This is a genomic window from Chryseobacterium sp. DZ-32 (genome assembly GCF_059587025.1).
The window spans coordinates 57,672-115,342 of sequence record NZ_JCAIOM010000003.1; the positions used below are offsets into that span (position 1 = coordinate 57,672).

At 36.2% G+C, this 57,671-nt stretch carries 56 protein-coding genes (2 of these 56 cut by a window edge); 16 read left to right on the plus strand and 40 right to left on the minus strand.

All coding sequences use genetic code 11. The annotated features are described in order from the left end of the window. The 12 genes from AC59HC_RS04030 to AC59HC_RS04085 all read right to left on the minus strand — a co-directional run. Positions 1-458: the 5' portion of an FIDD domain-containing protein gene (locus AC59HC_RS04030; RefSeq protein WP_395972270.1), read on the minus strand. The gene continues 1,801 nt to the left of window position 1, outside the view; the window shows 458 of its 2,259 coding nt (coding positions 1-458); the start codon lies at positions 456-458; its stop codon lies beyond the left edge, outside the window. A gap of 158 nt (positions 459-616) precedes the next feature. After that, positions 617-2,875, minus strand: coding sequence for an FIDD domain-containing protein (locus AC59HC_RS04035; RefSeq protein ID WP_496558046.1), 2,259 nt, complete (start codon positions 2,873-2,875; stop codon positions 617-619). Positions 2,876-3,040: 165 nt separating this feature from the next. Then, positions 3,041-3,517, minus strand: coding sequence for a ribonuclease HI (gene rnhA / locus AC59HC_RS04040; RefSeq protein WP_202841718.1), 477 nt, complete (start codon positions 3,515-3,517; stop codon positions 3,041-3,043). A gap of 61 nt (positions 3,518-3,578) precedes the next feature. After that, complete coding sequence (gene dnaB / locus AC59HC_RS04045) at positions 3,579-5,165, minus strand: replicative DNA helicase (protein WP_110008416.1); 1,587 nt, start codon at positions 5,163-5,165, stop codon at positions 3,579-3,581. Between the two features lie 155 nt (positions 5,166-5,320). Next, positions 5,321-7,468, minus strand: coding sequence for an FIDD domain-containing protein (locus AC59HC_RS04050; protein WP_411414206.1), 2,148 nt, complete (start codon positions 7,466-7,468; stop codon positions 5,321-5,323). Between the two features lie 103 nt (positions 7,469-7,571). Continuing rightward, positions 7,572-9,644: an FIDD domain-containing protein gene (locus tag AC59HC_RS04055; RefSeq protein ID WP_202841714.1), complete on the minus strand. Its 2,073-nt coding sequence runs from the start codon at positions 9,642-9,644 to the stop codon at positions 7,572-7,574. Positions 9,645-9,783: 139 nt separating this feature from the next. After that, the gene (locus tag AC59HC_RS04060) at positions 9,784-10,389 is read right to left on the minus strand and encodes a tetratricopeptide repeat protein (protein ID WP_343639719.1); all 606 of its coding nucleotides are present in this window, start codon (positions 10,387-10,389) and stop codon (positions 9,784-9,786) included. A 303-nt stretch (positions 10,390-10,692) separates the two neighbouring features. After that, positions 10,693-11,928 carry an MFS transporter gene (locus tag AC59HC_RS04065; RefSeq protein ID WP_411414254.1) on the minus strand — a complete coding sequence of 412 codons (1,236 nt, stop codon included), beginning with the start codon at positions 11,926-11,928 and terminating at the stop codon, positions 10,693-10,695. A 92-nt stretch (positions 11,929-12,020) separates the two neighbouring features. Then, positions 12,021-12,383 carry a hypothetical protein gene (locus tag AC59HC_RS04070; protein WP_110008421.1) on the minus strand — a complete coding sequence of 121 codons (363 nt, stop codon included), beginning with the start codon at positions 12,381-12,383 and terminating at the stop codon, positions 12,021-12,023. A 69-nt stretch (positions 12,384-12,452) separates the two neighbouring features. Continuing rightward, positions 12,453-13,952 (minus strand): GH3 auxin-responsive promoter family protein, encoded by a 1,500-nt coding sequence (locus AC59HC_RS04075; protein ID WP_496558047.1) that lies wholly within the window; start codon positions 13,950-13,952, stop codon positions 12,453-12,455. Positions 13,953-14,086: 134 nt separating this feature from the next. Further along, positions 14,087-14,377, minus strand: coding sequence for a hypothetical protein (locus AC59HC_RS04080; protein ID WP_496558048.1), 291 nt, complete (start codon positions 14,375-14,377; stop codon positions 14,087-14,089). 181 nt (positions 14,378-14,558) lie between these two features. After that, positions 14,559-14,954 (minus strand): hypothetical protein, encoded by a 396-nt coding sequence (locus AC59HC_RS04085; protein ID WP_496558049.1) that lies wholly within the window; start codon positions 14,952-14,954, stop codon positions 14,559-14,561. Positions 14,955-15,206: 252 nt separating this feature from the next. Here AC59HC_RS04085 and mfd point away from each other — a divergent pair, with 252 nt between their 5' ends. The 7 genes from mfd (at position 15,207) to pth (ending at position 24,052) form a co-directional block, all read left to right on the plus strand. Then, positions 15,207-18,575: a transcription-repair coupling factor gene (gene mfd, locus AC59HC_RS04090; RefSeq protein WP_496558050.1), complete on the plus strand. Its 3,369-nt coding sequence runs from the start codon at positions 15,207-15,209 to the stop codon at positions 18,573-18,575. Positions 18,576-18,947: 372 nt separating this feature from the next. Then, on the plus strand, positions 18,948-19,769 hold the full coding sequence (locus AC59HC_RS04095) for a hypothetical protein (protein ID WP_227941099.1): 822 nt from the start codon (positions 18,948-18,950) through the stop codon (positions 19,767-19,769). Next, entirely contained in the window at positions 19,769-20,551 is a 783-nt protein-coding gene (locus tag AC59HC_RS04100; RefSeq protein WP_496558051.1) for a hypothetical protein, read from the plus strand. The genes AC59HC_RS04095 and AC59HC_RS04100 overlap by 1 nt, the downstream gene beginning before the upstream one ends. 52 nt (positions 20,552-20,603) lie before the next feature. Next, entirely contained in the window at positions 20,604-21,341 is a 738-nt protein-coding gene (locus AC59HC_RS04105; RefSeq protein WP_202841701.1) for a hypothetical protein, read from the plus strand. A gap of 152 nt (positions 21,342-21,493) precedes the next feature. Then, positions 21,494-22,369: a hypothetical protein gene (locus AC59HC_RS04110; RefSeq protein ID WP_496558052.1), complete on the plus strand. Its 876-nt coding sequence runs from the start codon at positions 21,494-21,496 to the stop codon at positions 22,367-22,369. A 99-nt stretch (positions 22,370-22,468) separates the two neighbouring features. Further along, positions 22,469-23,401 carry a hypothetical protein gene (locus tag AC59HC_RS04115; RefSeq protein ID WP_227941096.1) on the plus strand — a complete coding sequence of 311 codons (933 nt, stop codon included), beginning with the start codon at positions 22,469-22,471 and terminating at the stop codon, positions 23,399-23,401. Between the two features lie 87 nt (positions 23,402-23,488). Then, complete coding sequence (gene pth / locus AC59HC_RS04120; RefSeq protein ID WP_496558053.1) at positions 23,489-24,052, plus strand: aminoacyl-tRNA hydrolase; 564 nt, start codon at positions 23,489-23,491, stop codon at positions 24,050-24,052. 87 nt (positions 24,053-24,139) lie between these two features. Here the strand turns inward: pth and AC59HC_RS04125 are convergent, their stop codons facing one another. From AC59HC_RS04125 to AC59HC_RS04145, 5 genes are all read right to left on the minus strand, one after another. Beyond that, the gene (locus tag AC59HC_RS04125; RefSeq protein WP_496558054.1) at positions 24,140-25,066 is read right to left on the minus strand and encodes a hypothetical protein; all 927 of its coding nucleotides are present in this window, start codon (positions 25,064-25,066) and stop codon (positions 24,140-24,142) included. Positions 25,067-25,314: 248 nt separating this feature from the next. Beyond that, on the minus strand, positions 25,315-25,950 hold the full coding sequence (locus tag AC59HC_RS04130; RefSeq protein WP_110008437.1) for a carbonic anhydrase: 636 nt from the start codon (positions 25,948-25,950) through the stop codon (positions 25,315-25,317). A gap of 52 nt (positions 25,951-26,002) precedes the next feature. Continuing rightward, positions 26,003-27,595 (minus strand): SulP family inorganic anion transporter, encoded by a 1,593-nt coding sequence (locus AC59HC_RS04135; RefSeq protein WP_110008438.1) that lies wholly within the window; start codon positions 27,593-27,595, stop codon positions 26,003-26,005. Between the two features lie 145 nt (positions 27,596-27,740). Further along, on the minus strand, positions 27,741-28,040 hold the full coding sequence (locus AC59HC_RS04140) for a hypothetical protein (protein ID WP_076595975.1): 300 nt from the start codon (positions 28,038-28,040) through the stop codon (positions 27,741-27,743). Positions 28,041-28,061: 21 nt separating this feature from the next. Further along, entirely contained in the window at positions 28,062-28,730 is a 669-nt protein-coding gene (locus tag AC59HC_RS04145; protein WP_202841696.1) for a carbonic anhydrase, read from the minus strand. 367 nt (positions 28,731-29,097) lie between these two features. Here AC59HC_RS04145 and AC59HC_RS04150 point away from each other — a divergent pair, with 367 nt between their 5' ends. Both AC59HC_RS04150 and AC59HC_RS04155 read left to right on the plus strand, forming a co-directional pair. Continuing rightward, positions 29,098-30,228 carry a helix-turn-helix domain-containing protein gene (locus tag AC59HC_RS04150; protein ID WP_429817070.1) on the plus strand — a complete coding sequence of 377 codons (1,131 nt, stop codon included), beginning with the start codon at positions 29,098-29,100 and terminating at the stop codon, positions 30,226-30,228. Positions 30,229-30,353: 125 nt separating this feature from the next. Further along, positions 30,354-30,959, plus strand: a complete 606-nt coding sequence (locus AC59HC_RS04155) for a DUF2306 domain-containing protein (RefSeq protein ID WP_202841692.1) — start codon at positions 30,354-30,356, stop codon at positions 30,957-30,959. A gap of 192 nt (positions 30,960-31,151) precedes the next feature. Here the strand turns inward: AC59HC_RS04155 and AC59HC_RS04160 are convergent, their stop codons facing one another. The 3 genes from AC59HC_RS04160 to AC59HC_RS04170 are packed head-to-tail and all read right to left on the minus strand — an operon-like array spanning position 31,152 to position 33,380. Further along, entirely contained in the window at positions 31,152-31,706 is a 555-nt protein-coding gene (locus AC59HC_RS04160; protein ID WP_110008441.1) for a serine O-acetyltransferase, read from the minus strand. Positions 31,707-31,717: 11 nt separating this feature from the next. Then, positions 31,718-32,866 carry a glycosyltransferase gene (locus AC59HC_RS04165; RefSeq protein WP_482399053.1) on the minus strand — a complete coding sequence of 383 codons (1,149 nt, stop codon included), beginning with the start codon at positions 32,864-32,866 and terminating at the stop codon, positions 31,718-31,720. Positions 32,867-32,903: 37 nt separating this feature from the next. Further along, positions 32,904-33,380 (minus strand): acyltransferase, encoded by a 477-nt coding sequence (locus tag AC59HC_RS04170; RefSeq protein WP_227941083.1) that lies wholly within the window; start codon positions 33,378-33,380, stop codon positions 32,904-32,906. A gap of 146 nt (positions 33,381-33,526) precedes the next feature. Between AC59HC_RS04170 and AC59HC_RS04175 the strand changes: the two genes are divergently transcribed. Genes AC59HC_RS04175 through AC59HC_RS04185 form a run of 3 tightly spaced genes read left to right on the plus strand, consistent with a single transcriptional unit; the run spans position 33,527 to position 35,517 of the window. Then, positions 33,527-34,498: a 3-oxoacyl-ACP synthase III family protein gene (locus AC59HC_RS04175; protein WP_137904394.1), complete on the plus strand. Its 972-nt coding sequence runs from the start codon at positions 33,527-33,529 to the stop codon at positions 34,496-34,498. A 27-nt stretch (positions 34,499-34,525) separates the two neighbouring features. Then, complete coding sequence (locus tag AC59HC_RS04180; RefSeq protein ID WP_047380387.1) at positions 34,526-34,759, plus strand: phosphopantetheine-binding protein; 234 nt, start codon at positions 34,526-34,528, stop codon at positions 34,757-34,759. Next, on the plus strand, positions 34,759-35,517 hold the full coding sequence (locus tag AC59HC_RS04185) for an SDR family NAD(P)-dependent oxidoreductase (protein ID WP_496558055.1): 759 nt from the start codon (positions 34,759-34,761) through the stop codon (positions 35,515-35,517). Before AC59HC_RS04180 ends, AC59HC_RS04185 begins: the two co-directional genes overlap by 1 nt. A 1-nt stretch (position 35,518) precedes the next feature. On the opposite strand, the gene AC59HC_RS04190 is transcribed toward AC59HC_RS04185, so the two are convergent. From AC59HC_RS04190 to AC59HC_RS04205, 4 genes are all read right to left on the minus strand, one after another. Continuing rightward, positions 35,519-36,676: a glycosyltransferase gene (locus tag AC59HC_RS04190; protein WP_202841684.1), complete on the minus strand. Its 1,158-nt coding sequence runs from the start codon at positions 36,674-36,676 to the stop codon at positions 35,519-35,521. A 33-nt stretch (positions 36,677-36,709) separates the two neighbouring features. Continuing rightward, positions 36,710-36,901: a hypothetical protein gene (locus AC59HC_RS04195; RefSeq protein ID WP_202841683.1), complete on the minus strand. Its 192-nt coding sequence runs from the start codon at positions 36,899-36,901 to the stop codon at positions 36,710-36,712. A 5-nt stretch (positions 36,902-36,906) separates the two neighbouring features. Continuing rightward, on the minus strand, positions 36,907-37,449 hold the full coding sequence (locus AC59HC_RS04200) for an acyltransferase (protein ID WP_110008448.1): 543 nt from the start codon (positions 37,447-37,449) through the stop codon (positions 36,907-36,909). A 125-nt stretch (positions 37,450-37,574) separates the two neighbouring features. Further along, positions 37,575-38,411: a glycosyltransferase family 2 protein gene (locus tag AC59HC_RS04205; protein WP_202841682.1), complete on the minus strand. Its 837-nt coding sequence runs from the start codon at positions 38,409-38,411 to the stop codon at positions 37,575-37,577. 309 nt (positions 38,412-38,720) lie between these two features. Here AC59HC_RS04205 and AC59HC_RS04210 point away from each other — a divergent pair, with 309 nt between their 5' ends. From AC59HC_RS04210 to AC59HC_RS04225, 4 genes are all read left to right on the plus strand, one after another. Further along, complete coding sequence (locus tag AC59HC_RS04210) at positions 38,721-39,491, plus strand: class I SAM-dependent methyltransferase (RefSeq protein ID WP_202841681.1); 771 nt, start codon at positions 38,721-38,723, stop codon at positions 39,489-39,491. Between the two features lie 88 nt (positions 39,492-39,579). Beyond that, a complete protein-coding gene (locus tag AC59HC_RS04215) occupies positions 39,580-40,608 on the plus strand; it encodes an acyltransferase family protein (protein WP_202841680.1) in 1,029 nt (342 codons plus the stop codon). A gap of 201 nt (positions 40,609-40,809) precedes the next feature. Beyond that, positions 40,810-42,243, plus strand: a complete 1,434-nt coding sequence (locus tag AC59HC_RS04220) for an MBOAT family O-acyltransferase (RefSeq protein ID WP_202841678.1) — start codon at positions 40,810-40,812, stop codon at positions 42,241-42,243. Position 42,244: 1 nt separating this feature from the next. After that, entirely contained in the window at positions 42,245-43,162 is a 918-nt protein-coding gene (locus AC59HC_RS04225; protein WP_238349658.1) for an SGNH/GDSL hydrolase family protein, read from the plus strand. A gap of 45 nt (positions 43,163-43,207) precedes the next feature. On the opposite strand, the gene AC59HC_RS04230 is transcribed toward AC59HC_RS04225, so the two are convergent. The 16 genes from AC59HC_RS04230 to AC59HC_RS04305 all read right to left on the minus strand — a co-directional run. After that, a complete protein-coding gene (locus AC59HC_RS04230; protein ID WP_202841674.1) occupies positions 43,208-44,149 on the minus strand; it encodes a glycosyltransferase family 2 protein in 942 nt (313 codons plus the stop codon). Between the two features lie 207 nt (positions 44,150-44,356). After that, positions 44,357-45,295, minus strand: a complete 939-nt coding sequence (locus AC59HC_RS04235) for a glycosyltransferase family 2 protein (RefSeq protein ID WP_395972288.1) — start codon at positions 45,293-45,295, stop codon at positions 44,357-44,359. After that, positions 45,295-47,091, minus strand: a complete 1,797-nt coding sequence (gene asnB / locus AC59HC_RS04240; protein WP_202841670.1) for an asparagine synthase (glutamine-hydrolyzing) — start codon at positions 47,089-47,091, stop codon at positions 45,295-45,297. The genes AC59HC_RS04235 and asnB overlap by 1 nt, the downstream gene beginning before the upstream one ends. Before the next feature lie 202 nt (positions 47,092-47,293). After that, on the minus strand, positions 47,294-48,217 hold the full coding sequence (locus AC59HC_RS04245; RefSeq protein ID WP_411414224.1) for a glycosyltransferase family 2 protein: 924 nt from the start codon (positions 48,215-48,217) through the stop codon (positions 47,294-47,296). A 2-nt stretch (positions 48,218-48,219) separates the two neighbouring features. Then, the gene (locus AC59HC_RS04250) at positions 48,220-48,945 is read right to left on the minus strand and encodes a class I SAM-dependent methyltransferase (RefSeq protein WP_110008457.1); all 726 of its coding nucleotides are present in this window, start codon (positions 48,943-48,945) and stop codon (positions 48,220-48,222) included. A 30-nt stretch (positions 48,946-48,975) separates the two neighbouring features. Next, complete coding sequence (locus AC59HC_RS04255) at positions 48,976-49,905, minus strand: glycosyltransferase family 2 protein (RefSeq protein WP_343639665.1); 930 nt, start codon at positions 49,903-49,905, stop codon at positions 48,976-48,978. A gap of 1 nt (position 49,906) precedes the next feature. Beyond that, a complete protein-coding gene (locus tag AC59HC_RS04260) occupies positions 49,907-50,575 on the minus strand; it encodes an NAD-dependent epimerase/dehydratase family protein (RefSeq protein ID WP_202841667.1) in 669 nt (222 codons plus the stop codon). A gap of 27 nt (positions 50,576-50,602) precedes the next feature. Beyond that, complete coding sequence (locus AC59HC_RS04265; protein WP_343639662.1) at positions 50,603-51,472, minus strand: glycosyltransferase; 870 nt, start codon at positions 51,470-51,472, stop codon at positions 50,603-50,605. A gap of 1 nt (position 51,473) precedes the next feature. Next, positions 51,474-52,652 carry a glycosyltransferase family 4 protein gene (locus AC59HC_RS04270; RefSeq protein WP_202841665.1) on the minus strand — a complete coding sequence of 393 codons (1,179 nt, stop codon included), beginning with the start codon at positions 52,650-52,652 and terminating at the stop codon, positions 51,474-51,476. A 1-nt stretch (position 52,653) separates the two neighbouring features. Beyond that, positions 52,654-53,244: an acyltransferase gene (locus AC59HC_RS04275; protein ID WP_202841663.1), complete on the minus strand. Its 591-nt coding sequence runs from the start codon at positions 53,242-53,244 to the stop codon at positions 52,654-52,656. A 1-nt stretch (position 53,245) separates the two neighbouring features. After that, the gene (locus tag AC59HC_RS04280) at positions 53,246-54,142 is read right to left on the minus strand and encodes a glycosyltransferase family 2 protein (RefSeq protein WP_202841661.1); all 897 of its coding nucleotides are present in this window, start codon (positions 54,140-54,142) and stop codon (positions 53,246-53,248) included. Further along, positions 54,142-55,242 carry a DegT/DnrJ/EryC1/StrS family aminotransferase gene (locus AC59HC_RS04285; protein ID WP_411414228.1) on the minus strand — a complete coding sequence of 367 codons (1,101 nt, stop codon included), beginning with the start codon at positions 55,240-55,242 and terminating at the stop codon, positions 54,142-54,144. The genes AC59HC_RS04280 and AC59HC_RS04285 overlap by 1 nt, the downstream gene beginning before the upstream one ends. An 87-nt stretch (positions 55,243-55,329) precedes the next feature. Further along, entirely contained in the window at positions 55,330-55,863 is a 534-nt protein-coding gene (locus AC59HC_RS04290) for an N-acetyltransferase (RefSeq protein WP_202841657.1), read from the minus strand. Beyond that, positions 55,853-56,275 (minus strand): sugar 3,4-ketoisomerase, encoded by a 423-nt coding sequence (locus tag AC59HC_RS04295; RefSeq protein ID WP_110008467.1) that lies wholly within the window; start codon positions 56,273-56,275, stop codon positions 55,853-55,855. Before AC59HC_RS04295 ends, AC59HC_RS04290 begins: the two co-directional genes overlap by 11 nt. Continuing rightward, positions 56,265-56,666, minus strand: coding sequence for a sugar 3,4-ketoisomerase (locus tag AC59HC_RS04300; protein ID WP_110008468.1), 402 nt, complete (start codon positions 56,664-56,666; stop codon positions 56,265-56,267). The genes AC59HC_RS04295 and AC59HC_RS04300 overlap by 11 nt, the downstream gene beginning before the upstream one ends. Continuing rightward, positions 56,663-57,671, minus strand: partial view of an ABC transporter ATP-binding protein gene (locus tag AC59HC_RS04305; RefSeq protein WP_202841654.1) — the 3' portion only. Its footprint extends 251 nt past the window's final position; the window shows 1,009 of its 1,260 coding nt (coding positions 252-1,260); its start codon lies beyond the right edge, outside the window; its stop codon occupies positions 56,663-56,665. Before AC59HC_RS04305 ends, AC59HC_RS04300 begins: the two co-directional genes overlap by 4 nt.

The window sequence follows — 57,671 nt, forward strand, 5'->3', positions numbered from 1 at the left end:
GTATTATTGGTACCATAAAGAATGTGAACTTTACTCATCTGGCCTTCAGTGGTATTGTTGAAGATATCAAAACCAACCATGAGCCCGGAAGCGTTGGCCGGAATTCCCAGACCTCCTCCTGATACAAAACCTGTTGGTGGATTAGCAAGATACCAGAAGGTAAAACCGTCTCCTTTTCCAAACTGAGTGGTTCCGTTTCCGTCAATTCTGAAATCGAATTCCACTTTCCACTTATCACAATAGCTCAGAGTGATAGGAGTGGATAACTTTACAGCCCCGTATCTGCTGGTCTGATCAGTTGTCAGTCTTACAAAGTCTCCGCTTACTACAGCATCAGAGACAAGATCCCAGCCCGTTGTATTTACAGGGTTTCCGGTAAGTTGATAGGTTTGCGAAAGAAACCTTCCCGGCAGGCATAATAAGATAGTCAGTAAAAAAATGAGTATATCTTTTTTCATAGTGGATGGATTATGATGTTATTGTTTTTTTGATATAAAATTGTTTTTAAATTTAAATTACCGTTGAGAAATCAATATCTGATCCCAATCTCTGTTTGGGCAAATTCTGTTTTTTAACACCGAAACTACCCCAAATGAGGTAGTTTCTGATAGTAATTTTATTCTCTGTTTTTAACCAATACCCAGCCTGAGTATTTTGTTTCAGTATTGTCTTTATTGTTTTCGTTCCATGAAATGGTGTACCAGTAAGTTCCTGTAAGAACCTTTTTACTGGAAGCTGTGCCGTCCCAGGTGAAATTTCTCATTTTTCCGGCTTCATACAATTTATTGCCATATCGGTCGTAAACGATGAATACAAGATTCTTTTTGTAAGCCAGCGCTGAATAGTCAATAACATCATTTACGTTGTCCCCGTTTGGAGTGATGGCGTTAATCAGGTTAGGAACGGTAATCTGAACTTCAACAGGGGTGCAGTTGTAAAAATCTTTTACATACACTCTTACTTCGCCTCTTGCTAAACCTGTGAATATATTGCCAGGCTGCCAGTTCACTCCATCCAGAGAAAACTGATATGGAGGTGTTCCTCCTGCTACATTGACAGTGATCGTATTGTTGTCAATATCGATGCTGGAGATTACAGGATTTGCAGATGCTTTTACATTAACAGTCTGCGTAGTGATGCAGTTGCCGGTTTTCAATTTTACCCAATAAGGACCTACTCCTACATCTTTAATCGATGAAGTTGTTGCTCCCGTGCTCCATTCATAGCCGTCAAATCCAGGTCCTGCATCCAGATCTGTTTTTTCTCCGATACAGATGGTTTTGTCTTTGAGGACAGAAGACGTTACAGGAGGTAATACAATAAGGTTTATTTTAGCAATATTAAAACAGCCGTTGGCATCCGTTACTTTAGCATACACGGCAGTAGTTGTAGATAAATACTGAAGAGGATTCATGATTTCATTGACTCCGTCCAGAGCATTCGCTATAGAGGTGTAATATTTTTTGGCAGCACCAGTACCTAAGGTTGTAACATCTGCGGCAGTCAGATTAAAAATAGCACTTGTAATATTATTTTCAATAAAACATGATCTTAAAGTAGCTTCTTTCACAGGGGTATCCGGATAGAATGCCAGTATAATTTTAGCTGTACCTGTACATCCCTGAGGGGTTGTTACTTTTACATATACTTCTCCGGGAGCAGAGAAGTAGTTGCCGGGATTTTGAATTTCATTCGTATCTGCATTAAGATCTGCCAACGTTTTGTAGTATTTTTTAACAGCACCGGGAACACCTGTAACATTTGCTGTATTCAGGTTGAAAGTGGCTGTTCCTGCTTTGTTATTGTTACATACCGTAATCGTTTTGTCTTCCGCTTTGAAAGGAGCTAGAACCAATAAAATTTTACCATCCGGGTTATCACAAAGTAGTCCTGCATTATCTTTAATAACCACTGTAACCGTTGTGTTGGCATTGAACTGGTAATTGGCAGGATTAGCAATAGGTGTAGAACTTCCAAACGGATAATAGGTAAATGTATAATTGGAAGGGTTGCTGACAAATTGTGAGTTGAAAGTAGTCAGGTTTACAGATCCATATCCGGTTGTAGGGTTGGGGCAGAATGACTGTGTTGCTGAATCCTGTAAAATAGGAACTTTATCCGTATAAATTTTTACATTTTTAATGGAATGTCTTGATCTTGCTCCTCCTGTAGATGCTGAAAAACCAAAATATCCTACTGTCATTGCAGCAGCAGTGCCTGAAGGCGCAAAAGACTGATTACAAATTACATTACCGTCTATTGTTATTTTTATGATCCAGCTGGTAGGAGCTGCGGGATCTACCTGTGCTGTCACTTCCACATGTTTAAAAGTGGTTCCCTGAAACGGTTGTGTAGTATTCAGATCCGGTGAATGGAAAGAACTTCCGGGAACGTTAAAGAACTCAACGTTATTGGTGTCTGTTGTATTTTGAACCTGCCCGTAAGCCACGTGAACCTTGCTCATGGTAGCAGTTGTGGTATTGTTGTAAGTGTCAAGCCCTACCACAAGACCCACTGCATTTTGAGATACCCCAAGTCCGGATCCTAATACGCTGGCAACAGGAGGGTTAGCGAGATACCAGAAGGCAATTCCATCACCGTTGGAGGTTTGGTTGGAGTCCATTCTGAAATCAAATTCTACTCTCCATTTGTCGCAATATTTTAAATTGATGGGGTCATTCAGCCTGATAGAACCGGACTGGTTGTTGGTATCCGGTGTAAGCTGAATAAAATCTGTGTTTACCTGGGTGGGAGAAACCATGGTCCATCCGGTTGTTGTTACCGGGTTTCCGATAAGCTGATAAGTCTGGGCAAAGGACTTCCCGGCTATACAGAGTAAAAAAACAGATAAATACAATAATAGATTTTTATTCATTTATAATGGGACTTAGATTAATATGTAAAGATATTAAATCCCAGTTAAATAATGTGTATTTAATGTTAATTTCGCTTAAATTTTAATAATATTTTAAAAAAATACTGCTAATTATGAGATAATGGTGAATATTGTAGTGTCTATTGAATATTTACATTAATTAAATTAAAATAACGAATTGTTGTCCAAACCTTCAAAATAAGTATCGATTTCAAGATCGGGAGAACTCGCTGCTGCAACGGCTAATTTGTCGCAAAGCTCGTTTTCAAAATGCCCGGCATGACCTTTTACCCAATGCATTTTTGGGGAGTGTTTGTTATACAGCTCTACAAATTTTTTCCATAGATCTGGATTTTTTACGTTTTTCCAGCCTCTTTTGATCCATCCGGCAATCCAGTTCTGGTTGATCGCATCAGATACATATTTGCTGTCTGTGTAAACGTGGATATCGTTTTCTGTAGATTTCAGTTTTTCCAATGCTGTAATGACCGCCAGAAGTTCCATTCTGTTGTTGGTCGTTTTCCGAAAACCTTTGGAAAATGTTTTCTGGTAATTTTTTTCAGGAACACGCATGAGAATTCCATATCCGCCTTTTCCCGGATTTCCGCTGCAAGCCCCGTCGGTATAAATTTCGATTCTCAAACCTGTTTTTTAAAAATGGATGTATTGACTACAATTAAACTGATCTAAACTTTAGTCTTTCTTAAAACGGGAAATCATCATCGTCATCAAAATCATTCATTGAAGAACCGGAAAGTTTTGAGTTGTCCGGAAGATCAAATGCTGCTCCTGGCTGAATCGTTGTTTTAATCTTGTCAAAGCCGCTTGGTTCTCCAAAGTTGGAAGGATATCCTCCTCCGGCACCACCATCAAATGCAGCTTCAATGTCACCGAATTTGGCAAAATGTTTTAAGAAAGATAATCTGACATCTGCTGTAGCACCATTTCTATGTTTTGCAATGATAAGTTCGGCCTGGTTTTCAGTAGAAGTTTCCTGTCCTTCTTCATCATTATCCCAAACGGTAATTTTATAATACTCCGGTCTGAAGATGAAAGATACGATATCCGCATCCTGCTCAATTGCTCCGGATTCCCTCAGATCTGAAAGCTGAGGTCTTTTTCCGGGACGGGCTTCCACACTTCTTGAAAGCTGGGAAAGAGCAATTACCGGTACGTTAAGTTCTTTTGCAATCGCTTTTAATGAACGTGAAATCATGGAGATCTCCTGTTCACGGTTTCCAACTCCTTTTCCACCGCCACCGGCTGTCATCAGCTGAAGGTAGTCAACCATGATAAGTCTTACTCCATGCTGCATCACCAATCTTCGGCATTTTGCACGGAAGTCGAATATGGAAAGGGAAGGTGTTTCATCAATATATAAAGGAGCGTTTTCCAGTTCAGATACATTGGAAAATAGTCTCTGCCATTCTTCATCATCCAGGGTTCCTTTTCTTAGTTTCTCTGAGGAAATTCTTGTTTCAGAAGCAATCATTCTGGTGATAAGCTGTACTGAGGCCATCTCGAGAGAGAACAGAGCCATAGGAATTTTGTGGCCTACTGCAATATTTCTTGCCATGGAAAGAAGAAAGGCTGTTTTACCCATCGCCGGACGGGCGGCAATAATGATGAGGTCAGAATTCTGCCATCCTCCGGTTTCCTTATCCACATCTCTGAATCCTGAAGGAACTCCGGAAAGTCCCTGCTTATCTTTTAACGATTTAATCGTGTCAATAGCTTGTTTTACCAATGAGTTGGCAGTATCGAATCCTTTCTTGATAGTTCCGTTGGTAATCTCAAAGAAAGACTGTTCTGCCTTGTCCAGAAGTTCAAAAACATCTGTAGATTCTTTGTAGGAAGAATCAATTACGTTAGCAGAAACATTGATAAGGCTTCTTAAAATATACTTTTCAAGAATAACACGTACGTGATATTCGATATGGGCGGATGAGCTTACTCCCATGGTGAGGTCAATAATGTAATGATCACCACCTGCCTGGCTCAGCTTGTCTTCTTTTTTTAAATCCTGAATGATTGTCATTAAGTCTACCGGGTGGTTGCCTTCATACAATTTTAGAATAGTAGAAAAAATGACCTGATGTCTGGGGTCATAAAATACCTCCGGGGTAAGAAGGTCAATGGAATGGTCAAGACCTTTTTTGTCAATCAAAAAAGTTCCGATAACCAGTCTTTCAAAGTCCACTGCATTGGGAGGCATTTTTCCATCCGCAATAGACAATTCTTTTGCAAAGTTTCCGTGTGTCAGGGATGATAATGTTTCTTTCTGCGCCATGGTGCAAAGATAGTTTATTTAAAAAATAATAAAAAAATAGTATTCAACAAATTATTAGCAGTCTTTCGTAAAATGCTGTAAACAGGAGGTTGGTCTTGTTGATAAAAAAAATCACCCCGGTCTGAGGTGATTTTTCAAAAAAGATGAAGTAGAACTTATTCTTTATTCTTTACCAATACCCATCCTGAATATTTAGTTTCGGTATTGTTTTTATTGTTTTCATTCCATGAGATCGTATACCAGTACGTTCCGGTTGGGATTTTCTTACCAAAGGCAGTTCCGTCCCATGTAAAGTTATTGAATTTCTTAGCTTCATGAAGTTTATTCCCATATCTGTCATATACAATGAAGATAAGGTTTTTCTTGTAAGCTAACGCTGAATAGTCGATAACATCATTTACGTTATCTCCGTTCGGAGTGATGGCGTTAATAAGATTAGGAACTGTTATCGTTACCTGGATAGGTGTACAGTTATAAGTATCTTTTACATATACCGTATTTTCTCCTCTTGGAAGTCCAGTGAATGTATTGGAATCCTGCCAGTTAACACCGTCTACAGAATATTGGTAAGGAGGAACTCCTCCTGTAGCTGTTACAGTAATATTGTTGTTGGTAATTTCGATTCCTGATACCACCGGCTGAAGGCTTGCATGTACACGTACTTCCTGAAGTGTGAAGCATTTTCCGGTCTGAAGCTTTACCCAATAAGCACCAACACCTACATTGCTGATAGATTGTGTAGTTTCACCAGTGCTCCATTCGTAGCTTACAAATCCAGGACCTGCATCCAGGGTAGTTTTGGCTTCAGCACAGATTGTTTTATCTTTTAATACCGCTGATTTTACAGGAGGTAATACTACCAGGTCTATTTTAGCAATTGAATAACACTGTTTGTCATTATCCACTCTTGCATATACTGTTTTGCTTTCTGAAAGATAGTTTAATGCCGCTATAATAGGGTTTGTCTGTGCTTTCGCATCAGCTACTGTTGTGTAATACTTAATAATAGTTCCGGTAGGGGTTGGAACAGGTACACCAATATCTGCTTTGGAAAGATCAAATGTCGAACGCGTCACATCATTATCGATGTAACAGTTTTGGAGTACAGCATCTTTCAGTACAACTGATGGGTAGAATAATAATCTGATGGTAGTAGTTGCGATACATCCGAAAGAAGAAATTACTTTTACATAGATGGTAGATTCAGCAGAAACATAGTTGGCAGGATCTGTAATTTCATTAATATCTGCATTCATATCTGCCGCCGTTTCATAATACTTGATCGTTGCTCCGGTTCCTCCAAATACATTGGCTGTTGTTAAGTCATATTTTGCAGTACCCGCTCCGTTGTTGTTACAGGAGTATAAAGTAGCTGAATTGGCAGAGATACCTACATTGACAAACTTGAATTTTCCGGTTATGAAACATCCGTTGATAGGATTGGTCGGATTGGTGGGATCCTGATACACAATTCTGTAATAATATGTTGTAACTCCGTCTACAGTAGTTACTGTAAGAGGATTCTGTCCTGTAAGGGCGTCGTTGGTTGTTTTGTGATAAGTAACCTTGAAGTTCGTGCTGTTACCATTAATAATAGCTGCAGATAATGTTGTAAAATCAAACTGGGTAGGCAGCGCACAAACCATTACCTGATTAGGATCATTAGGAGCCGCTCCCGGAATACCCGGCGCGATAAATGGGTTAGGCGAAAGAACAGGATCGTTAAATGCTGAACTTAAGCTTGCAGTCCCTGTCCATTCTAAAGAAAAACCATTAACAGATCTACTGAAGTTGTCAATAACCAGATAATAAGTCTGGCCAACCAATACATCCATATAAGGACTCCATTTACCATTGTTCATACTCGATGTAACACCCGGAGGATTGGTAGGGAATACGGCTGGTGGAGCAAGAGTCAGATCGAGACCTGTATCTCCTGAAGTACCGCTATAGTTACATCTTATGGGCTGTATGAAAACGTGATCCGCATTCTGTAACGAAGCACAGCCGTTAGCTGTTGGTCCGTAAACTGCAAAATCATAATCATCATCCTGATCGTTAGGTTTTATTGTAAATGCCAGTGTTCCTGGTGTGGATACTGTGAAAGTGTACCAAACTGTATATCTTTCATTGGTACTGAGGCATCCACCGTTTTGGTTAAGAATTTCTATTATATTCCCCGGGCCCGAAGGGGTGTATGAAATGTCAGAATTACCACAGATGGGAATTGCTGTGACACAATCTGACTGTGAAAAGGCCATTTGCGTTATCAATAAAATAAAAAGGAGTAATATTTTTTTCATTGTTAAAACTTTTTTTTGTTAAACAAACTTGAAATCAATAAATTTTTATCACTATTTGTAAAAGAAAAAGCCGCCAAAGCGGCTTTTTGTATTCTAAGGTGTTTTATTCTCTGTTTTTTACAACAATCCAACCTGAAAACTTGAAAGGAGTGTTCTTCTTGTCATTCTCGTTCCATGTTACAGAATACCAGTAGGTACCTGTTGGGATATTCTTGCCTCCAATTCGGCCATCCCATTTGTAACCATTGGATTTGTCTCCCTGGTGGATTTTTGTTCCGTATCTGTCAAAGATACTCAAAATAAGATTCTGTTTGTCTGCCATCGCAGAATAATCTACAACATCATTGATACCATCTCCGTTTGGAGTAATCATATTGATAAGATTAGGAACAACTACTGTAACTTCAATAGGCTCGCAGTCATAAGCATCCTTTACATACACTTTGTAAGTTCCTCTTGCTACATTAGAGAATGTATTGGAAGCCTGCCATAAAATTTTATCCATAGAGTACTGGTAATCCGGAGTTCCTCCAATAACATTGATCGTTAATGTAGTGTTGGAAATATCAACATTTGTTACTACCGGCTGTTCAGAAGGATATACCGTTACTTTTTGAGTGGCAACACATTCCCCTGTTTTTAATTTTACCCAGTAAACTCCTACGCCTACATCTTTGATAGACTGTGTTGTAGCTCCGGTACTCCATTCGTAGCTTTTGAATCCAGGTCCCGCATCCAAAGTGGTAGTATCTTCCATACAGATGATTTTGTCTTTCAATACACTGGATGTTACCGGGGCAATTACAGTTAAACCAATCTTTACCACTACATAACATCCTCTGGTGTCAGACACTCTTACATATACTAAACCGCTTGGTGCAATATAATTAGCATTTAAAATCTCATTGGTTCCGTCAATTGCATCTGTTAGTGAAGGAAAGTATTTTTTAGTGATACCTGCCTGTGGCGTGATAACAGCAGCATTATCAAGGTTGAATAAGGCTGTGGAAGGATTCGCTTCAATAAAGCATGATCTTAATTCTGCATCTTTTGCAATAATTTGCGGATAGAATTTAAGGGTAATTTCTGCAATATCACTACATCCGAATACAGAAGTTACTTTTACATATATTTTACCCTCTGCGGAAACAAACTGATAGATGTTGGTAATCTCATTAATTGAGTTATTCAGATCGTATAAAGTATAATAATATTTCTTGGTTGCGGTAGGGTCAGGGAAAACATCTGCAGTCGTAAGGTCATAAGTTGCCGTACCTGCATTATTATTGTTACAGCTTGTTAACGTTACGTCTGTTGCCTTGATGGTACCATCTTTAAATTTAAATTTACCGGTCTGTCTGCATTTATTAATAGGGCTGTTAGGGTTTGTCGGGTCAGTATAATTGATACTGTAGAAATAAACACCAACAGGAGTAACCGTTTGAGGACCAACAAGAGGGTTGTTGCCGGTTAAGGCATCATTTTGACTTGTATGATAGCTGATGCTGAAATTTGGATTGCCGTTAAGAATTCCTGCTGATAACGATGCAAAATCAAAAGTCGCCGGATTAGAACATATGATTACTTCTCTTGGGTCATTAGGGTTAGCCCCTGGAATTCCCGGAGGTACAAATGGGTGAGGCTGTATATTCGGATCGGTGAACGGAGACGATAAAGTAGCCGTTCCGCCCCATGATAATTTGAATCCGTTAGCTGTTTCTCTGTGGTTATTCACAATGATATAGTAAGTCTGGCCAGGCAATACATCCATGTATTTTACCCATTTGTCTCCTGTAGCGGTTTCACTAAGATCTGTAGAGGTCATGTTAAGACCTGTATTCCCACTTAGTCCGGAATAGGAACAACGTATTGGGGTACCAAGGTTTGAGCAGGATTTGTCAGGCCCATAAACACCAAAGTCATAATCATCACTCTGGTCGTTAGGGATGATTTCAAAGGTAAGGGTTCCGCCTGTAGCTATCGTAAAAGAATACCATACCGAGTACTTTTCGTCAGAAGTTAAACATCCGCCCAGATCTTCCGCAATGTCTCCGTGTCCGCCTGGTGTATATGAAATGTCAGAGTTACCGCAGACCGCCATTGCAGTACCACAATCTGACTGGGCAAATAAAATATGTGAAAATATGATTAAGAAAACAAGTAATGTTTTTTTCATGAGAATTAATTTTTAAAAACAAATATTAAAACTGTTTAATTACTAAAAATGCTCTTTTTATCTGATAATTTCGAAATCTTTCATAACAAAAAAACTGATCGTCCCAATTAGCTCAGGAGATCATGCATTTTACTTATTGTTAATTTGTTCCGATCAGTTGTTTTCCCCAGTTGGGTGAACTGGATGCAATGCCTGATGTTTCAAATTCTTTGGCTGCTTTTTGATATAGCTTTATAGCTTCAGTCTTGTTTCCCTGCTTTTCAGCAATTTCAGCTTTTAGAAAGGAAAGTCTTGGATTGTTCTTTAAAGTTGTTTCTGCCTTATTCATGAAACCTGCCACGGTTTTTAATTCCTTTTGTGGATCTGCCGCTGTTTTTATTCTGATTTTCTGAAAATGAATAAGCGCAAGAAGAAGATTTACTTCTCCATTGTTCTTTTCAGAAGCAAGGGATTGCATGGCCAGTTTTCTTGCAGTCTCATTAGGCTCTCCAAGAGGGCTGTTTGGACTGTTATTTAAAAGGAAATTCGTTTTAAGATACAATGCTGCTGCTGCATAATAATTAGCCTGCCATTTATCTGAAGTTTTAGCTTCTGAAAATCTGGAAAATAGCATATCGTAATCGTTTTCTGTTTTAGCGTTATCGAATTGTAAAACAGCTTGTTGTAAGGTTTGATCTGAAAAAAATTGAGCATTCATCAGAGAACCTGTCACGAGAAAACTCAAAATTAGTAAAAGTTTAGTCATAGGGGGATATTTTATGAAGCAAATATAAAAAATTATTAACGTTAAATTAAAGATTTTAGGATATATTTAATGAAAGTAATGTATTGGTTTTAAATGTGGTATTTTATTTTTGGGATTCAATAATGCATAGATCGCAAATATATGAGCGGTTTTAATAAATATTTGAGATTGAATTCTTTAATAATTTTTTAAAAAACAAGTATAAAACAAAAATCAGAATAGAAAACGTTCTATTCTGATTTTAAGTATTTCGGATTTTGATTTTTTTAATATCCGATTTTAAATAGGCTGGTAAACAATAAGTTAATATTGCATCTTTCTCAATTTAGGATTGGTGCTTCCTACAAGCATTGCAACTAAAACAGTCATACAGCCGCCAAATACAACAGAGCGTACTACTCCCAGTAATTTGGCCATAAGCCCGCTTTCGAACTGTCCCATTTCATTGCTGGACATAATGAAAATGGAGTTCACACTCAGAACACGTCCTCTGATATGATCAGGCGTTTTTAGCTGAACAATGGTACCGCGGATAACAACAGAAATCCCATCCAGCATTCCGCTCATCACCAGAAACATAAAAGACAGCCAGTATAGTTTTGATAACCCGAATCCAATAATACATAGTCCGAATCCGGTAACAACCGCAAGAAGTATTTTCCCTTGATTTTTCCGAAGAGGAACAATAGACAAAATAGTAATAATACACATGGAGCCAATATCTGAAGCAGCGTTCAGTAAGCCGAAACCTTCAGCACCCGACTGTAAAATATCAGTCGCAAATACAGGGATCATGGCTACCGCACCACCGAAAAGTACGGCAAACATATCAAGGCACAGCGCTCCCAGAATCTCTTTGGTTTTAAAAATATACGAAATCCCTTCACGCATACTTTCCACTACATTTACTGTTTCCTTTTTATATTCAGAATGCTGTTTGTGAAGCTGCCAGAAGAATAACGACGCAACAAATATTAATGTTAAAATAGCAACCAGGGTCCATTTTACCCCGATAAACCCAATAAGAACACCGCCAATAGCGTGGCCGCAAACTGAAGATATCAGGAAAGTTGCCTGGTTTAAGGTTACTGCATTCGGAAGGTTTTCTTTCTTTACGATTTTAGGAATCATGGAAGGAACAATAGGACCGATAAAGGCTCTTGCTATCCCTGTGAAAAAAATAACGCCATAAATATAATAGGTAATCTGATGACCTGTAAAGTGCATTTCCACATTAAAGAATGCAGGAATCAGCAGAAGCCCGATCAGAAAAATATAAGCATAATTACAAATAAGGAGCAGCCTCTTTTTTTCATTCATGTCAATAACATGTCCGGCATACAGGGCACAGCTTACCGCAGGAATTACCTCAGAAAGTCCGATAAGGCCTATGGAAAAAGGATCTTTTGTTAATTGATACACCCACCATCCTAATAAAGTGGCAAGCATTCTGAAAGCTAAAACAATAAAAAATCTCCCGGTGAGAAGATTTCTGAATTCAACATTTTGTAATGTTTGTAACGGGGTAAAGGAAATCATGAACAAAAATAGCCCTAAAAATTTATTTAGGGCCATTTATATGTCAGTTTTTGAAAGATATATTAAATAAGTCTCAAAAGATAATATCTATTTTAGTCAGCTCTTGTAGAACTTAGTACGATAGCGGCAACACCTGCTGCGCCAATGATGGTAGCTCCTGCAGCAATTCTTGCCTTTCTTCTGTCTTTTACAGCAGCCACATTGGCTTTAGGAATAATTACTTCTGTACTGTCTTTTTTACCGGCTGTACCTACCAGATTTTCACCAACAACGTTTCTGAATAAGATGGTCTGCTTTGGTGAGCCATCTCTCATCGTTACTTTATATATTTTTCCGGCTTCAAGATTAGAGTAGTTGTTTTTTGAAATATCTTCGCTGTATTTTGTAGTAGCACAAGATGTAATAACAAATAAAGATGTTAGTAAAGATGATTTCAACAGTACAGATGCTTTCATTATTTTCTTTTAGTTTTTCAAATTTATAATTTTTTTTGAATATACGTTTTTGGAATTGAAAAAATATGATTAAAATTTGTAAATTCCCAATAAATCTGCAATCTTTCTGTCATTAGCCAATCTTGGTGTCTTATTCTGGCCCCCTAATTTTCCCTGGGATTTGGCATATTCATGAAATGCTCCTTTCTTAAGTCTCGTAATCTGCAATTTCTGTAAAATATTCCCTGAAATCAAATCATCATAGTAAGTGTTTCTTTTACGAAGCTGTAGATCAAGTTCGTCCCTGAATGCTTCTGATTGCTCAGGTTCTTTTTCAAATTCAATCAGCCATTCGTGATAGGGAAGTCCTTCAGCCGGATTTACCTGCGGAGCCAGATGGAATTCTGTGATCTGTGCCGGATATTTTTCAAGGGCAGCTTTCATTGCTTCCTCTACTTCAAAAGCAATCACGTGCTCTCCAAATGCAGAAGTAAAATGTTTTGTTCTTCCACTTACCAAAACCCTGTAGGGATCTTTGCTGATAAATCTTACAACATCTCCTATAGAATAGGCCCACAAACCGGAATTGGTCGTAAGAATTAATGCGTAATCTTTATGAAGCTCAACTTCTTTTAAAGTTAATCGCCTTGCTCCGGGCTTACCGTATTCTTCCAAAGGAATAAATTCATAGAAAATCCCGTGATTGGTTAATAATAGTAATCCTTCTTGAGTATAATTATCCTGGAAAGCAAAAAAACCTTCAGAAGCTGGAAAGGTCTGAACAATATCTACTTTACCTCCCAATAGCTCCTCCATTTTATCACGGTAAGGTTCGTAATTAACACCTCCGGTTACAATAAGCTGAAGATTAGGGAAAAGCTGTTTGATCTTTTTACCATGTTTCTCTGTCAGTTTCTCAAAATACATGATCAGCCATGGCGGAATTCCTGAGATCAGCGTCATGTTTTCATGTTCCGTTTCTTCAATAATTTTATCTACCTTAGACTCCCAGTCTTCCATAATATTGGTTTCCCAACTTGGCAGACGGTTTTTCTGAAGATAATTAGGAATATGATGGGCTACAATACCGGAAAGTCTTCCTGTTTTTATCCCAAATACTTCTTCCAGTTCCGGGCTGCCCTGAAGAAAAATCATTTTCCCATTCACGAAATCAGCATTGTTTTTTCTGCTGATATAATGAAATAAGGCGCTTTGAGCTCCGGCAATCTGAAACGGCATTCCTTCTTTGGAGATCGGAATGTACTTAGAACCGGAAGTGGTTCCTGAAGTTTTGGCAAAATACTCCGGAGTTTCTGTCCATAGAATATTAGCCTGTCCTTTTTTTACCCTTTCAATATAAGGTTTCAGATCTTCATAATCAGCTACAGGAACTCTGTCCTGAAATTCTTTTACAGAATGAATATTTTCAAAATCATGTTCCCGCCCGAAAAGTGTTTTTTGAGCAGTATTCACCAGAGAAAGGAGTAAGTCTTCCTGGTTTTTCTCAGCATTTTTTTTGAAATCCTCTGCTTTTTGGACGTGTTTTTTTGCCCAGATCAGCGCTGCATTTTTCTTGAAGAAGTTTAACATGGGTCAAATTTATAAATAAGTAGAGAATATGAAATGATTTTTGTGAAGGTTCACATAAAAAAACCGATGGAACAGGTTCCACCGGCTTTTCGAAATTTGATTATGAAAATAACAACTATATGTTAATGTTATGCTTATTTGTTTGCTTTGTACCTTTTATCAGGAGTGCCGTCTTTTTTCAGGTGTTTGTTTTCTTTATATCTCTTATCCGGAGTACCGTCCTTTTTCATTTTGGCAGCCGGTTGTGCAGGCTTAGCTGCTTTTGCATCCATTGCTGGTTGGGCAGCTTTCACTTGAGCTGGTTTTGCAGCTGTAGTTGCTTTTACAGGCGGGTGCGCTGGAGCACTTTTAGCGGGAGCAGTCTGCTGAGCAGTAGCAAGTCCTAATCCCAGGATCAAAGACATTGCAGATAAGAATTTTTTCATAAGAATTATTGTTTGTTTTTTGTTGAATAAAGATATACAAAAAGCAGGCAAAAAAACGGGGATTCTCAAACTTAACTAAAGTTTATTACAGCTTAAAAAAAAATTAAAACACTTCATTTACAATGAAAAAGCCTGTCTCCGGAAATGGAAACAGGCTTGCATAATATATAAATAGACATGGCTAGCGCGTACAGTTGGCTGTCCACGTTTTACCATCCTTTGCGTATAGGATTTTTAAGACATTGTTATCAATTCTTATGTAAGAAGTTGCTGTGGATCCAACCATAACAAGGGTATGATCTCCTTCCTGATTAAACTCTATTCCGTTAAGATCCGGAATACTGTTGGAGAAAGCAAAATTATATTTGGTACCGCTGGCAATCTTTGTTACAAATACACTTCCGTCATCTGTGCTGATATTGGTGGATCCTCCGTCATTATAAGAAACTTTTCCTTTATAAGTTCCTGCGAAAAATTCATTGTTCACCGGATCATCATCTTTACTGCACGACGAAAAAGATAATGCTGTAAATACCAACAGCATCATAACTCCTAAGATTTTAATTGCTTTTTTCATAATATTATTCTTAAATGTTTGGTTATAGCTTAAAAGCCAAACTCTATGCCACGGAGAAAATAGTTGATTTTTTTTAACAGGTTATTAAATAAAATTGTAAAAAATTAAGAATTGTGGTGCTAAGTCCTTCATTTTAAACTATCAGTCTTTTCGTTTTTTAGAGGAAGATAAAAAATATGCGTACCTTTGTATATCATAAACGGTTTCGGAAAACTCCCGAAATCGCTTTGTCGTTTATACCATTACTTATTTATGCAGTTAAAATCCATCAATGAAAAGTTCCTTCCAGACCTTATGCAGAAAGAGTTTGGAAAAGAAATTTTTACCCACTTAGAAAACAATCAGCATATTGCCGTAAAAGGAAGTGCCGGATCCTCAGTTTCTATTTTTGTGGCGGAGCTATTTTTGGTTCAGAAGAAAAATATTCTTTATCTGGTAGATGATAAGGAGGATGCTTTGTATGCCAATACGGAGATGGAGGATCTTTTGGGTAAGGATAAAGTGTTATACTTTCCGGCAACCCACCTTGAACCTTACCAGGTAGAAAAAACACAGAATGCGAATCTGGTTTTAAGAACGGAGGTCCTCAATAAAATAAATTCCGGAAGATCTCCGAAAGTGATTGTTGCCTATGCAGGAGCTTTATCTGAAAAGGTATTGAAAAAGGAAGATTTTAAAGCAATTTCTCATCATATAAAAGTTGGGGATCAGCTTGATTTTGATTTTGTGGATGAACTGCTTAATCATTATCATTTCCAGCAGGCTGATTTCGTTTCAGAACCGGGAGAGTTTTCTGTAAGAGGAGGAATTGTAGATGTCTTTTCCTATTCATATGAAAAGCCGTACAGAATTACTTTCTTCGGTAATGAAGTGGAAAGTATTAAAACCTTTGATATCGAGACCCAGCTTTCGGTAGATAAAGTAAAAGATTTTCAGCTGGTGTCCAATATGAACTTTTCAGTGACGGGAACAAGAGTTTCTTTGCTGCAGTTATTGCCTGCGGAAAGTTTTGTAATTTCCAGAAACGGAATGGTGGGAATGCAGAAGATAAGAACGTTCTACGAAAAGTCTCTGGAAAAATATGATAGTTTAAGTAAAGATATTGCTCACAGGACTCCGCAGGAACTTTTTATTTCCGATCAGGAGTTTTTGTTCGATTATAAAAAATTCAAAACGGTTGATTTTGGAGGAATAGTTATTGACGGATTGAAAGAAGTAACCGAAGTAAAAATGGAACAGCTTCCACAGCCTTCTTTTCATAAAAACTTTGAACTGCTGATCGAAGATATTGAAGAAAAGCAGAATGACGGATTTGATACCTGGATTTCCTTTTCAACAGAAAAGCAGAAAGAAAGGCTGGAGTCTATTTTTGAAGAACTTGAGCATGAGCTCCCATTTAAAAGTTTTAGGTCCGAACTGCATGAAGGATTTGTCGATAATGGGCACAAACTGCTGGTTTATACGGATCATCAGATCTTTGACCGTTACCAGAGATATAAAACGAAAAATACTTTTGCAAAATCTGAACAGCTTACCCTGAAAGACCTGATGTCTCTGAAAATCGGGGATTATATTGCTCATATCGATCATGGAATCGGGAAGTTTATGGGATTGGTGAAAGTGAACAATGACGGAAAGATTCAGGAATGTTTCAAACTGACCTATAAAAACGGAGACTTATTATATGTAAGTATTCACTCTTTACATAAGATCTCAAAATATAATGGGCCGGATGGAAAAGAGATCGTTCTGAGTAAACTGGGATCTCCGACGTGGAAATCTTTAAAACAGAAAACAAAAGCGAAGGTAAAGCAGATTGCTTTTGACCTTATTCAGTTGTATGCCCAGAGAAAAACGGCAAAAGGGTTTGCGTATACTCCGGATTCCTATCTGCAGAATGAGCTGGAAGCCAGCTTTATTTATGAAGATACTCCGGATCAGGAAAAGGCTACCGTAGATGTAAAGAGAGATATGGAAGCTGATACGGTAATGGACAGGCTTGTGTGCGGAGATGTAGGTTTCGGTAAAACGGAAGTTGCAATCAGGGCGGCATTTAAAGCGGCTACGGACGGAAAACAGGTTGCAGTATTAGTGCCTACAACCATTCTTGCTTTTCAGCATTACAGAAGTTTTAAAGAAAGGCTAAAAGATTTTCCGGTAAATGTTGCTTATGTCAACAGATTCAGGACAGCCAAGCAGAAATCTGAGACTTTAGAGGCTTTAAAGAACGGAAAAGTAGATATCATCATCGGAACACATCAGTTGGTAAGCAGTTCTGTGAAATTTAAAGATCTTGGTTTATTGATTATTGATGAAGAACATAAATTCGGAGTTTCAGTAAAAGATAAATTGAAAACGCTGAAGAATAATGTTGATACCCTTACCCTTACAGCCACTCCTATTCCGAGGACTCTGCAGTTCTCATTGATGGCAGCGAGGGATTTATCCGTTATCAAAACACCGCCGCCGAACAGGCAGCCTGTGGATACACAGTTAATAGGATTCAATGAAGAAACACTTCGTGATGCGGTTTCTTACGAGCTGCAGAGAGATGGCCAGGTATATTTTATCAATAACAGAATCGAAAACCTGAAAGATATTGCAGGGCTTATTCAAAGGCTGGTTCCTGATGCGAGAGTAATTACAGGACATGGGCAGATGGAAGGAAAACAGCTTGAAAAGAATGTTCTGGATTTTATGGAAGGTAAGTATGATGTTCTTGTATCCACTACCATTGTAGAAAGTGGGGTAGATGTGCCGAATGCCAATACTATTTTTATCAATGATGCACATCGGTTTGGGATGGCGGATCTGCATCAGATGAGAGGAAGGGTAGGGCGAAGCAACAGAAAAGCATTCTGTTATCTGATCACTCCTCCTTATGATATGATGACCTCCGATGCCAGAAAACGTCTGGAAGCTATTGAGCAGTTTTCAGATCTCGGAAGTGGTTTCCAGATTGCGATGAAAGATCTGGAAATCCGTGGTGCCGGTGATCTTCTGGGTGCCGAACAGAGCGGGTTCATCAATGAAATGGGGTTCGAAACTTATCAGAAGCTAATGCAGGAAGCTTTGGAAGAGCTGAAAGATGATGCTGATTTTGAAAGTCTTTTTGAAAATGAAGAAGACAGACAAAAGCTTTTCAAATCTGTAAAGGATGTCAATATTGATACTGATTTAGAGTTGATGCTGCCGGATTTCTATATTTCCAATACTGAAGAAAGGCTGCTCCTGTATCAAAAAATTGCTGAAATTACCAACGAAGCAGATCTTCATCAGTTTGAACTGGAGCTGATTGACCGTTTTGGAGCTTTGCCGAAAGAAGCTGTCAATCTCTTAAAAAGTGTTTCCCTGAAATGGCTTGCTGCTGAAATTGGTTTTGAAAAGATTGTCATGAAAAACGGAGTATTTTTAGGCTACTTCCCGGGGAATCCTCAGGATAAGTTTTATCAGACAGACAGATTCAGACATATTATTAATTATCTGACCCGGAATCCTTCTGAGGCCCAGCTTAAAGAAAAGTCCGGAAAAGAAGGTAATCAGTTAATGATGAGAAAAGAAAAAGTTAAAAATGTAGATGAGGTTAATCTTTTGTTGAAAGCAATCATTGAACATGATTAAATTTTAATTCCTGGTTACTGGAAATAATATCATAAAAATTATTAGAAACGTGTAAAAAACTTAATTTTTTACACGTTTTTTTGTGATTCTTATCATGTTTTTATATTGTAATATTCCTGTTAAAGAGAATTAAGGCGGTTTTTGAGCATTTAAAATCACTTTTCAATGATTAAAAAAATTCTGTAAATCCCCGTACAGTAAGGGTTTGAGACGTTAAATGTTTTTTTGAGTTATGAAAAGTGGAGTTATGTAGAAATAATTCTACTTTTATGTGTGATTAATTCTATTCTGTAATGTGTTTATTTCTATAGGTTTATAGATGTATAACTGGAATTTTTTGGACTTCGTTGTGTAACTTTGCAGTCCTTAATTATGAAAACAATAATACATTGCTGCGTGGCTGGACTTCTTTCAATCTATGCCAACGCACAGGTGGGAATCGGTACTGCAAAGCCTAAATCCGTTCTTGACGTAAACGGAAAAACCACCTTAAGAAAAGAACTTAGAGTAGGAGGTACTTCAACTCAGGCTGGAGAGGCCGGGTTAAACGGCCAGGTTTTGGTTTCTCAGGGCGAGGGTTTGCCTCCTGTGTGGAAATCTTTGAATGTTTCCTTTATGGAAGAGGGACAGTATAAGCTGATTAATTCTTATCTGTCGTCGGATCAAACGGGTATTATTTCACTTACGGACGGTGTTGCCGGTGATGGTATCTACACCAACAAAGTTGGGGATAACATTTCTGATATCACAAAAGGGAATTGGAAAAAAATAGACGGGCTTAGCAATACTTTTACCATCAAAAACGGGAGGAACAGGCTTACTTACCAGTTCCAGACCGGTATTGAGATGAAGGCTTCCACAGCTACTACAATACAAAATGTCAGATTTACCTGCGGTGTTTTCAGAAACGGAGCACTGGTAGCCGTACGCCCGGATAGAATCGCTTCCAATAATAACAGCGGAAAAGCCGGACTTCAGGATTATATCTTTACCCTTAACTATACTGAGCAGAATGTTCCTGTAGGTGTTCATAATATTGACATTGCATGCAGAAAGATTGATACTTCAAGCACTGCTTCGCAATTTGCGATCGGACGTAATGTGCAGTCTTCAAATGGAGCTTCCAGTGCATTTACTCTGGAATCTACCATGAAAATGGATGTTATCGAATATGTGAGCTATAAAAACAACTAATGATGAAACAACTATTATCAACACTGCTTTTTAGCATAAGTCTTTTGGCAACAGCGCAGGTAGGAATAAAAACAGAGTCCCCAAAAGCAAAACTTGACGTAAACGGAGATGTGAATTTCAGAAATAAAATAGGGGTTTTTAATTCTGCTGATAATTCTGTTTTTCATGGAAATAATGACCAGATACTGGTTTCTCAGGGGGAAGGTTTTCCACCGATGTGGAAATCACTTCGGATTCCTGAATACGAACCTAATAAATTTTACCTGATTTATAACAACTCATTCTCGGATAATACAGGAATTACCTTTACCTCTTCCGAAAACTCTTCGGTAAGCATGACTTCGAGAGGAGGAACATTTACACAGGGAAAACAATATAGTACTCTTACGAACTTCAAGAAAATAGACGGGCTTTCACATGTAATCAGTGTATTCAGTACCCAAAGTAAAGCTTATTTTCAGTTTGAAACTGTTGTACAGGCAGATTTTGGGGCGGCAGGAAGTACAGACAACTCTATAGACTATGCTTGCGGAATTTTTGTGGATGACAAACTGGTCAACCTGAGACAGCGAAATTTGAAAGCCATTACTACGTCATATCCTTTCCTTACTCATACTCAGATCGGGATTGTAGACAATCTTTCCAAAGGAGACCATACGGTAAGTGTTGCATGTACAAGACTAGGTTCCTATGGTGCTTCAGGTACAGGAAATAAACTTACCATTGGAACTATGTGTATAGCAATATCAACAGCTTTATTTCACAGTCTTCCCTTAAAATAGATGTGTATGAAGTTCCGGAAGTATTTAACACGATTATAAATTAAGAAGGATTATGAAAAAAATATTATTTGTTACATCTCTTTTGTTAGCAGCTGCAACAAATGCCCAGGTGGGTATTAATACTCCTAATCCGACTAATATGCTGGATGTGAACGGAGATCTTAACGTAGGAAAAGAATTAAGAACAGGAGGCACTGATTTACTGAAAGGTTCCGCCGGTACAGCTGGTGATATATTTCACAATAATGCAGATTTAGGTACAAATGACTGGAAAGCTATTAAAATTGCTGACGGGCAGGGAAGTATGTCTCTTTTTTCTATCAACACCGTTGCGGATAAAACCGGAATCAGCTTTTCTGGTGCCAGTGGTGCTACCAGCCCCTATGGTAATGGAGATCCTCTGACGGGAGGCTGGACTGTAATCCCAGGAACAGTAGATACATTTTCTGTTACCAACGGTACAAACAAAGCTACTTTTTCATTTCAGACCACTGTTCAGAAGACAGGTACAAATTCTGCAAGTTTTGCCTGTGGTGTTTTTATAAATGATGCCCTTAGAGCAGTGAGAACGGATGTGTTATTGGGGGACAGCGGTGCTTATAAGATTTTTAACCTTAATGCTACTCTTACCAATCTTACTCCCCAAAATCAGTATTCCGTTAAAGTAGCCTGTATAAAAAGGGCTATTGCAGGAACAGTACTTGGAATAGGAACAGCGGTGGATACAGCTTTTCTCAACAGTGATATGTCGCAGTCTGTTTTGACGACATCCATATTGCAGCCTTATTAATTTTCACGATCATACAATAATAGGAAATCTAAAAACGTTATGTTTTTAGATTTTTTTTGTTTATTAACTCTATTTCTTGTGAATTTGTTCAGATAAAGTAAAGTGTATTATCAAAAATTGAATTATATTTGGACAAGCTAAAAAAATTCTATATGGTAAAAAACTATTTTTTTAAAATGTTTGCCGGTATTGCTTTTCTTGGGCTGCTGACAGCATGTACTACTACCTCTGATCCCACAGAATCCATCCCGAATCCGGATGACGGGCCACCTCCTAAAAAGATTTTATCGAAGGTTAGTTCGAATAATGTTTCTCAGGAGGAATATGCTACTACAGCGGTAACCGGAGATCTGCAGACTGCAGTATCCAAAGATGAGTCTTTTAGCGGAAGTGCTTATTATACAGCAACGGTAACATACACCAATAAAAATATCACTAAAGTTAAATATGTAAGTTCAGCTGCATCCAGCCTCACGTATGAATTTAATATTGTTCCTGATGCTACAGGTAAAAAGATTTATAATGCTACTTCTACAGCCACGGGAGCAACGCCTTCTGTATCTGTTGTAAGTGACTATGCATTTACCTATAGTGCAACGACCAATAAGCTTACCAAAATTCTTGAGAAGAGAAAAGAAGGAGGAATCAGTGCCTATAACAGATTTATTGACTACAGTTTTGTGTACAATGGTGATAATGTTATTCAGGTTGTTTGTTCCAAAGGTCTGCTGGATATCAACGGAAACCCGAATATGAGTACGGCCGTAATAAGCAAGTATAGTTTCCAGAACTATGATAGTCAGAAAAGCCCGTATTCTACCTTGCCATCAGTATATTTCATCACCCGAAGTCTGATCAATCCGGCACAATTCTATAAAATATCTCCGAATAATCCCACCTCTATGTTTATAGAATTACCATCACCGGCTGCGCCTGTTAATACGGCTCAAAGCTATTCTTATGATAATCAGGGGTATGTGGTTGTTGAGAAAAATCAGAATACAATTTTTACCTATAAAAATTTATAGTAGAAATATAGCTATTAATCTTACCAGAATATAAATAATATTACAAGTTTTAGGCAAAAAAAAATTATATTTGTCAAAAAAATAATCAATTACAAGGAAATGAAGCAAATTTTCTATTTTATTTTACTGATCGCAGGTTTCTCCTCAGTACATTCCTGCAAGGATATGCTGGATGAGGATGGAAATCCTTTGCTGGATCTTAACGAAACAGGAGGGTTAAGCGGTCCCAGAGCATTATACAGAGAAATTACAGATAAAGATACCATCGCAGAATATCGTTATAGCGGGCTTCTCGTGACTAAAGTAATCACAGACAGTGCTTCTATCACTGATATTATGTACAGTGGCGATAAAATCAGCCAGATTAATTTTAATGGTTTCCTTGATCTGGACGGAAACGGGAAACTGGATAAAGACAGTGTATCCTACACTCAATTATTCTCTTACGGAAACAACAGCAAACTTCAGACGATTTCTGAAAACCGTTCTATTTTCAGAAGACCTCCACCTGTAATACCTGGAGATCCTCCGGGACCACAGACTTTGTTGAGAAAAGAGAAAACATCTTATCAGGTTAAGTATAGCACTGCGACAGGAAAACTGGATTCAATCATTATGAGAAACGGTCCGGATGTTCCCGGGGCCCCACTTAATTTCACCGATTATTCTAAGACAGCTTATACTTACGTAGGAGATAATGTTTCTAAAGTAGTAAGACACTACGGAACAATGACAGGAGGTGCATTTGGTGCTGTTACCGGTAAATACAGCTACGAATACTACGCATATGATGAGCAGGTAAGCCCATTCACATTGTTACCGCATGTATATAAAATTTCAAGATTATTATCTACAATAATCAATGATAAAGAAAGCCTTATCTTGTCTCCGAACAACCCTAAGAGATGGTCGGTAACAGATCTTACGCCGCCAATTCCAACACCGGTTGTAAAGAGTACCAATTACGTTTATGATCCTCAGACTTACATGACAAAAGGATATGGCGTTAATTACATCTATAAACCACAATAGAAGAATTTTTTTAACAATATTCAAACTCAATCTTTCCTAAGATTGAGTTTTTTATTTTTTATACCTTAATTTTGCAAAAAATTTCTGATGAAATATTTAATTGTGGGGCTTGGTAATAAAGGCTCTGAATATGAAAATACACGACATAATATAGGATTTAAAGTAGCTGAGAAAATAGCGGAAACCCTTGAAGCATCATTCAATACCTCCAATTTTGGCTGGCTGGCAGAAGGAAAACATAAAGGAAGAAAAGTTTTTGTCCTTAAACCTGATACTTATATGAATCTTTCGGGAAATGCTGTGAAGTACTGGATGCAGAAAGAAAACATTCCTTTGGAGAATGTGCTCATTGTTACCGATGACCTTGCCCTTCCTTTCGGAACTTTAAGATTGAAAGGAAAAGGATCTGATGCGGGTCATAACGGACTTAAAAATATCAATGAAGTATTGCAGACTCAAAACTACGCCAGGCTTCGCTTTGGAATCTCTGCAGATTTTGCTGCCGGAAGACAGGTAGACTATGTATTAGGAACCTGGAATGAAGAAGAAGCTGAAAAGCTTACGGAAAGAATAGAAACCTTTGCAAAGGCCAGTCTTTCTTTTGTTTTTGCCGGATTGAATAATACGATGTCCACTTTTAACGGGAAATAATCTCAGAGGGAAAAAACTGTAATTACCATATAGTTTATAGAATAAATGACTGTCTTAAAAACAAGGCAGTCATTTATTTGAGTACTACTAAAATTTTTCTGCTGGTTTTATAATTAATTGATCGTCTTTCCTGATAAATAATATCCACATCCAAGGAATAAATGATAATAAAAAGGATAGAATAATATTCTGCATAAATATTTCATTTGCTGCAGGGTTTGTTTGGAATTCCAATATTGCCTGGTTAATGGTGAATCCCTGTTTTATCAATAAAGCGATTACAGTGATTATATTGGCTGCAAATATGCTTATAATGCTTGTGAAGAAGATGATGTATCTTGTCAGTTTTCCACGAAATCCTTTGAAATAATCATAACCTAAAAAACCAAGAAGGGCGATAACAAATGCCATTCCTGAGGAAATACCTCCTAAATATACTGCAAGTAAAACCCAAAGTATAATGGCAGGAACTGAGAAAACAACGGACCCTAAAAATCCTGTCAGATAGTTTTTCTCTTTTGAAATTCTTTCTTTTTCAACTTTATTGAACTTATTATCTGTCTGTTTAAAACAATCATCACAAAGCAGTATACCGGTATGGTTCAGATTGTAATAGGTAATTTTTCCATTTGTTTCACAACTATGACATCTGTTTTGCTCCGGTATGTTTAGTTTTTTTAATAAATCAACCACAAAATCAAAAAGGGCATAAACAGTCTCTATCTTAGTAGGCATTAAATTTTCAGTGAATTTAAAATAAATGGTATTTTCTCTGATTTCGAAGAGAGTGAATTTTAACCGTTTTCTATTGGTGGTTAGCTCTGTTTTGATTTGTTGTCTTTGCTCCTCCGTTAAATTGCCGGTTGTTACCGAAACATATTTGAATTGTGGAGTGTGTATGATACTTGCGTCCGAAACGTTGAAAAAATAACCTTTGTAAAGTCCGAACACCTTATTGTTTGTTTTATGCCATCCAAGGTCTTTGGCTATTTTTTTTGCTTTTGGAAAAATCATATTCTTTTGAGTTTGTGGTCATGGTTTATTGAATATATTATTTCAATTGCACCAATATATAATTATTTTCCGATAATGAAGGCAAACTCTTTTTAAAATGAAATATACTACTGTTTAAGACAGTCTACTAACAAGATAGGTTTATAATTATCTTATTTTATGATGATATATGATAAAAAATAAATGCCACCGGAATTCCGGTGACATTTTCTGTAAATTATAATTGAATTTTAAAAAAATATTACTTTTTACAACCAGGTTACTGCACCTGTTTCAACGTCATAATTGGCTCCCACGATTTTAATTTTACCCTCAGTTTCAAGATTTTTAAGTGTTGAACTTTGCTTACGGATATCTTCAATCGCACTTCTTACGTTTTGCTGATTAAGCCTTTCAAGAAGCGAGCTGTTTTTTGATGAACGTTCTTCGTTTTCTTCAATGATTTCATTGATAATCGGGTTGAAATGGTTGATAAGGTGGTTTAGGTTATCCATTCCCAGTCCTTCAATTTGTGCGGCATCAAGGCCTCCTTTCAACGCCCCGCATTTGGTGTGTCCTAATACTACAATAAGCTTGGAACCGGCAACATTACAACCAAATTCCATGGATCCCAGAATGTCCTGATTCACAAAGTTACCGGCAATTCTGATACTAAAGATGTCTCCCAATCCCTGGTCGAAGATAAGTTCTGCAGAAGTACGGCTGTCTATACAGCTTAAAACTACTGCAAATGGCCACTGCCCCTCACGTGTTGCATTCACTTGTTCAAGAAGGTCTCTGTTTGCTTTAAGGTTGTTTACAAATCTCTGGTTTCCTTCTTTTAAGAATTCCAATGCTTTCTCAGGGGTAATAGTAGACTGGGTTTCGTATGTATGCGCTTTCATATTTTTTATTGTTTTCAAATTTAAAGTTAAAAAAATTAATTAATTATTGAGATTACATGGCTCTTTTGTGAGTCACAAGAATATGGGAATCCTGACTTCTTTCGTAATCTCTGTATGAAGTTTTAAAGCCTATCAGTTCTACATTGATGTCTTGTTCCTTTGCGCGGATATTGGCAAAATCCTGGATCATTTCCAGTACATCGGTGGCAATATAGGATGTACTTCTTGCATCAATGATTACTGTAGAATTGGGTTTTATATTTTTAAGAGTTTTTTTGATGGCTGCCTTATTTAAAAATGATACTTCTTCAGCAAGCTTGATATTGATTCCATCAGCGTCATCCAATCTTTCTCTGCTTAAATAATAAGCTCTTTTCATATTTCCCTGAAGAATATAGAAAACGGAGATGGCAAGACCAATTCCTACTCCTTTTAGCAGATCTGTTGCCACTACAGCTACAACGGTTGCTACAAATGGAATAAACTGGAATTTTCCTAAGTGCCAGAAATGTTTGAACGTAGCCGGCTTTGCCAGTTTATATCCTACTAAAATTAATACCGCAGCCAGTGTAGCTAATGGAATTAAATTGAGAACAACAGGAATGGAGAGAACACAGATCAATAAGAAGACTCCATGAATGATTGCCGAGATTTTTGAGGTGGCCCCTGCATTGGCATTCGCAGAACTTCTTACCACAACAGAAGTCATTGGAAGTCCGCCAATAAAAGAACTTACAAGGTTCCCGATTCCCTGGGCCTTAAGCTCAAGATTGGTATCTGTAATTCTTCTCTGTCTGTCTAACCGGTCTGAGGCTTCAATACAAAGTAACGTTTCAATAGAGGCCACAATCGCAATTGTTGCTCCTACGATCCATACTTTTGGATTAGTGAAACCATTAAAGTCCGGAGTCGTGATCAGATTTTTAAAATCATCAAAAGACTGTGGAACCGGCAAGGAAACCAAATGCTGGGTTTCGATAGCCAGAGAGCTTCCGGACATCTTAAAGAGTTGATTCAAAAGAATACTTATAATTACGGCAACCAACGCTCCCGGAAGCATTTTCATTCTTTTCAGTACATGGATTTTGTCCCATGCGATAAGGATTGCTACAGAAACCAGTGTAATAACAATGGCTCCCGGATGGATCGCTCCCAATAATTCTGTAAAATATCCGAAGTTTAAACCGTTATCAAAAATAGATTCATGGCCTTCATAATCTTTATCGAATCCTAAAGCATGCGGAATCTGTTTTAAAATAATAATGATTCCTATGGCTGCCAGCATTCCTTCAATAACATTATTAGGGAAATAGTTGGAAATACTTCCGGCTCTTACAAACCCTAAAACCAATTGAATAAGTCCTGCAATGATCCCTGCACAAAGGAAAAGTTCAAATGCGCCAAGATCTGTAATTGCTGTTAAAACGATAGCTGTCAGACCTGCAGCGGGCCCGGAAACTGAAATATTTGAATTACTGATTGTTCCTACTACCAGGCCGCCTACGATACCGGCAATAATACCGGATAATGGTGGAGCACCTGATGCTAAAGCAATTCCTAAACACAACGGAAGTGCTACTAAAAATACCACGAGTCCTGAAGGAAAATTTTCCTTGATTCCTCCTATTAATGATGTCTTTTTCATAATGTGAAGCTGTAAGGTATAGCCGGCTTATTTTTTTTAAATAAGTCAGTTATAAAAAGTTGAGAAAAAATAATTTTTAATGTACATGAGTCTCCGATATCAAAAATGATATGGAAATGGTATCAAAAAAATCTAACTATAGGAGTTACGCTTCCGGAGGGGGAGAAAATATAGTAAGTAAAGGTGAAAGATGAAAAGAATCATCAATCAGAACAAAAGACATACCCTGAACATCAGGTTCTGAAAACTTCAGATAATCGAACACATCTAAAGGTTTCGGAATGGTCTTTTCGTAAACAATGAATGAGGATGGGTGAGAATGAGGCTCTTCTTCATTGATTATTACATTCGTTCTTGCAATATCCCAGCCCGCCACCGCAGCAATGCCCGGCAGCGCTGTAAAATTCAGAAAAAACGTTAATACAATAATACTCCAGAATTTCATTTTACCTTCTTTTTAGAAAAACTATTTAGTCTTTCTGCTCATTACCCAATCTGAACCTGTAAGATTATAGATCTTTTGGATATCTTTTAAGATTTTCTCAAAATCAATCTCCAGATCAATGATTTTACCTGTTCTAAGGTCAAATACCCAGCCGTGAACAATAGGATACTCTTCTAAAATGTATCTTTCCTGTACACAGGCCATTTTGATCACATTGATGCACTGCTCCTGAACATTGAGTTCTACAAGTCTGTCATAACGCTTGTTTTCATCCTCAATAGAATCCAGTTCTGCCTGATGAAGTCTGTACACATCACGAATGGTTCTCAGCCATGGATTCAATAATCCCAGATCCTGAGGTGTCATCGCTGCTTTTACACCGCCACAGTTGTAATGTCCGCAGACAATAATATGTTTTACTTTCAGATGTTCTACAGCGTATTGAATAACTGCTGTGGAACTCATATCTAAAGTATTAACAACATTGGCGATGTTTCTGTAAACAAAAACTTCTCCGGGTTTTGCTCCCATCAACTCTTCTGCGGTAGCCCGGCTATCTGAACAGCCGATGTACAGATAATCCGGATGCTGAGTTTTGGCAAGTTCATGGAAGAAATCCGGATTTTCAGCTACTTTGGACTCTACCCATTTTTTATTGTTTTCGAAAATAACCTCGTACGATTGTGACATAATTTTAAAATGTGTAATTATTTATTTCGTTTAAATTATTTCCAAAATCAATAGATCAAATCAATAATTATGCAAAAATATAATTTTTGTTAAATAATAAATCACTTTTAACAAAGTTTAATATTAAAATATGCTTAAAATCATATTCACTATTCCAATATTATTTGTAGTACAGCTATTGAGGAAATCCAAACGTTTAAAAAGCAGGATAAAATTACGAAGTATAATTTAAAATTTGTGATTTATGAATTAAAATATTCTTAATTCTTGAGGCAATATGAATTGTTTTTGCTGAAATAGTTAATAAAAAGACTTTGTATATGTCAAAAAATAAATAATTTAAAGCTCTGATTAATTTATCTATCTAATGTCTGATTTTGGTCTGCAGTCTTTACCATCGGCTTTTTATCTGGCAGGAGTATTCATTGCCTGTTTCTCTTCATTTCTGATTGCAGGGAAACGTAAGAAGATAATGGCTGATTATATTCTGGCAGCATGGTTTCTGATTATAGGAATACATCTTATTTTATTTTTGTTATTTTTTTCCGGCAGCTATATAAAGTTTCCTTATTTTCTGGGCTATGAAGTTATCTTTCCCTTTATTCATGGCCCAATGTTATATCTGTATGTTTTGTGTGTTACAGGAAAAGCACCGGGCAACAAGATCTGGTTTCTGCACTTTGTTCCTATTTTGATCGTCTTGGTAATGCTGTTCAAATTATTGATTTTGTCTCCATGGGACAGGCTTGCCATTTATCAAAGCGGAAGCAGCCAATACAAAATGATAAGCAGTATTCTCAAATATATGATGATACTATCCGGAATAGTATATATTGCATTAAGTTTTTTTGCCGTCAGAAGGTATACAAGAGAAATTACTGACCAATTTTCAAATACAGAGAAAATTAATCTTAAATGGCTGTATTATCTTATTGCCGGATTAGCTTTGATATGGATTGCCGTGATGATCAGAAATGATATTCTTATTTTTTTCATCGTTGTTCTGTTTATCGTTGCCGCCGCATATTTTGGGATCAGCCGTGTTGGAATTCTGAACTTACCTGTAATAGAAGTCAATGTAAATGGAGTAGAGATGGATAATGAAGCGGTAAAGTATCAGAAGAATTCTCCGGGAGAGGAGGTGATCATAGCTGTTTATGAAAAGCTTGTTTATCAAATGGAGAAAGAAAGGCTTTATAAAGATCCTGAGCTGAATCTGAATCATACTGCCGAATTACTGAAAGTTCATCCTAATATACTCTCTCAGGCAATTAATTCGATTGAAAATAAAAATTTTTATGATTATATCAATCGTCAGAGGATTGAAGAATTTAAAAGGATAGCAGTACTTCCTGAAAACAGAAAATATACCATTCTTTCATTAGCATTTGAGAGTGGATTTAATTCTAAAACGTCGTTTAACCGGAATTTTAAAAAGTATATGAACTGTTCGCCCAGAGATTTTTTAAAGAGCCAAAGCATAGAGATTGAGATGTGATGATTGGTCTGATGATAAGATATATCGTTTAATCATAATGGTTTACAAATATGTTCCACCTTTCATTTTGGGACAATCGATGCTTTTATATTCCTCATTTTTACAGAAAAAAGAAATAAGGTATTATGAAAAAATTATTATTTGTAGTGATGGGTGTACTGGCTTTGCTGATCGGAGCCTATCCTCTTATTTATGCTTTCGTTGAATCTAAAAATACTTTTCTGGGTTCAAAATCTCCCGAATTACTCCACAGCATGATTTGGACAACAGCATTTTTTGCCCACATTACCTTTGGAGGACTTGCTCTTTTTATAGGCTGGCGTCAGTTTGGAAGTTCATTCCGGAATAAATACCTGAAGATTCATCGGATCATTGGTACTTTTTACGTAATTGCTGTGATGATAAGTTCTGTCTCAGCTATTTATATGGGGTTTTATGCCAATGGAGGTCTGGTTTCAGCAATTGGGTTTATATGTTTGGGATTGATCTGGTTCATAACAACTCTCGCTGCCTTGGTAGAAATCAGAAAAGGTGATATCATCAGACATCAGCAATTGATGACTTACAGTTATGCCTGTACCTTTGCTGCTGTAACGTTGAGGTTGTGGTTTCCTTTGCTGAAAAATATTACAGGAAATCCTACAGATTCCTATATTGCTGTAGCGTGGTTGTGCTGGGTTCCTAATGTATTAATTGCCTATCTTATTAACAGAAAAGTAGCTGTTGCGTAAGTTGAGCGTTGATAAGGAATTTGATCTGTTTGATTTCAAGTATTGTGTGGAACCGTCATAACAGCTCAGTTCTTTGAATTTCAATCAGATATAATCTGTTGCTAGGTTCGGGTGGCTTCCATGATGTGAAGAACTACAAATTTACTCTCTTTTCAAATGTATTCGGAATTTTTACAATAAGTACTGTGTTTACTACACCTTACGGTTGATATAATCCTTTGTTGCATCTGCTGTAGGGATTATTTTTGCAGGATTTCCAATGACAACAGAACCGGAGGGAACATCAAAATTGACATAAGAATTGGGAACAATCAATACATCATTTCCGATCGTGATATTTCCTACAATGACAGCATTGGTACCAATCCAGACTTCATCTCCAATAACCGGATATCCTTCATTTTTTCCGCGGTTTTGCTGGCCTATAGTGACTCCATGAGCGATATTGCAGTTTTTCCCGATCACTGTTTTCGGGTTGATGACAAGGCTTCCAAAATGTCCTAAATAAAAACCTTCACCAATCTGCGTTTCAGGATAAATCTGAAAACCGTATTTGATCTGGTAATGTCTTAGTACAATTCTCCAGAAAATATTCAAAAGAGGAGTTTTCTGATACTTCTGTGCTTTTCTCAGAATGTAAACAAAGTGAAGATTGGGATTGATGCATTTTTTCCAGATCTGAAACGTTGAAAGCCACTTTCCGCTTTCCCGGTAAAAGTCTTTTTGAATGATTGAATAATCTGCCATCGTCAATATTTTTATACTTCGTCAATTATTTTCTGAAGATGTTCCACAGATTTTTCCAGAACAAACGGAAGCTCTGTTTCCGAAATTCGTTTTTTATATTCTTCAGTGATATCTTTATCCGTAAGAAACTTTTTCATTCCTTCATAGATTCCTTCTTCGGAATTTGCAGTGATATTTCCAAGCTTTCCATCCTGCAGAAGATCTCTGATGCCGGAAATATCCGTAGCAGAAATAGGTTTGTTGAGGATAAGAGCTTCGGCAATAATCGTGGGGAATCCTTCATGTCTTGAGGACATAATATAGAAATCCGCCTTTTTCATATAAGGATAAGGATTACTGCTGAAGCCAAGCATTTTTGCAGTATCCTGAAGCCCCAGCTGATTAAGCTGATCCTGAATAGTATTAAAATCATACCCGTCGCCAATGATTAAAAGCTGATGCTTCAGCCCTTCGTCAATAAGTTTTTTGTGAACATTGAGTAATCTGTCGTATCCTTTCTGAGGATATACGGTTCCTACCGTTACAAAAGTGGGAAGATCATTGCTGAAAGGAAAATCATCAACTTTAATATCTGCCTTTCTTAACGTATCATTTTTGTCAATAGGGTTGAAGATCTTAATCACAGATGCTTTTTCAGCTTCATTTTTAGCCAGATTGTGCATCCCTTCCTGAAGCTTGTTGGAGATGACCAGAATTCTGTCAAACCTGAAAAATTGTCTGATCACTTCAGGAGTGTATTCTTTTAAATTGAAAATATCATTCTGTACCCAGATAATCTTTTTCGAATCTTTTTGAGGACTGGAGAGAATTTCCTGATGCATCGCATGGATAGCAGCAATCTCTACATCATATTTTTTATTCTTTAAAACAAATTTGTAAAGAAGGAAAGGGAACCAAAGAAACATTTTCTGATAAAGAACCCTGTAAGCTTTCACAGGAATATCCTGCAGCCTGTTGGTGGTGATCATTTCTCCTTTTGTCAAATAGTACAGTGTCACCCATGATGGGACCTCTTTAATGTATAACCCCGAATAGAGATTGAGCAGAAGATCAACTTCATACTTATCAGCAGGCAGATTCTTCAAAAAGTTGATTAATACTTTCTCAGCACCACCATGACGTAATGAACCTATACGAATGAGGAGTTTTTTCTTTTTCAATTTGTTTTTTTCTATTTTATGATTTTACAAGATAAATTTATTTAATTTTTCTTGCTTTCTTATACTTGTGAGGAAGATTTTCTTTGATATAGGCATCCAGCTTTTTTCTGTCTTTCTCCAGTTCACGGGGATATTCCGGGTTGTTTTTAAGAACAATGTCACCATAGTCTTCAATAGTGCACAAAAATTGAGCCGGGTTTCCAATAAAGACCGTATTGTCTGGCATAGACTGTGACAATACAGAGTTGGCACCCAAAATACAGTTGTTTCCAATTTGTACATCCTGCATAATAACAGCATTAAGACCAATAGTACAGTTATTTCCGATTTTTATTCTTCCCAGTATTCTTGCATCTTCATAGCCCGGAAGTTTTCTGAGTAGAGTAGTCGTTCCGCCATGGTTTACAAATCTTACATCTCCGGCAATGTTGACATTATCACCAATTTCAATAAGGTAAGGTTCAGTTCCGAAATACACTTTATCAGGCATATTAAAGTTTTTTCCTACTTTCATACCTCTGTATTTTGCCACTTCAAGGCTGGCTCTATTCAAAAAAGAATGATAGAGAGAGTCTATTTTTAATAAGATTCTGAATATAAAAATCATCACAAGTGTAAATTTGTTTTCGTTACTTTTGCAAAGAAAGAGAATTTATTAATATGATGAAAATTTCAAAAATAGAATATTATCTTCCTCAGCAGGTGTTAACTAACGAGGATCTTGAAAAGCAGTTCCCTGAATGGAGCTCCGAACGTATCCAGGAGAAAGTAGGTATTTCCCAGCGCCATATTTCTTCTGACAGCGAAACCGTACTGGATATGGCTGTGCAATCTTCAGAAAAAATTTTCGAAAACTATGACAGAAACAAGGTAGATTTTATTTTGTTCTGCACTCAGAGTCCGGAGTATTTCCTTCCTACTACGGCCTGTATTTTGCAGGACAGATTGGGGCTTAGAAAAAATATCGGAGCTATAGATTTTAACCTAGGCTGTTCAGGATTTGTTTATGGATTAGCGTTTGCAAAAGGATTGATTGCTGCTGGAATTGCAAAAAGTATTCTCTTGGTTACTTCAGAAACGTACACCAAACATATTCATCCTGATGATAAAGGAAACCGAAGCATATTCGGAGATGCCTCTGCCTCTGCTATTATTGAAAAGGCCGAGGGTAACGATTATCAGTTCTGCCTGGGAACAGACGGAAGCGGTGCAGAAAATCTTATGGTGAAAAAAGGAGCTTTTAAAAAAGACTTCGAACTGAATCCGGAACACGAATTCGGCCCCGAAAATATTTATATGAATGGCCCTGAAATTTTTAATTTTACAATTGAAAATATTCCGGGACTGGTCAAGGAAACATTGGAAGTGAACGGAATGACCATGGATGATATCGATCATTTTGTTTTTCACCAGGCCAATTCTTTTATGCTGAATTATTTAAGAAAGAAAACAAAAATACCGGCAGAAAAGTTTTATATTGACATGGAAAAAACCGGGAATACTGTTTCTGCAACAATTCCTATTGCTCTTAAAAATATGATGGATAAAGGAATGCTGAAAGAAGGAGATAAGGTTTTAATGGCAGGATTTGGAGTTGGATATTCATGGGGTGCCACTATTATGGAAATTTAAAAGAACAAACATTTAAAATTATAAAATATGAAAACATCCGTTTTTTTAGAAAAACTACAGGAAGAATTGGAAGAAGATGAAACATTGACTACAGAAACGAACCTGAAATCTTTAGAAAGCTATGATTCTATCAGTTTACTTTCTGTTATTGCTTTTGTAGACGAAAATTTCAGCAAAAAAATTGATACCAAGCATTTTAAAGATATTGAAACCGTTTCAGATCTGATGAATGTTATAGGAAAAGAAAATTTTGAGGATTAATGGATGCTTTCTCATTAAAAAATAAAATTATTCTCATTACAGGGGCTTCTTCCGGAATCGGGAGAAGCTGTTCTGTAGAATGCAGCAAAAGCGGTGCTGATCTGATTCTTCTAGGAAGAAACCGGGAAGAACTGATGAAAACCGTTTCTATGCTCAATCCGGAAACAAAAGTTGAAATTATCACTGAAGATATTACCCAATCTGAAAATCTTGAAGCAATTATTGCAGATAAAGTTTCAATTTTAGGTAAAATATCAGGATTTATACACTGTGCCGGTATCGAAAAAACGTTACCATTAAAAAAACACAATGCTCAGCTATATCAGGACATATTTGCTGTCAATGTCATTGCAGGACTTGAAATTGCAAAAATTTTATCTTTAAAAAAATACAAAGACGAAAACTCCAGTTTTGTATTTATTTCTTCTGTGGCAGCGATGATAGGAGAGGCAGGGAAGGCCGCTTATTCTGCCAGTAAAGGCGCAGTCATTTCCGGAGCCCGTTCTTTGGCTATGGAGCTTTCAAGAAGTAATATCCGGGTCAACAGCATTAGTCCGGCAATGGTCAATACCCCGATTTTAGAGAAAATGTTTGAAAGTATCGGAGAAGAAGCTTCATCAGAAATCATAAAAAAACATCCACTGGGAATAGGTGAACCTAAAGATGTAGCGAATGCCTGTATTTTTCTGTTGTCTGATGCCTCAAGATGGGTTACAGGCAGCAACCTTGTGATAGACGGAGGCTATTCTGCACAGTAACTTACTTTTTGTGTAGAGTTTCTATAATATTTTCTACGCTGTCAAATATTTTCTTGTTATCGAATTGATCTTCAATGGTTTTTAGATTGTTTCTGATATGGGCTATCAGTTCGTGGTCTGTCAGAAATGTTTTCATGGCTTCATACATTTCATCTACTTCATAACTGATGAGGTATCCTGTCTCACGGTCTTTGATCATAAGGCCTACATCACCTACTTCTGTTGCAATAATGGGTTTCTGAAGAATTAAAGCTTCAGCAATGACCAATGGCCATGCTTCAGATTCCGAAGGAAGAATAAAATAATCCGCTTTTTTGATATAAGGATAAGGATTCATTTGGTTTCCAACCAGAATAAATGTTTTTTCAACATTATTTTTGGCTGCCTGTGCCCTGAGGTTGTTCATTTCATCACCATCACCGATGACAATAATGTTGTGATGAAACCCTTCATCCATGAGCTTTTTATGAGCGTCAATAAGCTTGTGATATCCCTTTCTTGAATGAAGTCTTCCTATAGACGCAAAAACAGGGCCTTCGGGAAAATTGTCAAGCTTTTCTTCTGCCTTATATTTAATTTCTTCAATAGGAATAGGATTAATGATAACGCTTTCAGCGGGATATTTGAGATTCGGGTAATGCTGGTGCATCATATCTTTTATCTTGTGGGAGCAGTATACCATATGGTCGAACTGCGGAAAGCTCTTTAAAATATCCGGAACCAGAGGCTGGAATTTAGGGACATTAATTTCAGAGTGAAACCATCCGATTTTTTTTGAATTCTTATTGGTTGAATTCAGAATGGCATCATAGTCTCTGTAATCCATCCCGATCTCAATGTCAAAAGTATCGTTGATAAGACGGTCTGCAATGGCAGGGGTATTTTTCAGTTTTCTCAGCCTTATTCTTCTTTTAACGAGCTGAAGTTTCTGTAAAATAGAATTGTTGGAAAAATCTTCTTTTCCATCGGTAAGGTATATTTTTCTGATATGCTTCGGAAGTTCATCACGCAGTTTCCCCTGATTAAGAGTGAGACATACGGTGATATCAAATTTATCAGGGTTAAGATTATTGAGAATACTTAACATCACTTTTTCTACACCACCCATTTCCATTGAGCGGTGCCTGAAAAGAATTTTTATTTTCCTGTTTTCCGACATTATCTGAAAATTTTTTGTAAAGTAAAGAGTTTTTTATTTGTTTATAAAATTTCGTTTTTGATATTCCGGAAGCACAAAATCTCTCTGATGCTTTTTCTTGTCCTGCAAAAGATCATCCGGAAAATCAGTTCCGTAATCCTGGCGGACAGGTTTAAACAAATAATTATAGTAATTCCTGTATAAAGCTTCAATGTTATAAGAATTTCTAAGTCCTGGAAACTTCATCCGATTTAAAGAGAGTCGAAAACCAGATCCTGTTTGTTGATGACACGTGTGTTAGCAGGGATGTCTTTATAAATAGTGCATCCGGCACCAATAATACAATTATCACCTATTGTCACCCCTTTCAGTACGGTTACATTACTTCCAAGCCAGCAATTGTTTCCTATTTTTATGGGAGCTTTTGAAAATTCGGAAGGGTATATTTTTATTGCAGGGGACGTCTCATAGGCATGATTATGATCATAGAGTTTCACATTTTCACCGAATAAAGTATTGTTGCCTATTGATATATGTTCTAAACAGTTTATAGAACAGAAATTGTTCATAAAAAAGTGGTTTCCTATTTCCAGGACAGCATTTTTATTGATCAGGATACAGGTGTAATTTCTGAAGTCTGCAGCTGAGCCAATGCTTAGCTTTTTTAAATTGTTATCCAAAATAAAGCGGTTACCAACACCTAATCTGAGGTTTTCAAAAAAAACATTAGGATGTTTTTTCAGCAGAAACAGTTGTTTTTTCCTGTTTATTTTTTCAAAAAAATCATAGAACATATACTATCTTTTGATCATTTGGGTTATACAAATATACCTTTTTTATCTAATGTAAAAGCCATGTTTCTTTTATAAACATCCGTTTGCAGAAGTCATCCGGATTAAAACAAACAGAGGGTAATGCATTATACTTCCCTATAAAAGTTATCTATTGTTCTGGTTATTTTTCTAAAAAACCTGGATATTAATGTATTTTGCTTTTTAAAAATAAAATCGGGAAGTCTCGAAATCTGTTGAATATCTGTGTTATAAAGAACTTTAATTCCTCTTCTTGTAAGGGTGTTATATAATACCTGATGCCAGTTCCTGTAAAGCTTTTCTTTTTTACCTTTATTTTGAGAAACCCCCTGTGAATGGATTCTATATAAATACAGGCTTTTATTGATAAAGACAAGTTCGCCCCTTTCATAAAGTTTCAGGTAAAGATCCTGGTCTACAGAAGAGGACAGACTTTCATCAATCGTATTCCAATTGATAAATTGATCTCTTTTAAAAGTAAAAAAATGGGCGATTTCAAAATTGATATTAAAAAAAAATTTGCTTCCGTTCTTTATTCTTCCCGAGTGGGGAAACAACTTCTTGACAGTCAGATGCTCATCACATATATAAAATCTTGAATAAGTTCCTATAATATTCTGATTTGAATAGGCTTTTATGCTTTTTTCGAGGGCATCATGGGTAAGTGCATCATCAGGGTCTACAAAGCCGCATAGATCACCGGTTGCAAGTTTTATACATTTGTTCTTGGTATATCCTACCCCCCGGTTCTTTTCATTTTCATATAAAAAAAAACGCTTATCGTTGCGGATAAGTTCCCTTAAGGCATCTTTTTCCTGCTTCTCTGAGCAGTCATCTACAATAATAACTTCCCAATCGGTGTATGTCTGTTGAATAATACTTTCATAACAATCTTTGAAATAGACTGCATTATTGAAGTGGGCAACTAATATTGAAAATTTCATCTTAGGTAATTTAAATTGAGCAGATTATTCTATAGTAACTCATTTGAGTTGCTGAATTGGTATACGTTTAACGATTTTTATCAAAGAATAATTTACTTCCGGTAAGCTCAAAAGGATTTTCAGACATGTTTTAAATTTTTTTCGTTGTGTATGCTGTAAATATAGCAAAATTTTAGACTTTGAAATTAATATTAAGAAAGGTTTATCAGTCTGTCTGTACAAGGTATGCTGTCTAATTGTGACAACGTGGTAGGTTTTACAATGAAAATAAAAAAAAAACTTTATTTTTGCCTCAATAAAAACAACACAGTGATTGAAATAGGTAGAGTTCTCAAAACTTTTATAGGGTTTTTAAGACGACCCGATCTTTATCCTGAATTATGCCGGAAAATTATTAAAAATACAGTCAGTCGAGGAAATGCCTTTAAAGGGAAGGATAAAACAAACTCCTGGGCTGCAGGAAGATGCATTTCACAGGAAGATGCGGTTTCCAAGCTTTTCGGACTTGAAATCAAGGCGTTCCGTAATGAATATCAGGTGGTTTTAGACGAAGCTGCACAGAAAGAAAAAAATTGCCCTGTGAAAATGGGAGGGGCGGGAGCGCTGGAAATTATTTACTATGCCTGCGAATTTACCCATGCACAGAATGTGGTGGAGACAGGCGTTGCCTACGGATGGTCTTCATTGGCATCTCTCTTATCTCTTACAAAGAGAGGCGGCACACTTTATAGTTCAGATATGCCTTATCTGGCTCTGGATGGGGATCAGTATGTAGGATGTGTAGTTCCTGAAAACCTGAAAAGCAACTGGAAGCTCTTCCGTTTTGCTGATAGAGAATCGCTTCCTAAGATTTTTACTGAAAATGCTGTATTTGATGTTCTTCACTATGATTCCGATAAAAGTTATGACGGGAGAATGTGGGCCTATGATGAACTTTATGCGCATTTAAAAAAAGGCGGGGTTTTTATCAGTGATGATATTGGTGATAATTCTGCCTATCAGGATTTCTGTGACAAGAAGAATATAGAAACAACAGTAGTAGAATACGAGGGAAAATACATCGGAATTTTTATCAAGTAAACCGCATAAATCTGTTGTTGGAAATCATTTAATTCTGGATCATGGAAAGTTTAAATATACTTATAATATGACTGTTTAGACCGTTCTTATGAAAATACCTCAGATTACATTTACGCGGTTTATTGCGGCAATGGCAATTGTCATTTCCCATTTTAACAAAGATATGTTCCTCTACAATATAGATTACATTTCAAATGTTTTTCTGAAGGCAAATGTTGGAGTAAGTTATTTCTTTATACTTTCGGGATTTATCATGGTGGTAGCCTATCATAAGAAAGAAAGGATAGATTATTTCGATTATTACAAAAACAGGTTCGCAAGAATTTATCCGCTTTATGTATTGGGTCTTTTGCTTTATCTGGTAACAAGGTATTCCAATTTCAGCTTTTATAAACTTTTTTTATATCTGTTTGGTCTTCAGAGCTGGATTCCGGGAGAAGCAATGATCCTGAATTTTCCAGGTTGGTCTATTTCTGTAGAATTTTTATTCTATTTGATTTTTCCTGTCCTTTATAATTATTTCTATGTCAAAGGGAATAAAAGTATTTGGGTAATTACCGTCATGCTATGGATTATAACACAGATATTTTCGGGGCTGTATGTGGAATCATCTTATTATGAAGGCCCGCATACACAAAGCCATGAACTGCTTTACTATTTTCCTTTAATGCATATCAACGAATTTTTAGCAGGAAATCTGGCGGGAATATTTTTTGTGAATCATCATCAGCGTAAGAATTATGATGTACCTGTGATGATCATTTTTATCCTTATCATATTGTCACTTATTTTTATTCCTCTTTTCTTTCACAATGGCTTAATGGCTATATTGTTTATCCCTTTTATTGTTCTTATATCTAAAAATAATGGATTGATTACCAGATTGTTTTCTTTAAAACAACTTGAATATCTGGGAGAAGCGAGTTATGCCGTTTATATTACCCATATTCCTGTATTATATATACTGAGGGAAGCCATACAATGGAGCGGCCGTAACATAGGTATCGATAAGGTATTTGGGATCTATATTATTGTTTTAACCTGTACTTCGGTTTTGTTTTATCAGTTTATTGAAAAACCTTTGAGAAATTCTTTGAAAAAGATACGAATAAGATAAAAATATACTAATTTACATCAATATACCTACACACAATTATGAAATCAAAATTTACCATTCCGTATATTTTCCGGACAAGTAGAAATAAGTGTATTTCTCTAAAAACCGTCAGGCAGCTATATGAAAAAGAAATGTATATTTATTTCCGGAAGAAATCCATAGTTTCAGGAGCCTGTATCTCATAACTTTTAAAAACACATTATGTTATTCAATTCAATAGGATTTCTTATTTTTTTACCTATAGTATTCTGTTTATACTGGTTTGTTTTTAATAAGAAATATCAGAATCAAAATAAGCTTTTGCTATTGGCAAGCTTTTATTTCTATGCGTGCTGGGATTGGAGATTTTTGTTTTTACTGATGTTTTCCATTGGTTTGGATTATTTTTCAGGTATTAAGATCGAAAATAGCAGGAATAAACGTGAAGCAAAATTCTGGCTTACTTTAAGTATTGTGATCAACCTGGGATTTCTGGGCTTTTTTAAATACTATAATTTTTTTATTGAAAGTTTTGCAGACCTCCTCGGTGGTATGGGATTTAAGGTGAATATCTGGCTGCTGAATGTGATTCTGCCGGTGGGGATTTCATTTTACACTTTTCACGGGCTCTCTTATGTAATTGATGTTTATAAGAAGAGGATCCGTGCTGAACGCAGTTTTATTGACTATGCAGTTTTTGTAAGTTATTTTCCCTTACTGGTGGCAGGACCTATAGAAAGGGCAACTCATCTGTTGCCCCAGATTCAGAAAAAAAGAACATTCAGCTACGAGCAGGCCGCAGACGGGATGCGTCAGATTCTTTGGGGTTTCTTCAAAAAAATGGTGATTGCTGATAATTGTGCACCATTAGTGAACGAGATTTTTACCCATTATCAAACCGAAAGTCCTGCCAATCTTTTAATCGGAGCTGTTTTGTTTGCTTTCCAGATTTATGGAGATTTTTCAGGGTATTCAGATATTGCGTTAGGGGTTTCAAGACTGTTTGGAATAGAACTTCTCAAGAATTTTGCTTTCCCTTATTTCTCAAGGGATATTGCTGAGTTTTGGAGAAGATGGCATATTTCATTGTCTTCCTGGTTCAGGGATTATCTTTATATTCCATTAGGGGGTAGTAAAGGAGGACTGGGCATGAAAATAAGAAATACCTTTATCATTTTTCTTGTCTCCGGATTCTGGCATGGTGCCAACTGGACGTTTATAATCTGGGGCGGCCTTAATGCCTTATTCTTTATGCCACTGCTGATTATGGAGAAAAACAGAACCAATATAGAAGTTGCAGCGCAGGGAAAATGGTTTCCATCTTTTAAGGAAATCCTGCAGATACTGATTACCTTTTCTGCTACCTGTATCGCCTGGATATTTTTCAGGTCAGAATCTGTACTTCAGGCATTTGAGTATATTAAACGTATCTTCAGCCTGGAACTGTTCTCCTTTCCGGCTCAGATGCCGGTGAAAGTTTTTGCTTTGACTGCCTGTATGCTGATTATAGAATGGATTAACAGGGAACAATTCCACGGGCTTCAGATAAGAAGATTCAATCCTTGGGTACGCCGTATTCTTTACGGAATCATCATCTATATCATTCTCCGGTATGCCAATTTCGGGAATAATGAATTTATTTATTTTCAGTTTTAATATGAAAAAATTTTTATTTAAAATATCATTTTATATCATCGGAATTCTGCTCGTATTCGGAGTTTTGGGGTGGTTTGCGGATGGAAATACAGATAATAATTATATGCATTTCGCAGTAAAAAAACCACAGAATATTATTCTGGGAGATTCAAGAGGAGCTCAGGCTGTTCTTCCCCGGCTTTTAAATCAAAAACTGGGAAGAGACTTTGATAATTTTGCATTGAACGTTGTTCAGTCTCCGTACGGAGCAATCTATTATAAGGCGTTACAAAGAAAACTGGACCCTGAAACTCGAAATGGATTATTTGTTATCACCGTAGATCCATGGAACCTATCCTTAGATAAGAATGTGAAAAAAGAAGAAGACTTTCCGGAAAATCATTCTCCGTTAAAGAATATGTATTTTTATGATCTCTCCCCGAATTATGAATATCTGCTGAGAAATTACGTTCGGAGTTGGTTTAAGATTTACACGGAGAGAGAAGAAGCAGGGAGATCAAGCACCTATCTGCATAAAGATGGTTGGATGGAAGTAACGGTAAACATGCAGAAAGATTCTGTAGCGAAAAGGGAAATTGAGAAAGTAAATTTCTACAAACAATTAGCTCAGAAACAGAATATTTCCCAAGCCAGGATTAATGCCTTAGAAGATATTATCAAATTTCTTAAAAGTAAGGGAACTGTTTATCTGGTAAGAATTCCTGCTTCAGAAAAAATTGTAGCACTGGAACAGTCTTATTCACCCAATTTTAATGAAAAAATGAAAGATATTTCTAAAAAATATGGCGTTTATTTCTTTGATTTCTCTTCCAAAGCCAGGGAATATCAATATACAGATGGAAATCATATGTATAAAGAATCCGGAAAAGTATTTACCTCACAAATAGCGGATTCTATTCTGTCTAAAACAAAAAGATAAGTACAATGTCCTGAATGTAGCGCAGTAGAATCTCCCAGATCCGGATCAGAATAAGTATTTCCTGAAATTAATATTATACAAGCCGGAACGGATGCTTGGATAATCTGTGACAAGATACTTTAAAATCATATTCCACTTTTTGAGGAGGGGAGCATTGGCAATTTCAAAACTACGGTGCATTCTTTTAATATGAAGTTTCATATGGGCGGGAATCGTACTTTCGTTTTCCGACCAGTCTTTCACCTCTTTCCAAAGCAAAACTCTTGTTGTAGCAGGTTTTATTTTCTTAGAATCTACCTTTGTGATCCTGTTGTCTTCATGCACACCTCTTACTGCAACCGCTTTGTCTAAAATACCCGGATAAAGATCAAGATAATAGGATAAACGGAATAAAAATTCAGTATCCTGATGCAATCTTAAACTTGTTTTGAATAAAGGATTCATCTTGCGAAGTAAAGATTCTTTCCTGATCGTCAAAGTATCAATACTAAATAAACCAAAGCTGCCCAACATATTCATTTGTCCCGGAAATACCTCTTTAGGCTCATGAATTTTGTACACCGTAGTTAAGCGATCCTGAAAAATTCTATAATACTGTTCTTTTGCCTTTTCCGAGTAATAATGTACACCCAATGCACCATAAACGCCTTCTACTTCGGGATTTTTAAATAATTCCCTTTCAGCATCAAATCTGTTGGGAAGGTAATAGTCATCAGCATCCAGAAAGGCAATGAAATCACCGGTAGCCTTTTCTATCCCAAGATTTCTGGTAGGGCCTGCACCATGATTGCCTTTGTCGGGGTGCTGATAAAGCTGAACTCTGCTGTATTTTTCAGCGAGTTGCTGACAGACCTTCAAAGCGTTGTCAGGAGACTTGTCTTCCACTAGAATAACCTCATGAACTTCATCAAATTGAAGCGCAGATTCTACTGCTTGGGAGACATATTTTTCTGCATTATAAACGGGAATGATGACTGAGATTTTCATTTTTCAATTAGAAATTATATTGTGTTTATGCGTTATCTTCTTACCAGGAGAATTTAAGCTTTTAATTTTATTTTTAGTAATGGATTATCTTTTTTCTGCAAAATTATTTAGAAATGCGGTCACCACAAGTATTTTAAATATAAAAGGAATATTGAATATCCTTCTGCTTTGAATTTTATGAAAAATATTTCTGCAGGTTATTAAACTTCATGAGCGCATGTACGTAAAGCGGTATTGCGTTTTCAGAATATCTGGATTTTTTAGAATAGCAGCCAATAGACTCATCATTTTGGAAATTCCTTTTTTCTCCGAAAGTTCAAATGCTTTTTTCCGTAAATAAAGTTGATTTGCAGCATCTTTATCCAGGGGCACAGATCGGGACCACTCGTATAAGGAATTCCAGAAAAGGAATTGTCTGCTGTTATACTGTGGCGAGTATCGGATAATCTTAGTAATTCTGTTATCATCATGTATTCCCCTTATCGCAACAGCCTGGTCTATATTACCCGATTTCAGATAGCAGTGATAAGCCAGTTTAATGATAAAATCAGAATCCTGATGTACGCGGAGAATATTATTAAACCTTAGCTTATTCTGATCCAGGGCAGATTTTCTGACGGTTAGTCCATTCAAATGAAAGAATGTACCGAAAGTTTTCGGTGTAAGCCCGAGAAGCCCTCTGAATACTTCTTTTCCTTCTGCCGGATAGTTTACTGTTGTCAATGTATTGTCACTGAATTTAGACTGAAATTCCTTTTTCCCTTTTTCAGTGAGATATTCAACCCCTATGGCATTGAAGATCCCGTCTACCTGCGGCTCTTTAAAAAGCTCTTTCTCCGCATCAAATCTATTGGGAAGATAATAATCATCAGCATCCAGGAATGTAATGAAACTTGAGGCGGCTTTTTCAATACCCAGATTTCTTGAAGCAGCAGCACCATGGTTTCCTTTGTCAGGGTGCTGGAGCAAATGAATTCTTCTATCTTCGCCAGCTAATTCTTTGCAAATTTCCAATGAATGATCAGAAGATTTATCTTCAACTAAAATAACTTCTTTCACTTCTTCAAATTGCAGGGCTGACTGTACTGATTTTTTTAGAAAATCAGCAGCATTATATACAGGGATAATGACAGAAATATCAAGCATCAGAGAACATATTTATTATTATGGGCCCAAAGAGCAAGCTGCAATAAATTCCAGTGCTTATGGTCTTTGTTCAGAAATTTTTGGGTAGTATCAAAATCAATATAGTTAAAAACCTTTTGAGACGAATCTCTTAGAAGATCGTCGGAGAGCTTAATAAGGTTTTCTTCATTAAACCAGTTCTTAACGCTGTGTCCGAAACCTTGTTTGTGACGTTTTCTGATTGTATCTGTCCAATAATTATTCATGGATTCACGAAGGATAATTTTATCATTTTCACTGGTGATTTTCAGCTGATCAGGAAGCTGAATACAGAATTCTGCAAAATCAATATCAAGAAAAGGAGTTCTTACTTCCAATGAATTAGCCATCGCCATTCTGTCTGATTTGACCATCATATTTCCAGGGACATAATTTTCCAGATCTACTCTCATAATGTCATTCAACGAATCATGATTCGGAGTAAAGCTGTATCCCTGCTGATAATCCTGTGAACATCCCAAAAGGGCACGTTCCGATTTATTAAAAACATTTCTGACGGAATTCAGATGAAAATCCAGAATGGAGTCGTACTTTAAATTCTGTTGGGTTACGAACGAAACCGTCTTTGCTTTTTTGTAAAGGTTAAGTCCGAATCTGGCGATTAGATTTTTATAACTGAAATGATTTTTCATCATATTTTCTACCGTATAAAAATGATATCCGCCAAACAGCTCGTCTCCAACATCACCTGAAAGGGCTACAGTCAGATTTTTTCTTGCATTTTTACAGATCTCATAATGCGGAAGGTAAGAGGTATCAGCAAAAGGTTCGTCAAAGAAAGGAGAAACATGCAGTAATGATTCAGCCAGATCTTTTTTTTGCTCATGAACTTCTATATGATTGGTGTTGTATTTATCTGCAATTTCTTTGGCATATTTGAGCTCGCTGTCTTTATGGTCATAACCGAAACTGATTGTCGTCTGATGAGGTAAGAACTCATCCACAAGAGCAACTATAGATGAAGAATCCAGGCCGCCACTCAGAAAACTACCAACCTGCACATCCGCAATAAGTTGTTTTTTAACAGCATTTTTCAGAAGGTACCGAAACTCCTCCTTAGCATCGGAGAGGCTGATCACCCTATCTTTTGACGGCAGGTTGTAATACCGTGAAACAATGACCTTTCCCTCTTTCCAGATCAGCTGATGAGCGGGCGGTAAAGTATATATATTGCTATAAATGCTCTGATAGGTGCTTACATACCCATATTGGAGATAGTTGGAAATGGCTTCAGGATTTACCTTAGGATGGATCAATCCGGATGCAAGAATCGCTTTGATCTCTGAAGCAAAAATAAATTCATTATTATTTCCGATGGCATAGTAAAATGGCTTTTCACCAAAACGGTCTCTTGCACAGAACAATTGCTGTTCACGGTCATCCCAGATGGCAAAAGCAAACATTCCCGGAAGATCATGGATGAGGTTCTGCTGCTTTTTCTGATACATCGCAAGAATGACTTCCGTGTCGGAACCTCCATGGTAAGGATATTCTGCATATTGTCTCTTAATATCCTGGTATCCATAGATTTCACCATTAAGGACAATACATTCATTTTTTGTATTGGAGAACATTGGCTGCTTCCCGTTTTCGGACAAGTCTATAATGGAAAGTCTGCGGTGGCCTAATATTGCATTATCATAGAATTCAAAGTCTGAAGAATCGGGTCCACGATGAATCAGAGAGTCTGTCATTTTTTTGATTTCCTCCTGATAATTTGCTGCATTATTGCTTATAATTCCGGCTATTCCGCACATATGCTTTTATTTTTCATCATTAATTTTATCATTTTGTAAAGCTAAATTACAATAAATTAAGGAAAGTTCGATCGGTTTAGATCAGCTGTCGACTCAAACTATTTGAATCGGCTATGTTCTGAATCATCTGTGTACAAGGGTCTGATAACTATGATTTTATTTTTGACGGATATTCATCAATATCAGCCATTGTAGATATTGATTATCTGGTGAAAGTATATTTTATAATTTTTAGTAGCTGGCTTATTCCCGTTCCGATATTTTTGGAAATGGAAAAGCGTTCAAAGATGGCTGCATAAAGCTTTCTGTTCCATACAGGAGAAACAAACTCCTTTTCGTAATAATATTTATTGATGAGCTGATCCAGGGTTTTTACTATCTGCTGGTCTGCTCTCTGATCATTATTAATCCTCTTAATATTTTTAAAGATATCAATAGAAGTTCGGTATTGTTTTTCTGTTTCTAATGAGCTGTAAACGCCACCGCTATGAAGCCGGTAAACTCCCACTACTTTATTAAAGCTTCTGCCTTTTCCAAATTCAAGGGCATGATAAAAATAGTAAAGATCCCTGTAATTGGGATAAATGTCAATCCACTTCTCATCAATACAGTCTTTTCTGATCAGATAAGTAAAAGTTTGGGTAGGGCGCTGTACAAAAAAGCTGTCCTGTGTATAATCAATATATTTCTGTCCGTTGAACATGGAGTCTTTTCCGTCTTCTGTCAGTTTATTTTCATCCTGATGGAACAGTAAATTTCTGGCGGTCACCATGACATATTCTGAATTGTTCTCAAGGAAATCATACTGAAACTGTAGCTTTTGCGGGTCAGTCCAGTAATCATCCCCTTCACAGTAGGCTAAGTATTTTCCTTGAGCCTGTGCGAATGCAAATCTTTGGTTTTCAACAAAACCGATATTAGTCTTATGATTAAAATATCGGATGATATCCGGATATTGCGTTGCAAATTCTGAAATAATAATGTCAGAATCATCCGGTGAATTATCATTGCAAATAATCAACTCAAACGGAAAGTTTGTTTTTTGGGATAGAACACCTTCAATAGCCTCCTTTAAATAGGGGGCGTGATTATAGGTGAGCATGATGACCGATATTTTAGGTTCCATTGCTAATAGTGAAATCTGTTAAGGAGGGATGGAATAATATCTTTCGATTTTAAATTGATCAATTCTTGAGGATTCTTTTTGAGATCCTGAAACGTGTAGGAAATAAACTGCCTGAAAAATTCAGTATCCAGCTCAAAATTCATAGGAAGATTATGTTTTTTCTGAATAATTCCGAGACCATAATCTGTGTCAATAACAAAAACCTCAAGATCGTTCGGATATTTTTTTAGCAGATAAAGGATAGATTTCCAGGTATCACCGTTCCACTCACCAGTCCATTCCGGATGTTTTTCTTTCGTAAAAAATTCTTCTGAGTTGTACGCTGTTGAGGCTGGCTCACTCACAGGAAAACAGTCATGCATGACAATAATTGATTTTTCATCCATGAAAGGGAGGATATTCAGAACATCTTTAAGTGCCTGGTGGTACGTATGCATACCATCAACCAGAGATATTTCAATACTGCCGAAATTTTTAAGAAACTCCTTTTTTTGCTCAAAAAAATCATCACTGGTCATTTCAAAATAATGCGTTTTTCTATTATTTTTAATGTCAAAGACTCTTCTTTTGAGTTTTTCCATTTTGGGTATTATGAAGTTGGGGTCTATTGCAATTTTGTTTTTACAGCTTATGGCATATAGCGATGTGCCACTTCGGGTACCAATTTCAAGATATTTTTTAAAATTAGCTTTCTGGATGATACTGTTGATAAGACGAATTCTATTCATTTTTAATGTTGGGTTTAGATTTATTCTGAATTATACTTGTTTTAAATTAAGAAATGCAGCCCCTTTATTTTTAATGATGGTTCTTGCGTTCATAATTTCATTAAACCGGGTCTTCAGATATTGATATTCTTTCAAAGTATCGGAAGCAGCAGAAAACTGCAGCTGGAGAGCTTGCTTTATCATTTTAGGAATGAAATCTCTGTTAAGTACTTTGGAATCAAACGGGAGTGCCGGATTCAGATAGCGTTGTTCCCGCTGTACTCTCAGAGCATTGATGTGGCTGGTTTTATGGAAATCCTGTTTGCCATCATGTACAACTCTGCTGGGCGGGCATACGATGATTTTTTTCCTGAAAAAAGAAATACGTTGTACGTATTCATAATCTTCGGAATAATGGAAGAAGTAAGGATTAAAGCCCCCGATTTCTTCAATGGTTGCTTTGGGAAGCAGCCAGTGAGCGGCATTCACAAAATCGATTTCATAATAATCTTTAAGACTATTGTTAAAGCTGTCTGAAAATATTCTGTTATCCGGAGTATTTCTTGCCAGGTAGCGTTCGAAAAAAATATCGAGCTTTTTCTCGCTGCCATCCATGTGTATCGGACTTAAAATCCCCAGTTGATTTTTGTCGGGGTATGCGTTGTACACATCCAATAGCTTTTGAAAACTATCCGGATAAATCCATGCATCCTGATTCATCAGGTAGAAAAAATCTGCTCCTTCTTTATACGCTTTTTCTATCCCTGCATTATTCGCTTTTCCAAAACCTAGATTTTGTGGAGATTGAATGAAGTCTACTTCAGGAAAATACTTTTTGATATATTCCTGAGTGCCGTCTGTTGATCCGTTATCTATTACAATACATTTTACAGGAACTGAAGAGGTTCTTAAGCTTGAAAAACATCTTTCTGCCCACTTCATGGCATTATAAGTAACAATGATTACGTGAATAGCCACCATCTTAAATATACTTTCGGGTTAACGTTTCAAGATAACTTTCAGGACTGATACCTGAGAAGAAGTCGTGAATTTCTTTATCAAAATCTACTCTGTAAAAGTCTCCTTCGTTCACTTCTGAATAATAAGCTTTTTGATGGGTTTCTTTTTCAATAGCACCTATAATTTCTTTTAAATCAAAATTATAGGGAAAAGAAAAATTAATAACTTTATTAGGAAGATGCAGACAGTAAGACTCTAAAAATTTAGAAATATCATCTATATCCAGCAATAGTCTCCTTGCCTTTGTATGAACTGTAAACTGGTGTGAATTTTTAATCTGATTTTTAAGAAAATTGAATAATGTATTTGGGTTTCCTCCGTTTCCTACAATATTTCCAATTCTGAGAATAAGGTAGTTTTTACACTTATTTTTGATATAATTTTCAATTTCCTTTTTATGTAAAACGTAAAGACTGTCTTGTTTTGATTGATCATGAATGCTTAGAGTAGAAAAATAAATTAATTTGTGATTGCTGTTACTCTCAATACATTTATCCAACAGAGTAAATTCTCTTTCAAACTCTGAACTTGTTGTTTCCAGAGAATTCGAAACACCAGAAGCGAAAAATAGATTTTCCTCTGAGTCTATATTTTTTAATGAATTGGCAATAAGTCCGTTTCCTATGATCATATCTTATTAAACAGTTTTAGATAAATTTTAATTCTTTGAGTTGTGTTTTTTATTGATACTTCCAGCGTATCTTATATAGCCGTAATACTTTTTTGCTATTTCCAAATGCTCATTAAAATTAAGTTTTTTGGGATAAAATTTTAATGTCAGAAATAGGTTTTTTTTATTAACAGGGTAGTATTTAAAAAAATTGTGCAAAAACCCTAGAAATATTTTCTTTTCAGCTTCGGTGTCGATTTCTTTTTGAAAATCAGATCCTATACTTTCCCTTACTTTAATATTGGCATCTAACCAAGTTTTATCCGGATTTCCACCAGAGAAATGTTGAATCAGTATATCGTTAACCACATAATTCTGTTTTTTTGTAGAAACTCTTAAACTAAAATCAAGATCATAGCCATGGAAACCTTTCAATAGATTTTCGTTGAATTTAAACTGATTAAATATTTCTTTTTTAATTCCAAGAAAAACACCGTCAACAGCAAAGACTTTATTTCTGTTTTCCTTCGTTGTTTGAATGGGAAAATACAGGGTATTCTCTTTATTTCCCTGTAAAATATTTACGAAATTATATTTCTCAGTAACGGTCCAGCTTGATGGAGCAGAAGGAACATAGGATGATCCTGCAAGCCCTATAATTCCTGTATTTTCCTGGTTTAAATGATTTATGAGTGTATTCCCCCAATTTTCATTTTTAAATAAGATGTCTTCATGGATGAAAAGCAAATAATCAAAACCAGCTTTTTCCGCGCCTTTGTTATAAGCTTCACAAATTCCCATCAATCCAGGATTGTCTATTTTAATGATTTCATAAGACACCCCAATTGTTTCTGCAATATTTTTTTCAAGTGCAGAAAAATAGTCAGGAAGGTATGATGAGATTATGATGGAGATCATCCTAAAGTAAGTTATCAATTATTGTAAAAATTTTACCTGCCAATTTCTTGTCAGAATATTCGTTTTCCAATCTCTGATAAATATTTTCACCATAACTTTCTCTTAGATTGGCATCCTGCATAAGTTTAACGGTCTCTTCAGCCATGGTATCCATATCCAGATAGGGAACAAGTACTCCATGATTGTTTTCCAGAAATTCAACAGCACCACCGCTTTTTTCAAAAGCTACGATGGGTTTTTTTAGTTTTGCAGCAGTCAGCATAACTAATGGGAAAGGATCTTCACGGGACATTAAAAGAAAAACATCAAAAATATTTATATAATCATTTGGCGTTTTGTTATGATCGATAAAAATGATGTCCTTTTCTACCCCTAATTTTTCAGCATCCAGTTTGGCACATCTTACAGCAGCACTTTTGGATGTTCCTCCAAGATTGATGAATTTAAAATTAAGATCAGTTTTCTGTTTTATTTTCTGAACCAAAACAGGAACCATCTCCGTACCTTTTCTTAATTCCTGAGAACTCGCAATTCCAACGATCAATTCTTCATTTTTAATATTCAATTCCTTTTTCAATAATTCTTTATCCTTCTGGAGGTTGAGAACATTGTCTACGAAAGAATGTATTGCTGTTACTTTTTGTGGGGCTGCATTGTACTTGTTGATAAGATTGTCGGCAACAGCTTGCGAACCTGCTATAATTTGGGTGATATTTGAAATGTTTTCTAAAACAAACTCTTTAGAGTAAGTACTTTCAATCCCAAAACTAAGCTCATGAATAGCAACAATTGTAGGAATGTTTTTTTTATAGAAAGGAAGCGTCCAAATCAATGATTCCATTGTGTTTCCATATACCAGATCGTATTTGTTTTCAAGAAGAGAGATGGTAATTTTATCAATTTTGTCTTGTTGAGTCTCTTTTTTTCTGAAAACAATTGATTGAACTCTTTTTAAATTTCTTTTTAAAAATGAAAAAGACTGTAAATGATAATGAGCAACAACAATATTGTTAGCTACTTTTGCAAATTCTTCATACAATTCTCCTCCTCTGATCAATAAAATATCGATCTGATAATTTTCTTTTTCTTTTTTTAATCTTTTTATTAAATCTAAAACAAGAATGGGAGCACCAGATAAAGAAGCTTCGTGCGAAATAAATAATATTTTTTTTGTACTCATTTTAGAGGGTTTGAGAAATTAAATTTTGACTATTTTTCATAATTGTGTTTTCCGGAACAGATTTGTGTATTACACAGCCGGCTCCAATAATAGAATTGTCTCCGATCGTAACCCCTTTTAATATTACAGTATTGCTTCCAATCCAGCAATTTTTACCAATTTTAATAGGAGACGTCATATATTTTTCTTTTTCTACAAAAAGTTTTTCACCTTTTTCAATAAGATGATTATGATCGTATAGCCTTACGCCTTCACCAAAAATGGTGTCATTACCAATTTCAATTTTATCTAAACAATTAATAGAACAATAATTGTTGAAAAAAACACTTTTTCCAATTCTAAGGTCAGCATTCGGAAAAACTACAATATTGCAGTATTCTCTCAGTAAAAAATTTTCACTAATTGTAATATTTCCTATTTGATTATTTTCACCTTTAAAAATATCTGCATCTTTTGGCGAAAAACTTGGATGAATATTTATATTAGGTTTGGACATGAAAATATTCCATTTTTCCTGTTTTTTTCTTTTATCATTATTCTCGACAAGAGTAATGATTTTTTGTGCGATATTATTTTTAAGCTTTGTAAACATTTTAGAAAAATTTATATTTCAGATAATATAATCTTACAGGCAGGTTATATTTCAGGCATAAATTCAGCCAACGTTCTTTCCCTTTATATTGAGAATATTGTTCAGACACTTTCCGGATTTCCTTTTTATCTTTAGATGTTATGTAGATCTTTTTGATGTCGTTATTTATTTTTGTCTTATTTTCAAGATTATGATCATATTTTAACCTTAAAAGTATTTCTTCTACAAAAACAATCCTTTCTTTTATTTTAGAAATGTTTTCACCATGCTTTCTATGATATGCAAGATTTTCAGGAATAAAATCAATAAAATAATTTTCATTAATTCTCAACCATCTGTCGTAATCTTCGATAAGAATATTTTTATCGTACGGACCTGTCTCAATTAAAACCGTTCTTTTAACCAACGTAGCAAGAGCCGGGATAAGGTTCATCTTTTTCAATGTACTTTTAAATTGATTTTCATCTTTATAAAAACTCAGATCATCAAGATAATTAATTAATGTTTTATCTTCTTGGATGATAAAGCAGCTTGAAAAAATCATTCCGAAATCATTCCCCTTTTTTTCTAAATTGGCTACGCATTTTTCAAGAAATGAAGGATGAAGGTAGTCATCGGCAGCTATAATATTTACATATTTTCCCTCAGTCATCTCAATACATTCATTAAGTGTTGCAGCGAATCCTATGTTTGTTTCATGAAAATTGGTTTTTGCAGAAATGTTGTTTTCGTTCAGCCAGTTTTTTGTGATCTCCACAGAATTGTCTGGTGAAGCATCATCAGCAATAATGAGTTCCCAGTTTTTATAAGTTTGATTTTTAATACTATTTAAACACTCAGGGATAAATTCTGAGTGTTTGTATGAAACAACAATAAAACTTACCAACGGATTCTCCATTAGAATTTGTTTAATAATTCAATAACTTTAGCTATTTCCTCTTTTTCCATTACCGGAGAAATAGGCAGGCTCAAAACTTCTTGATGAATCTTTTCACTGATCGGAAAAGATTGTGAATTCCAGTCTTTATAAGCTTCCTGTTTGTGGGGAGGAATCGGATAATGAATCAAAGTTTGGACACCGTTTTCTGTAAGGTAAGCCTGAAGTTCGTCTCTTTTTTCTGTTCTGATAAGGAAAATATGCCAAACATGCTCGTTCTCATTTTCAGGGTTTTCCGGTAGAATAATATTGGAATTTGAAATTTCGCTGATATATTGTCTTGCGATCTTTCTTCTCACCTCATTTTCTTCATCAATGTATTTTAGCTTAATATCTAAAACAGCAGCCTGAATTTCGTCTAGTCTGGAATTTAATCCTTGATAAATATTTACATATTTTTTATTTGAACCATAATTTGCCAAGGCTCTTATGGTTTTTGCCAATTCTTCATCATTAGTCGTAATTGCACCGGCATCGCCCAAAGCACCTAAATTTTTTCCGGGATAGAAACTAAAACCAGAGGCATCACCAAGATTTCCTGTTTTTTTTCCTTTCCATTCTGCTCCAATAGCCTGAGCATTATCTTCAATGATTTTTACATTATATTTTTGAGCCAATTGCTGCAATTCTTCAGAGAAAATAACTCTTCCGTAAAGATGCACAATTAAAATACCTTTTGTTTTTGGAGTGATTTTTTCTTCAATTTTTGATACGTCAATATTATAGTTGGCAATATCTGGTTCTACCAAAACGGGTACGAGTCCATTATCGGAAATGGCTAAAATAGAAGCAATATAAGTGTTGGATGGAACTAAAATTTCGTCTCCTTCTTTCATTAATCCCATTTCGATATATCCTCTAAGGATAAGACGAAGAGCGTCTAAACCATTGGCAACACCGATTGCGTGTTTTGTTCCGATATATTGAGAAAGATTTTTCTCAAATAGATTCAGTTCATTGCCCATAAGATACCATCCGGAACGGAAAACCTGCAAGAGCTTCGCCTCAATTTCTTCTTGGTGCTGTAGATTAATTTTTTGTAGATCGAGGAACTTAATCATGAGAATAAATTTTTTATTTTTTGTTGAAAGGTTTTTCTATTACTTTATATGAATGAATACTTGCAGTGAGCATAATGAAAAACATCACTAGTCATTTTGAATTTCATAGGAATTTCCTTCCTTGTCTTTCATATTCAGATCTAAAATCTTTCCGTCTAAAGTTATAAAACCCGTTTGTCTGGCAGGATTTCCATACCAAACTGTATTTGAAGGCACATTTTTCGTAATGACACTTCCGGCACCGATCAAAGCATTTTCTCCGATTATATTCCCGGCAATAATTGTAGAGTTAGCCCCAATTGAAGCACCTTTTTTCACAAGTGTTTTACTGAATTCTAAAGGATATTGTTTTGAACGCGGAATAAGATCATTCGTAAAAGTTACATTTGGACCGATAAATACATTGTCCTCCAATGTTACTCCGTCCCAAACCTGTACGCCGGGTTTAATGGTTACATTATCACCTATTTTCACGTCATTTTCAATAAAAACATTGCAATTTATATTGCAATTTTTACCAATTTCAGCACCTTTTAAAACAACGCAGAATTGCCAAATCATGGTGTCTTCTCCTATGTTTTCACTTTGGACATCGGCTAATGGATGAATTTTATTTTTCATTCTGTATTTTTAAAAATGTATCATAATCTCTGACATAGTCTTCTTCATTATAATGATGAGATGCCAGAACCAGACAAATTGCACCTGATGAAAAATTAATTTCTGAAGCCCAAATTCCTGGTGGAATATGAAGCCCAATATCCGGGCGGTTCAGAAAAACCTGTCTTTTAAACTTTCCATCATCCAGTGAAACCTCGAAACTTCCGCTAGCTGCAATCAAAAACTGATGACATTCTTTATGAGAATGAGCACCACGGCTTTCTCCACCCGCAATGTCGTATAAATAAAATATTCTTTTAACATCAAATGGGAAGGTTGAATTGTTTTCAACCACTGTAAGATTACCCTCATCAAAACTTATTTTTCCAAGGTCTATAACACTACAATCAAATACTGAAAGCTTATTTTTCATTTGCCAGCTTTTTAAATTCTTCAAAATCTCTGATATAATCATCCTGATTATAAGTATGATCAGAAACAATAAGAGCAAGTGAATTGGTAGAGAAATTCTCTAGTTTCCGCCAAAACATTTTCGGAATATATAATCCATAATAGGATCTGTTTAAGGAAAACCGCTGCTCTTCTTTACCATTATGAATCACTACATCAAAACTTCCTGAAAGAGCAATAATATACTCCTGCTGTTCTTTAAAAGCGTGACTTCCCCTTGTTTCCCCTCCCGGAACATCATAAATCCAATACGTTCTTTTAATTTCAAAGGGTAGTTGATTGGGGTGCTCAAAAAAGGAAAGATTTCCTCTTTTGTCATAAATTTTTGGAAGTTCTATTATTTTTGGAATCATGGAGTCTGTACTTTATAATCAAAATTCGGTCTTGTAATTCCCGGATACAAATGAAGTTTGCTGCCCACTTTTACATTTTCAACCTCAAAGCCTACAATACTGTCGACTGCAAATAATACTTCGGTTTGATTTTTTCCGAAAATTAATTTAAAATAGTAATTTCCTGCATTAATTAAACCTGCCGGAATATCAAATTCTACTGTATAATCCCCAATTTCAGAGTTATTATTTTCAGTAATAAGTTTTCCTACATGGAAGATAATAAGCTCTTCATAATTTCTTAGTTCAAAAGTAGCATCCAGATTGATATTAGCACAATTATTCTGGAAAACAAGCTTTACATGAATTCCGGAATCAATATCGATGAGATCTCCATGAATAGGATTTACATAAAATTCTTTTATTCTGATGTTATTATTTCCTAGAGCTTCATTAATATTTCCATTGTAATAATAAGAACTTGCTGTTGTACTGCTTTTTTGATATTCTATAATTGTATTTAGCATATCTCCTTCATAGGCTAAAGTTCCTTGGTTTAAAAGGATTCCTTTGTTGCAAAGTTCTTTTACGGCAGTCATATTATGACTTACAAAAAGAATGGTTCTTCCTTCTCCTTTTGCTACATCGTTCATTTTTCCCAGGCATTTTTTTTGAAAATCTGCATCACCCACAGCCAATACTTCATCTACAATTAGAATTTCAGATTCCAAGTGAGCTGCTACAGCGAAGGCCAGACGAACATACATTCCCGATGAATATCTTTTTACCGGAGTGTCAATATATCTTTCTACTCCTGAAAAAGCTACGATCTCATCAAATTTTCTTGAAATTTCCTTACGGGTCATTCCAAGAATTGCTCCATTTAAAAAAACATTTTCGCGTCCTGTCATTTCAGGATGAAACCCGGTTCCTACTTCCAATAAAGATGCAATTCTTCCGTTGGTGTATATTTTACCGGTTGTAGGTTTTGTTACCTTGCTTAAAAGTTTTAACAGGGTAGATTTT

Coding starts and splice junctions, on each gene's coding strand:
- AC59HC_RS04035 (WP_496558046.1), bottom strand. CDS start 2,875: ATGAATAAAAATCTATTATTGTATTTATCTGTTTTTTTACTCTGTATA.
- dnaB (WP_110008416.1), bottom strand. CDS start 5,165: ATGGCGCAGAAAGAAACATTATCATCCCTGACACACGGAAACTTTGCA.
- AC59HC_RS04050 (WP_411414206.1), bottom strand. CDS start 7,468: ATGAAAAAAATATTACTCCTTTTTATTTTATTGATAACGCAAATGGCC.
- AC59HC_RS04055 (WP_202841714.1), bottom strand. CDS start 9,644: ATGAAAAAAACATTACTTGTTTTCTTAATCATATTTTCACATATTTTA.
- AC59HC_RS04060 (WP_343639719.1), bottom strand. CDS start 10,389: ATGACTAAACTTTTACTAATTTTGAGTTTTCTCGTGACAGGTTCTCTG.
- AC59HC_RS04065 (WP_411414254.1), bottom strand. CDS start 11,928: ATGATTTCCTTTACCCCGTTACAAACATTACAAAATGTTGAATTCAGA.
- AC59HC_RS04070 (WP_110008421.1), bottom strand. CDS start 12,383: ATGAAAGCATCTGTACTGTTGAAATCATCTTTACTAACATCTTTATTT.
- AC59HC_RS04075 (WP_496558047.1), bottom strand. CDS start 13,952: ATGTTAAACTTCTTCAAGAAAAATGCAGCGCTGATCTGGGCAAAAAAA.
- AC59HC_RS04080 (WP_496558048.1), bottom strand. CDS start 14,377: ATGAAAAAATTCTTATCTGCAATGTCTTTGATCCTGGGATTAGGACTT.
- AC59HC_RS04085 (WP_496558049.1), bottom strand. CDS start 14,954: ATGAAAAAAGCAATTAAAATCTTAGGAGTTATGATGCTGTTGGTATTT.
- mfd (WP_496558050.1), top strand. CDS start 15,207: ATGCAGTTAAAATCCATCAATGAAAAGTTCCTTCCAGACCTTATGCAG.
- AC59HC_RS04095 (WP_227941099.1), top strand. CDS start 18,948: ATGAAAACAATAATACATTGCTGCGTGGCTGGACTTCTTTCAATCTAT.
- AC59HC_RS04100 (WP_496558051.1), top strand. CDS start 19,769: ATGATGAAACAACTATTATCAACACTGCTTTTTAGCATAAGTCTTTTG.
- AC59HC_RS04105 (WP_202841701.1), top strand. CDS start 20,604: ATGAAAAAAATATTATTTGTTACATCTCTTTTGTTAGCAGCTGCAACA.
- AC59HC_RS04110 (WP_496558052.1), top strand. CDS start 21,494: ATGGTAAAAAACTATTTTTTTAAAATGTTTGCCGGTATTGCTTTTCTT.
- AC59HC_RS04115 (WP_227941096.1), top strand. CDS start 22,469: ATGAAGCAAATTTTCTATTTTATTTTACTGATCGCAGGTTTCTCCTCA.
- pth (WP_496558053.1), top strand. CDS start 23,489: ATGAAATATTTAATTGTGGGGCTTGGTAATAAAGGCTCTGAATATGAA.
- AC59HC_RS04125 (WP_496558054.1), bottom strand. CDS start 25,066: ATGATTTTTCCAAAAGCAAAAAAAATAGCCAAAGACCTTGGATGGCAT.
- AC59HC_RS04130 (WP_110008437.1), bottom strand. CDS start 25,950: ATGAAAGCGCATACATACGAAACCCAGTCTACTATTACCCCTGAGAAA.
- AC59HC_RS04135 (WP_110008438.1), bottom strand. CDS start 27,595: ATGAAAAAGACATCATTAATAGGAGGAATCAAGGAAAATTTTCCTTCA.
- AC59HC_RS04140 (WP_076595975.1), bottom strand. CDS start 28,040: ATGAAATTCTGGAGTATTATTGTATTAACGTTTTTTCTGAATTTTACA.
- AC59HC_RS04145 (WP_202841696.1), bottom strand. CDS start 28,730: ATGTCACAATCGTACGAGGTTATTTTCGAAAACAATAAAAAATGGGTA.
- AC59HC_RS04150 (WP_429817070.1), top strand. CDS start 29,098: ATGTCTGATTTTGGTCTGCAGTCTTTACCATCGGCTTTTTATCTGGCA.
- AC59HC_RS04155 (WP_202841692.1), top strand. CDS start 30,354: ATGAAAAAATTATTATTTGTAGTGATGGGTGTACTGGCTTTGCTGATC.
- AC59HC_RS04160 (WP_110008441.1), bottom strand. CDS start 31,706: ATGGCAGATTATTCAATCATTCAAAAAGACTTTTACCGGGAAAGCGGA.
- AC59HC_RS04170 (WP_227941083.1), bottom strand. CDS start 33,380: ATGAAAGTAGGAAAAAACTTTAATATGCCTGATAAAGTGTATTTCGGA.
- AC59HC_RS04175 (WP_137904394.1), top strand. CDS start 33,527: ATGATGAAAATTTCAAAAATAGAATATTATCTTCCTCAGCAGGTGTTA.
- AC59HC_RS04180 (WP_047380387.1), top strand. CDS start 34,526: ATGAAAACATCCGTTTTTTTAGAAAAACTACAGGAAGAATTGGAAGAA.
- AC59HC_RS04185 (WP_496558055.1), top strand. CDS start 34,759: ATGGATGCTTTCTCATTAAAAAATAAAATTATTCTCATTACAGGGGCT.
- AC59HC_RS04190 (WP_202841684.1), bottom strand. CDS start 36,676: ATGTCGGAAAACAGGAAAATAAAAATTCTTTTCAGGCACCGCTCAATG.
- AC59HC_RS04195 (WP_202841683.1), bottom strand. CDS start 36,901: ATGAAGTTTCCAGGACTTAGAAATTCTTATAACATTGAAGCTTTATAC.
- AC59HC_RS04200 (WP_110008448.1), bottom strand. CDS start 37,449: ATGTTCTATGATTTTTTTGAAAAAATAAACAGGAAAAAACAACTGTTT.
- AC59HC_RS04205 (WP_202841682.1), bottom strand. CDS start 38,411: ATGAAATTTTCAATATTAGTTGCCCACTTCAATAATGCAGTCTATTTC.
- AC59HC_RS04215 (WP_202841680.1), top strand. CDS start 39,580: ATGAAAATACCTCAGATTACATTTACGCGGTTTATTGCGGCAATGGCA.
- AC59HC_RS04220 (WP_202841678.1), top strand. CDS start 40,810: ATGTTATTCAATTCAATAGGATTTCTTATTTTTTTACCTATAGTATTC.
- AC59HC_RS04225 (WP_238349658.1), top strand. CDS start 42,245: ATGAAAAAATTTTTATTTAAAATATCATTTTATATCATCGGAATTCTG.
- AC59HC_RS04230 (WP_202841674.1), bottom strand. CDS start 44,149: ATGAAAATCTCAGTCATCATTCCCGTTTATAATGCAGAAAAATATGTC.
- AC59HC_RS04235 (WP_395972288.1), bottom strand. CDS start 45,295: ATGCTTGATATTTCTGTCATTATCCCTGTATATAATGCTGCTGATTTT.
- asnB (WP_202841670.1), bottom strand. CDS start 47,091: ATGTGCGGAATAGCCGGAATTATAAGCAATAATGCAGCAAATTATCAG.
- AC59HC_RS04245 (WP_411414224.1), bottom strand. CDS start 48,217: ATGGAACCTAAAATATCGGTCATCATGCTCACCTATAATCACGCCCCC.
- AC59HC_RS04250 (WP_110008457.1), bottom strand. CDS start 48,945: ATGAATAGAATTCGTCTTATCAACAGTATCATCCAGAAAGCTAATTTT.
- AC59HC_RS04255 (WP_343639665.1), bottom strand. CDS start 49,905: ATGGTGGCTATTCACGTAATCATTGTTACTTATAATGCCATGAAGTGG.
- AC59HC_RS04260 (WP_202841667.1), bottom strand. CDS start 50,575: ATGATCATAGGAAACGGACTTATTGCCAATTCATTAAAAAATATAGAC.
- AC59HC_RS04265 (WP_343639662.1), bottom strand. CDS start 51,472: ATGATCTCCATCATAATCTCATCATACCTTCCTGACTATTTTTCTGCA.
- AC59HC_RS04270 (WP_202841665.1), bottom strand. CDS start 52,652: ATGAGTACAAAAAAAATATTATTTATTTCGCACGAAGCTTCTTTATCT.
- AC59HC_RS04275 (WP_202841663.1), bottom strand. CDS start 53,244: ATGTTTACAAAGCTTAAAAATAATATCGCACAAAAAATCATTACTCTT.
- AC59HC_RS04280 (WP_202841661.1), bottom strand. CDS start 54,142: ATGGAGAATCCGTTGGTAAGTTTTATTGTTGTTTCATACAAACACTCA.
- AC59HC_RS04285 (WP_411414228.1), bottom strand. CDS start 55,242: ATGATTAAGTTCCTCGATCTACAAAAAATTAATCTACAGCACCAAGAA.
- AC59HC_RS04290 (WP_202841657.1), bottom strand. CDS start 55,863: ATGAAAAATAAAATTCATCCATTAGCCGATGTCCAAAGTGAAAACATA.
- AC59HC_RS04295 (WP_110008467.1), bottom strand. CDS start 56,275: ATGAAAAATAAGCTTTCAGTATTTGATTGTAGTGTTATAGACCTTGGA.
- AC59HC_RS04300 (WP_110008468.1), bottom strand. CDS start 56,666: ATGATTCCAAAAATAATAGAACTTCCAAAAATTTATGACAAAAGAGGA.